At 62.1% G+C, this 57,671-nt stretch carries 45 protein-coding genes and 4 tRNA genes (2 of these 49 running past the window's edge); 23 read left to right on the top strand and 26 right to left on the bottom strand.

Annotated elements, in window-relative coordinates:
- The 4 genes from VGG89_02040 to VGG89_02025 all read right to left on the bottom strand — a co-directional run.
- A tRNA-Phe gene (locus VGG89_02040) sits at window positions 1-3 on the bottom strand; it reaches 73 nt to the left of the window's first position.
- A 22-nt stretch (window positions 4-25) separates the two neighbouring features.
- Window positions 26-102, bottom strand: a tRNA-Asp gene (locus VGG89_02035).
- A 68-nt stretch (window positions 103-170) separates the two neighbouring features.
- Window positions 171-1,514 carry an alkaline phosphatase family protein gene (locus tag VGG89_02030; protein ID HEY1975309.1) on the bottom strand — a complete coding sequence of 448 codons (1,344 nt, stop codon included), beginning with the start codon at window positions 1,512-1,514 and terminating at the stop codon, window positions 171-173.
- 75 nt (window positions 1,515-1,589) lie between these two features.
- Window positions 1,590-1,664: transfer RNA gene (locus VGG89_02025), tRNA-Val, on the bottom strand.
- Window positions 1,665-1,724: 60 nt separating this feature from the next.
- Between VGG89_02025 and VGG89_02020 the strand changes: the two genes are divergently transcribed.
- Window positions 1,725-2,156: a thioesterase family protein gene (locus VGG89_02020; GenBank protein ID HEY1975308.1), complete on the top strand. Its 432-nt coding sequence runs from the start codon at window positions 1,725-1,727 to the stop codon at window positions 2,154-2,156.
- On the top strand, window positions 2,153-3,538 hold the full coding sequence (locus VGG89_02015; protein ID HEY1975307.1) for a tetratricopeptide repeat protein: 1,386 nt from the start codon (window positions 2,153-2,155) through the stop codon (window positions 3,536-3,538). Before VGG89_02020 ends, VGG89_02015 begins: the two co-directional genes overlap by 4 nt.
- Here VGG89_02015 and VGG89_02010 read toward each other — a convergent pair.
- Window positions 3,535-3,726 carry a hypothetical protein gene (locus VGG89_02010; protein ID HEY1975306.1) on the bottom strand — a complete coding sequence of 64 codons (192 nt, stop codon included), beginning with the start codon at window positions 3,724-3,726 and terminating at the stop codon, window positions 3,535-3,537. The genes VGG89_02015 and VGG89_02010 overlap by 4 nt on opposite strands.
- Before the next feature lie 415 nt (window positions 3,727-4,141).
- Between VGG89_02010 and VGG89_02005 the strand changes: the two genes are divergently transcribed.
- Window positions 4,142-4,216 (top strand) — tRNA-Val (locus tag VGG89_02005).
- Between the two features lie 135 nt (window positions 4,217-4,351).
- Window positions 4,352-4,588 (top strand): hypothetical protein, encoded by a 237-nt coding sequence (locus VGG89_02000; protein HEY1975305.1) that lies wholly within the window; start codon window positions 4,352-4,354, stop codon window positions 4,586-4,588.
- Here the strand turns inward: VGG89_02000 and VGG89_01995 are convergent.
- The gene (locus VGG89_01995; GenBank protein ID HEY1975304.1) at window positions 4,585-5,034 is read right to left on the bottom strand and encodes a hypothetical protein; all 450 of its coding nucleotides are present in this window, start codon (window positions 5,032-5,034) and stop codon (window positions 4,585-4,587) included. The genes VGG89_02000 and VGG89_01995 overlap by 4 nt on opposite strands.
- A 698-nt stretch (window positions 5,035-5,732) precedes the next feature.
- On the opposite strand from VGG89_01995, the gene VGG89_01990 reads away from it, so the two are divergent.
- Genes VGG89_01990 through VGG89_01975 form a run of 4 tightly spaced genes read left to right on the top strand, consistent with a single transcriptional unit; the run spans window position 5,733 to window position 12,739 of the window.
- Window positions 5,733-7,403, top strand: a complete 1,671-nt coding sequence (locus tag VGG89_01990; protein HEY1975303.1) for a LuxR C-terminal-related transcriptional regulator — start codon at window positions 5,733-5,735, stop codon at window positions 7,401-7,403.
- Window positions 7,404-7,420: 17 nt separating this feature from the next.
- Window positions 7,421-8,158 carry a gamma-glutamyl-gamma-aminobutyrate hydrolase family protein gene (locus VGG89_01985; GenBank protein HEY1975302.1) on the top strand — a complete coding sequence of 246 codons (738 nt, stop codon included), beginning with the start codon at window positions 7,421-7,423 and terminating at the stop codon, window positions 8,156-8,158.
- Window positions 8,155-10,920 (top strand): TonB-dependent receptor, encoded by a 2,766-nt coding sequence (locus VGG89_01980; GenBank protein HEY1975301.1) that lies wholly within the window; start codon window positions 8,155-8,157, stop codon window positions 10,918-10,920. The genes VGG89_01985 and VGG89_01980 overlap by 4 nt, the downstream gene beginning before the upstream one ends.
- A gap of 1 nt (window position 10,921) precedes the next feature.
- Window positions 10,922-12,739: a sialidase family protein gene (locus tag VGG89_01975; protein HEY1975300.1), complete on the top strand. Its 1,818-nt coding sequence runs from the start codon at window positions 10,922-10,924 to the stop codon at window positions 12,737-12,739.
- Between the two features lie 673 nt (window positions 12,740-13,412).
- Here VGG89_01975 and VGG89_01970 read toward each other — a convergent pair.
- On the bottom strand, window positions 13,413-13,934 hold the full coding sequence (locus VGG89_01970; GenBank protein HEY1975299.1) for a hypothetical protein: 522 nt from the start codon (window positions 13,932-13,934) through the stop codon (window positions 13,413-13,415).
- Window positions 13,935-14,058: 124 nt separating this feature from the next.
- On the opposite strand from VGG89_01970, the gene VGG89_01965 reads away from it, so the two are divergent.
- From VGG89_01965 to tauD, 3 genes are all read left to right on the top strand, one after another.
- Complete coding sequence (locus VGG89_01965; GenBank protein ID HEY1975298.1) at window positions 14,059-16,185, top strand: hypothetical protein; 2,127 nt, start codon at window positions 14,059-14,061, stop codon at window positions 16,183-16,185.
- 102 nt (window positions 16,186-16,287) lie between these two features.
- The gene (locus VGG89_01960) at window positions 16,288-16,467 is read left to right on the top strand and encodes a hypothetical protein (protein HEY1975297.1); all 180 of its coding nucleotides are present in this window, start codon (window positions 16,288-16,290) and stop codon (window positions 16,465-16,467) included.
- Between the two features lie 110 nt (window positions 16,468-16,577).
- A complete protein-coding gene (gene tauD, locus VGG89_01955; protein HEY1975296.1) occupies window positions 16,578-17,411 on the top strand; it encodes a taurine dioxygenase in 834 nt (277 codons plus the stop codon).
- Here the strand turns inward: tauD and VGG89_01950 are convergent.
- From VGG89_01950 to VGG89_01925, 6 genes are all read right to left on the bottom strand, one after another.
- Window positions 17,363-18,670 carry a lipase family protein gene (locus VGG89_01950; protein HEY1975295.1) on the bottom strand — a complete coding sequence of 436 codons (1,308 nt, stop codon included), beginning with the start codon at window positions 18,668-18,670 and terminating at the stop codon, window positions 17,363-17,365. The genes tauD and VGG89_01950 overlap by 49 nt on opposite strands.
- 131 nt (window positions 18,671-18,801) lie before the next feature.
- Window positions 18,802-20,199 carry an OFA family MFS transporter gene (locus VGG89_01945; protein ID HEY1975294.1) on the bottom strand — a complete coding sequence of 466 codons (1,398 nt, stop codon included), beginning with the start codon at window positions 20,197-20,199 and terminating at the stop codon, window positions 18,802-18,804.
- A gap of 80 nt (window positions 20,200-20,279) precedes the next feature.
- The gene (locus tag VGG89_01940; GenBank protein HEY1975293.1) at window positions 20,280-21,371 is read right to left on the bottom strand and encodes a hypothetical protein; all 1,092 of its coding nucleotides are present in this window, start codon (window positions 21,369-21,371) and stop codon (window positions 20,280-20,282) included.
- A complete protein-coding gene (locus VGG89_01935; protein HEY1975292.1) occupies window positions 21,361-21,912 on the bottom strand; it encodes a sigma-70 family RNA polymerase sigma factor in 552 nt (183 codons plus the stop codon). Before VGG89_01935 ends, VGG89_01940 begins: the two co-directional genes overlap by 11 nt.
- 26 nt (window positions 21,913-21,938) lie before the next feature.
- Window positions 21,939-22,619 carry a PepSY-associated TM helix domain-containing protein gene (locus VGG89_01930; GenBank protein HEY1975291.1) on the bottom strand — a complete coding sequence of 227 codons (681 nt, stop codon included), beginning with the start codon at window positions 22,617-22,619 and terminating at the stop codon, window positions 21,939-21,941.
- Window positions 22,526-22,975 carry a PepSY domain-containing protein gene (locus tag VGG89_01925; GenBank protein HEY1975290.1) on the bottom strand — a complete coding sequence of 150 codons (450 nt, stop codon included), beginning with the start codon at window positions 22,973-22,975 and terminating at the stop codon, window positions 22,526-22,528. The genes VGG89_01930 and VGG89_01925 overlap by 94 nt, the downstream gene beginning before the upstream one ends.
- Between VGG89_01925 and VGG89_01920 the strand changes: the two genes are divergently transcribed.
- Entirely contained in the window at window positions 22,974-23,546 is a 573-nt protein-coding gene (locus VGG89_01920) for a YceI family protein (protein HEY1975289.1), read from the top strand. The two genes, VGG89_01925 and VGG89_01920, sit on opposite strands and share 2 nt — an antisense overlap.
- Here VGG89_01920 and VGG89_01915 read toward each other — a convergent pair.
- On the bottom strand, window positions 23,521-25,263 hold the full coding sequence (locus VGG89_01915; protein ID HEY1975288.1) for a hypothetical protein: 1,743 nt from the start codon (window positions 25,261-25,263) through the stop codon (window positions 23,521-23,523). The genes VGG89_01920 and VGG89_01915 overlap by 26 nt on opposite strands.
- 89 nt (window positions 25,264-25,352) lie before the next feature.
- On the bottom strand, window positions 25,353-27,017 hold the full coding sequence (locus tag VGG89_01910; GenBank protein HEY1975287.1) for a hypothetical protein: 1,665 nt from the start codon (window positions 27,015-27,017) through the stop codon (window positions 25,353-25,355).
- 188 nt (window positions 27,018-27,205) lie between these two features.
- Between VGG89_01910 and VGG89_01905 the strand changes: the two genes are divergently transcribed.
- Genes VGG89_01905 through VGG89_01885 form a run of 5 tightly spaced genes read left to right on the top strand, consistent with a single transcriptional unit; the run spans window position 27,206 to window position 33,660 of the window.
- Window positions 27,206-28,432: a polysaccharide biosynthesis C-terminal domain-containing protein gene (locus VGG89_01905; protein ID HEY1975286.1), complete on the top strand. Its 1,227-nt coding sequence runs from the start codon at window positions 27,206-27,208 to the stop codon at window positions 28,430-28,432.
- A 34-nt stretch (window positions 28,433-28,466) separates the two neighbouring features.
- Window positions 28,467-30,248: a non-ribosomal peptide synthetase gene (locus VGG89_01900; protein ID HEY1975285.1), complete on the top strand. Its 1,782-nt coding sequence runs from the start codon at window positions 28,467-28,469 to the stop codon at window positions 30,246-30,248.
- A gap of 7 nt (window positions 30,249-30,255) precedes the next feature.
- The gene (locus tag VGG89_01895; GenBank protein HEY1975284.1) at window positions 30,256-31,494 is read left to right on the top strand and encodes a cytochrome P450; all 1,239 of its coding nucleotides are present in this window, start codon (window positions 30,256-30,258) and stop codon (window positions 31,492-31,494) included.
- Between the two features lie 14 nt (window positions 31,495-31,508).
- The gene (locus VGG89_01890) at window positions 31,509-32,549 is read left to right on the top strand and encodes a hypothetical protein (protein HEY1975283.1); all 1,041 of its coding nucleotides are present in this window, start codon (window positions 31,509-31,511) and stop codon (window positions 32,547-32,549) included.
- Window positions 32,527-33,660, top strand: a complete 1,134-nt coding sequence (locus VGG89_01885; GenBank protein ID HEY1975282.1) for a hypothetical protein — start codon at window positions 32,527-32,529, stop codon at window positions 33,658-33,660. Before VGG89_01890 ends, VGG89_01885 begins: the two co-directional genes overlap by 23 nt.
- On the opposite strand, the gene VGG89_01880 is transcribed toward VGG89_01885, so the two are convergent.
- The 7 genes from VGG89_01880 to VGG89_01850 are packed head-to-tail and all read right to left on the bottom strand — an operon-like array spanning window position 33,652 to window position 43,358.
- Entirely contained in the window at window positions 33,652-34,377 is a 726-nt protein-coding gene (locus VGG89_01880) for a 4'-phosphopantetheinyl transferase superfamily protein (protein HEY1975281.1), read from the bottom strand. The genes VGG89_01885 and VGG89_01880 overlap by 9 nt on opposite strands.
- Window positions 34,332-38,498, bottom strand: a complete 4,167-nt coding sequence (locus tag VGG89_01875) for a diguanylate cyclase (GenBank protein HEY1975280.1) — start codon at window positions 38,496-38,498, stop codon at window positions 34,332-34,334. The genes VGG89_01880 and VGG89_01875 overlap by 46 nt, the downstream gene beginning before the upstream one ends.
- Before the next feature lie 36 nt (window positions 38,499-38,534).
- Window positions 38,535-38,912 carry a hypothetical protein gene (locus tag VGG89_01870; protein HEY1975279.1) on the bottom strand — a complete coding sequence of 126 codons (378 nt, stop codon included), beginning with the start codon at window positions 38,910-38,912 and terminating at the stop codon, window positions 38,535-38,537.
- A 1-nt stretch (window position 38,913) separates the two neighbouring features.
- Entirely contained in the window at window positions 38,914-40,692 is a 1,779-nt protein-coding gene (locus VGG89_01865; protein ID HEY1975278.1) for an amidohydrolase, read from the bottom strand.
- 46 nt (window positions 40,693-40,738) lie between these two features.
- Window positions 40,739-41,656, bottom strand: a complete 918-nt coding sequence (locus tag VGG89_01860; protein ID HEY1975277.1) for an AraC family transcriptional regulator — start codon at window positions 41,654-41,656, stop codon at window positions 40,739-40,741.
- A 3-nt stretch (window positions 41,657-41,659) separates the two neighbouring features.
- Window positions 41,660-42,115, bottom strand: coding sequence for a hypothetical protein (locus VGG89_01855; protein HEY1975276.1), 456 nt, complete (start codon window positions 42,113-42,115; stop codon window positions 41,660-41,662).
- A 1-nt stretch (window position 42,116) separates the two neighbouring features.
- The gene (locus VGG89_01850; GenBank protein HEY1975275.1) at window positions 42,117-43,358 is read right to left on the bottom strand and encodes a hypothetical protein; all 1,242 of its coding nucleotides are present in this window, start codon (window positions 43,356-43,358) and stop codon (window positions 42,117-42,119) included.
- 185 nt (window positions 43,359-43,543) lie between these two features.
- On the opposite strand from VGG89_01850, the gene VGG89_01845 reads away from it, so the two are divergent.
- Window positions 43,544-44,251 carry a peptidase E gene (locus VGG89_01845; GenBank protein HEY1975274.1) on the top strand — a complete coding sequence of 236 codons (708 nt, stop codon included), beginning with the start codon at window positions 43,544-43,546 and terminating at the stop codon, window positions 44,249-44,251.
- Window positions 44,252-44,268: 17 nt separating this feature from the next.
- On the opposite strand, the gene VGG89_01840 is transcribed toward VGG89_01845, so the two are convergent.
- Window positions 44,269-45,780: a hypothetical protein gene (locus VGG89_01840; GenBank protein HEY1975273.1), complete on the bottom strand. Its 1,512-nt coding sequence runs from the start codon at window positions 45,778-45,780 to the stop codon at window positions 44,269-44,271.
- 140 nt (window positions 45,781-45,920) lie between these two features.
- On the opposite strand from VGG89_01840, the gene VGG89_01835 reads away from it, so the two are divergent.
- A complete protein-coding gene (locus tag VGG89_01835; protein ID HEY1975272.1) occupies window positions 45,921-46,376 on the top strand; it encodes a nuclear transport factor 2 family protein in 456 nt (151 codons plus the stop codon).
- Here the strand turns inward: VGG89_01835 and bla are convergent.
- Both bla and VGG89_01825 read right to left on the bottom strand, forming a co-directional pair.
- Window positions 46,373-47,260 carry a class A beta-lactamase gene (gene bla / locus VGG89_01830; protein HEY1975271.1) on the bottom strand — a complete coding sequence of 296 codons (888 nt, stop codon included), beginning with the start codon at window positions 47,258-47,260 and terminating at the stop codon, window positions 46,373-46,375. The two genes, VGG89_01835 and bla, sit on opposite strands and share 4 nt — an antisense overlap.
- Before the next feature lie 5 nt (window positions 47,261-47,265).
- Window positions 47,266-48,735 carry an alpha/beta hydrolase gene (locus VGG89_01825; GenBank protein HEY1975270.1) on the bottom strand — a complete coding sequence of 490 codons (1,470 nt, stop codon included), beginning with the start codon at window positions 48,733-48,735 and terminating at the stop codon, window positions 47,266-47,268.
- A 68-nt stretch (window positions 48,736-48,803) separates the two neighbouring features.
- Here VGG89_01825 and VGG89_01820 point away from each other — a divergent pair, with 68 nt between their 5' ends.
- From VGG89_01820 to VGG89_01805, 4 genes are all read left to right on the top strand, one after another.
- Window positions 48,804-49,775 (top strand): hypothetical protein, encoded by a 972-nt coding sequence (locus VGG89_01820; GenBank protein HEY1975269.1) that lies wholly within the window; start codon window positions 48,804-48,806, stop codon window positions 49,773-49,775.
- A 57-nt stretch (window positions 49,776-49,832) separates the two neighbouring features.
- Window positions 49,833-52,019 carry an alkaline phosphatase family protein gene (locus VGG89_01815; GenBank protein ID HEY1975268.1) on the top strand — a complete coding sequence of 729 codons (2,187 nt, stop codon included), beginning with the start codon at window positions 49,833-49,835 and terminating at the stop codon, window positions 52,017-52,019.
- Complete coding sequence (locus VGG89_01810) at window positions 52,006-52,398, top strand: nuclear transport factor 2 family protein (protein HEY1975267.1); 393 nt, start codon at window positions 52,006-52,008, stop codon at window positions 52,396-52,398. The genes VGG89_01815 and VGG89_01810 overlap by 14 nt, the downstream gene beginning before the upstream one ends.
- Window positions 52,399-53,034: 636 nt before the next feature.
- On the top strand, window positions 53,035-57,171 hold the full coding sequence (locus tag VGG89_01805) for a DEAD/DEAH box helicase (protein HEY1975266.1): 4,137 nt from the start codon (window positions 53,035-53,037) through the stop codon (window positions 57,169-57,171).
- 62 nt (window positions 57,172-57,233) lie between these two features.
- Here VGG89_01805 and VGG89_01800 read toward each other — a convergent pair whose 3' ends face one another.
- Window positions 57,234-57,671: the end of a PDZ domain-containing protein gene (locus tag VGG89_01800; protein HEY1975265.1), read on the bottom strand. The gene runs 2,877 nt beyond the window's last position; only the last 438 of its 3,315 coding nucleotides appear in the window; its start codon lies off the right edge, out of view; it ends in the stop codon at window positions 57,234-57,236.

Here is a 57,671-nt window from a genome sequence, read left to right as displayed (position 1 = left end):
GGCACATGGTGCGCGCCAAGGGGAATGGCGACGCTGATGGGGCTCGAACCCACGACCTCCGCCGTGACAGGGCGGCGCTCTAACCAACTGAGCTACAGCGCCAAGCCACCTTGGCGCGCTGACCGGGACCGCTATTTAGCAGTCTCGGCCATGACCACCTGCCCGCGCCCTTACTCGTCGTCAGGCAGCAGCAACGAGGGAGCGTGCTGGAGGAAGAACGACGGGGGATACTTAGCCTTGATTTTACGGAATCTCCGCGGGCTCATACCAAAATCGAAGCTGCCTGCCAAACTTGTCGCGCGCGTGTCGGTGTAGCCGGCCGACTGCGGGCCCAGCGCCGGCAACCCGAAGACCTGCTCGACGAACTTCAAGACGCTGCTGAACTCGTATTGCGTGTGCTCCACGTGCGGTGTCACGTACGGCGAGATGATCAAGCAGGGAACGCGGATCCCCAACCCACGAAAATCGAGTTGCGGCGGCGGCAGATCGTCGTAGAACCCTCCCCAGTCGTCCCAAACGACGATAATCGCCGACGAGTTCCAGTCCTTCGATTCCCCCACGGCGTTCACGACCGACGCCACCCAGGACGGTCCGTAATCGGTGCCCTGATCGGGATGGTCTGACCACAGCGCGTCAGGGATCACCCACGAAACGCTCGGAAGCTGTCCTCGAGCGGCGTCGGTCAAGATCCTTGTCGGCGGCGAAACGACGTTCGATGTCCAGTCGCTGCTGTAACGCACCGACTGGATGGCGTCGAACGACGACCACGTGCTTCCACCCGGTTGACCGATCTGCGGCGCGTAGTACTTCCACGAAACGCCCTTGGCGTCGAGCGTCGCGGCCATCGTGTTGAACTGCTGAAAGCACGGCGCATACGGAGCGCCTTCTTCGGTTGCCCCGCTCGCGCTCAAGGTCGCCGTCTTGGTTCCGTTAGGAGCATCGCAGCCCCACGGCGTGTTGCTGGGCACGTCTATTTCGGAAAGCGTCGGATTGAGATCCGCGGTTCCCGCGATGAGCGTGAGGTGCGCGGTGAAGCTCGGGCCCATCATCGTCGGAAACATGTGATCCGCCAGGACGTAGCGCTTTGCCATCCTCCAGTACGGTTCGACCTGCGGGCGGTCGAGATATGAATACGCATAAGCGCCGATAACACCCGTCAAGCCGCCCTGCAAGTCGAATCCGTCCATCTTGCCGCCGTCGTAATCGTGCACGGCGTCGCGATAGTAATGATCGATGTATTTCTTTTCGAACGGAATCGGCTGCAGTGAGACGCGCGTGCCCGTGCTCATGTAACCGTAGCTCTTCGATTCGGCACCGGGGAAGTTCGCGAAGATGTTATCGAAACTGCGGTTCTCTTGAACGATGATGACGACGTGCTTGATGTATTTGCGCACTGAAACACCGGCGAAATCACTCGCCGAAAGCTTCGACGTCGAGGAAGGGACCGTGTTGGACGCACCGGCGCAGGCCGTTAAAACCGCTAGCACCGGCAGCGCCAAGATCGACTGCCGCATGAGAACAGGCTAGCCGTCGCTGATACTGATGGTTAGAGTCGAAGGCCCCCGCCAAAGGGGGACCTCCGACGAAGATGGTGGGCACGGTTGGGATTGAACCAACGACCCCCCGCGTGTGAAGCGGATGCTCTCCCACTGAGCTACGCGCCCTCGGATGCGGTCTTTTGGAGGCGGCGGGCTCTCCACCCTTCCGGCGCGAAGCGGCGATGCATGCTCGAGGGATATCCGCTCGTCTCGCAGTTCACGGTGCCGTTTGCGGACATCGACATGATGCAGCACGTGAACAACGTCGCCTACATTCGCTGGTGCGAAATGATGCGGTCGGAGTATTTCGCGCAGGTGATGAACGTGCCGATCAACGGCGATCGCGGCATCATCCAGGCCAACATTCACTTCACGTACGAGCGCCAGCTGCGCTATCGTGAACAGATCGCGATCGGCATTCGGATTCCGCGGATCGGCACGAAATCTTGGGATTTCGAGTACGAAATCTGGAGCGAGACCGAAAATCACCGCGCGGCCCAGGGGACCACGACCGTCGTCGCCTACGACTTCGTCGCTCAGAAAACCATCGCCGTGCCGCAAGAGTGGCGCGACGCCATCGCGGCCTACGAGGCCGGGCCCCAGCGCTTCTTCACGTGATACTCGCCGCGGCGTTGGCAGCCGTCGTCACGACGCAGACCTCTATCGCGCACGGCGTCTTCCTCTATTACGCGTACGCGCGCGACGCGTCCGTGGCGGCCTTCGCCAAGGCGGCCGAGCAGACGCCGACGCCGCCCCTGGCCTACTGGGGCGAGGCGCTAGCGTACGGCCCCGACCTCAACACGCCGATGACCGCCGAAAACTTCGCTCGCGGCAAAGCAGCCATCGAGCGCGCGCAAGCGCTCGCAGCGAACGCGACGCCGGCGGAGCGTCCGTATATCGACGCGATGAGCCTGCGGTATGCCGGCACGTGGGACAACTGGACGAGCGACGACGCCGCTTACCGCCAAGCGATGGTCGCGCTGGCCTCTTCTTCTCCAAACGATCCGAACGCGCAGCTGTTAGCGGCCGAAGCGCTGCTCGAGCACGGGGAGGCCACAAAGCGCACGATCGCACTGATCGACGGCGTTCTCGCCCGGTTTCCCAACAACGCAATGGCCAATCACCTGTGCATCCATGCCTACGACAACCTGTCCGATCGTTCGCCGGCGCTGCCGTGCGCGCAGCGTCTCGATACGATGGCCCTTCCGCCCGAGGCCGAGCATTTAGCGCACATGCCCGCACACTTTTGGATCGAGAGCGGCGACTATGCCAAAGCGTTGGCCTCGAGCGAGCGCGCGTATCAGATGCTGCTGCAGCTCGATGCGGCCGGCCACCGCGACCTGAGTCAGCAACGGTACGCATCGCACGACATCTCCGTGGGTTACGAGGCCGCGATGATGTTAGGCAACTACGCGACCGCGACGCGTTGGGCCAATCGTCTCAATGGCCTGGTCGGCGCAAAGTTCGCGGCGTTGACGGCGCTGCGCTTCGGACGCTATGCCGATGCGGCGGCTGCAGGATCGGACGAGCTCTCCGGCCAGTGGATCGCCGGCGCGGCCGCAATCCACCTCGGCCGTTTAGCCGATGCGAAAGCGGCCGAAGCGGCGACCCGCAAGCAATACGGCACGCCGACGCGCGGCTATATTCCGCAGCTCTTCTTTGCGCGGCTGGCCGAGGCCGAGGGGAACGATCGCGACGCGCGGGCGTGGCTGGATCGGGCTCGCGACAATCAGCGCGCCGACTTCTACGCGGAGATCATCCCGTTCGTGCCGGCCGGCGAGGCGCTGGGGGGATATCTATTGCGAACGCAGCGGTATCCCGAAGCGATTGCCGCGTTCGACGATTGCCTCGCGCGCTATCCCAACGATCCGCGCGCGCTGTTCGGTTTGGCGCAGGCGCTCGCCGCGCAAGGGAAGACCGCCGAGGCGGCGCAAGCGCGTTCGCGCTTTGACGCCGCCTGGGCGGGGGCCGATACGACGCTGTCGATCGGCGATCTTTAGGCTTGCGCGCGCAACGTTCGTGCCAACGCGGCCAACGCGTCGCTCATCGCTTGAGCGCTGTTGGCGATGCGCGTGCGTACGCTCGTACTTCGTCCACTTTCCGCAAGGCGTATGAGCCGGCTGCGTTCGGCGGACTTGAAGGCGTCGTCACGGCGCATCCGGATCTCGGTTTCAAACCAAAGGTCCATGATTCGCCTCGTTATCGAAGTGAAAAGTGAAATGAAAAAGCCTCCGGGTCGATCCTGGAGGCCTTTCGAAGCGGTCGAAAACGACGAATGACTACGTCGGTCCACCACGCGAAGGCCCAGAAAGCATCGACCCGCCACCGCATTGCGGCGCGAGAATAGGATTCCACAGATTCGTAGTCATCGTGCCTCCTTTCGCAGTTCGGGTTGCGTAGTAACGTTTAGGTTCGAATGAATGTATCACGCGCAAATGACGATGTCAAACGTGTCAACAGCATGTCATCCTGAGCGTAGCGCCGCAGGCGCGAAGTCGAAGGGCAGGCGCATCGCAAGGTCCTGAAGGTCTTGGGGCCGAGCCCGTACAACCGTTTGACGCCCCGGGCCCCGGGTCGCTATACTCCGGGGGTTTGGCCGGTGCGGGCGGTTAGCTCAGTGGGAGAGCGCTTCCTTGACACGGAAGAGGTCATAAGTTCAATCCTTATACCGCCCACCATTTTAGAGAACTCCGAACGGATCGGGGTTCTTTTTCTTCTTTTTTATCGAAACACGGATTACCGATGCAACTTGTCCGTATTAGGGTATCGCCGGAAACTGAACGACTCGGATTCGCCCACAAGATCGGCGAAGTGTGGGCTTTTACCACTCCGTCTCTAGCGGCGCATCCGTAATTGGGGAGCTCTACGAAGATTACGCGGAGAACATCTTCTTCAAGGATCTTGGCGAGGAACGCTGGTTCGCCAAGCACCTACTAGAATATCTCGACCACGACCCAAGCCTTGAAGCCACTATCGGCGGCAAGCGCGTGTTCTACACACCCGACGGGCGTTGGCAACAGGTCGCGACTAGCGACGATGAGCCTAACTAGGCAAACTTCTCAAACACGTTCTTGACGAGTGATTCGACGTGCGCAGCGGCCTCAAACTCTCCAACGGCTAGCCGATTCGGATGACCGGCTCCGTTTCGCAACTTTAGCGCCTGCTCAAGTCGGTTTTTAACGCTCTTGCTCAAAACGGAAATCGCCGCACAAATCTGCAAGAAGTCGTACTCATCCATGCGCGACGAAATGTCATCGGCCGTTATCGCCGCCTTCCATTTAAGGTTGCGCTTTGTCGCCTCGGCATTGAAATCTACTAGGTGGTTAGCCACAACGTAATCCTGTATGAGAGCGACAGCGCCAACCCACGACAGCACTACAGCCGCTCGTCTCTGTCCATGATCGAGGCTGTCTATCGCTTCTTCGAGGAATTCTCGGCTCTGCGGGTCCCCGATTTTTGCGACGTGTTTTCCGAGATTCAATGCGGTCTTCTTCATTGGCGAAGCGCCGAAACTTATCCCAGGCTTTTTCGCTACGTACTCACGGCCGGCGGACGCCGCGAGTCGCGCCGAGATATTCCACTTCCGTATCTTGCGTTGACCTGCCGAGATCCCAAGTGTAATGATACGTCTACCTTCTTCGGACCGGGGTCGTCTGCAGCGAATATTAGCAGTAGGGCATCAGTCTGGGAAAGGCCCTTCGCGTGAATGACGTTCTTGAGATCAATGTCCTTAAGCAACGCGCTTCGTTTAACTCCTGGATTGTGTCGTGAGACAGGGCATATCGCTCGCTCCCCAGGGACCGTAACTTCGCACTCTTGACGAGCCGCTGTAGAGTCATTGAAAGATTATTTGCGTAGGTCTCCTTGAAGAAATGTTTTGCTTCCCGCATTGTGGAGAGCAAACTTTTTCTATCAAACTCGGCCAGTTTTGGTTTAGACTGCAACGGCTCAGTTCCATCTTGGCACCCACGCCGCGATCGCTGGAGTTATCTCGACCCAAGCCGCCGGATCCACGGCGCCGCTCGGCGCGACTAGGCTTAGTGACCGGTGTCCCCAGCGGGACTTTGCGCCCACGTCCATTCAGCGCCGTCACGACGCAGCGTAATAATGCGGGACTTGGAGCGCTCGCCCGCGTATCTGTAACACAGAGGAATGTTACAGCACGGCACTAATCGCTTCGTGAGGCGCAGACAGGTGGCACGAGAGCGGGGCATCTGCATCGTCTGCTTTAAAGCGCCGGCGCGTGCCGGACAGACGGTTTGCAAGGCTTGCAACGATGCGGCCAAGCTTCGCGTACGCGCGTCGCGCCTCCGGAAATCGGCGACCGTCGAGCACCGACGCAGACTCGCGTTTCACGAATCCGCGGGCGACTTCGCGTGCGGGCGATATGACTACCCCGAAGCACTCCTCCGTTACGACGAAGCACTCAAGTCGGCGGCGATCCACGTTGACGACGAACTTCGTCTTTCACAGAAGTACGCCGGCACGCTCTTCTTCGGCCGCGAACCGGAAAACGCGCGCGTATGGTTCGAGCGCGCGCTCAACGGTTATCGCGCAGCCGGCGTCACTGCCCGGAATGCCGAAACCGCCGGCACGTTACTGTTGCGGTTATCGCGTCAATATTGGCTTAACGCCGACACAGTCTCCGCGTTGCCGCTCATTAGCGAGGCAATTCAACTCGCGACGCTGGCCAACAGCCACGCGTTTTCCGAGCGTGCGAACCTTGCAATGGCGCACTATCTGATTCTGCTCGGCCGGCATGAAGCGGCCGAACCGTTTTTCGAGCGCGCGGGAAACGTTCTCCGCAGCGATCTGCCCGAAACGCGTGCCGTGAGCTTGACGCAGCGCGCCATCTTGTACGCCGCAAAAGGCAGCCGAACCGAGGCGTACGCGCATTTCGAAGAGGCCGTCACCGCAGCCAAAGCCCTGCCGGACGGCTATCAGATCACGTCGATCTGGGACGACTACGGCAGTTGGGCGATTGCGCTCGGCGACATTGCAACCGGGCAGCTCTGTCGCGAACAGGCGCTCTTCGTCGCGCGCGACCGGCACATCGCGTGGCGCGTGGCTTATCTCTCGCTTCGTTACGCCGACCTGCTTTTAGAACTCGAGCAATACGACCACGCACGAGACCTGCTTCTCGACGCACTCGCACTCGACATTGCAACGCCTTGCGTCGTCGTGCTGCTCGCGACCGTTGGTCTGAAGCTCAGTTACGTCCTCGACGACGAGGGGCTGCGGCGACGCTGTACCAACGAGCGCGCCGTCGATTACGCACTGCAGTCCGGAGAACCGGGTCGCATTGGGCCGCTGCTCTCCGCAACCGTCCGCTGGCATCTCGCGCGCGATGAAGACGATGCAGCCAAAGCGTTACTCCACCGCGGCGTCGCTTCACTGCTTAACGCAGATCACGCGTGGGACTTACTTTTGGATGCGTCACGATACGGAACGGAAGCCGATCGGAAGCGCGCGCGAACCTTGCTCGTGGCACGCGCGAAGCTTCCGAACGGCCGCGTTGCCGCAGCTTACCTTCTCGCGTTCGAAGGCAAGCAAACGAAAGCGGCGCGCGACTTCGGCACCATCGGCTGGCGCGCGCACGCGACGAAAGATAAATCGTCGTTGAAACGATCCGCCTTCCGCACGTTGCTCGGGGATATGACGACTTTGACGAGACGCGAGGAAGAGGTCGCGCACCTCGTTCTCAAAGGCCTCACCAATCGTGCGATCGCGCGCGAACTCGCGATCAGCGAGCACACCGTTGAATCGCATATGACGTCGATCATGAACCGGCTCGGAATTCGCTCGCGCCACCAGCTCACCGATTCGCTTTCGGTTGGGGATTCCAGGATGACACCTCTAGTCTGATTTTCTACGCTTCTCGTATGGGTCGGCCTACCATCGGCATCACTAGTCCATTGGAGTCGATCGACGAGGAGGATCTTGCTCAATATGAGGTTGCCAGGCACAAGAGACTGCTCGAATCGGCCGGAGCAAACGCGGTGATTCTACCGCGCGGCAAAGCCACCGCGTCGGCGTTAGATCGCACGCAGTTCGACGGCTTACTGTTTAGCGGAGGAGGCGACGTCGCGCCCGGCCTTTACGGCGGGCGATCGGATCTTGCCGACAATCGCGTGGATCCCGTTCGCGATGCCGGCGAAATGGCGTTACTCTGGCGCGTATTTGCCGAACGAAAGCCGACGCTATGCGTTTGCCGAGGCATGCAACTCGCGAACATCGCCTTCGGCGGAACGCTCATCGAAGATTTGGCGTCCGAACTCGGCCCGCGATACCAGATCAAGCATCATCAGGTGCGCGAACTCAACGAGCCCGCCACCGTGGGGACGCACCGCGTTGCCGTAAAGCCAAAATCGCTGCTGCGCGAGGTTACCGGTCAATCATCGATCTGGACGAACTCGCTGCACCATCAAGCCATTCGCGCGCTCGCACCGCCACTCGCTGCCGTCGGCGCGACACCCGACGACGTGATCGAAGCCATCGAGCTCAAGGTGCGAGACTTTTATTTTTTAGGCGTCCAGTGGCACCCCGAATCGTTGCCGGATACGCCTGCCTCGCAACGAATCTATTCTTCGCTAGTTAGCGCCGCTTTGGAGTCATCATGAGAAATACGATCGCCCTCGCCGTCGCGTTTCTGTTGTGCACGCGCGTGGTGCTGGCCCAAGTATCGCCCGGCGTCCAGCAGTCAGCCGCGCATACGGCGAACGTCACGGGGAGCGTAACGCGAAGCGACGGCAAGCCGGTGCCCGGCGCCGAGGTACGAATCGGCGGACCGACCGTACTCTCGACCAGCAGCAACGACCGCGGCATTTTTACGTTCAACAACGTTCCGTGGGGCACATACCGCATCGTCGTGACGTCGGCGCTGGGAACTGCAACGCGACAAGACGTCCTGATTAACGGCGACATCACCGTTGCCATTCAGTTCGAGCCGCCTTCGGCAATTAAAACGATCGCGCGCGTTTCGACCCAAAGCAGCGGCGCGCACATCAACGTGAGCTCGTCGAGCATCGCGTCGGTTACACCGGGCGATTACGCGTTCTCAGGCTACGGCACGTGGACGAATCTCTTCGCACAAATTCCGGGCGTGGCCGTGTCGGGCTACTCGGCGGGCGGAAGCGCCTTTGCCGGAACGATGCGACTGGCACCTCAGATGCCGGTCGTTCTTTCGCTCAACGGCGCGCTTCCGTACGAAACGTCGACTACGCTCGACGGCATGCCGCTGCAGGGTGTATCGAGCAACGGATTCATCGAAAATACGGGCGGCGGCCTCGACCTCAGCAACTTGCCGATGGACGCGTTCGATACGGCCGACGTCGTGCGCGGTCCCGGCGCTAATGCGCCGTCCATCGTGGATTCAATTGGCGGAAGCTTCGTACTCCATCCGCCCGGACAAGTCACCACAAACCGTTTCGAGCTCTCGGTAAGTAACGATCCGTACGGCGGCATCATTTCGAACAGCCGCGCCGGCTTCCACTTCGGCAAGCTTTCTGCAACGATCGTCTACGGCATCAACGACAGCCCCGGGCCGTTGGGCAGCAGCGCGGTCATCCCGGCATTACCGTTTGCGCTGGCAACGATCGACGGAAAGCCGGTCGCATTGCCACCCGCCAACCAAAACCCTACCGTCAACGGCGTGCCGAACTGCTTCTGTACCGTCACGAGCTCGCTGTTGATGCAAGGCGTGCAGCAGTCCACGGCATGGTCGCAGCAAAACGGCGCCCTCGCGCTTTCGTACGACGTCGCACGGTCGATAACGGCGGAAGTATTCTATGCCGGCACGACGTCAAGACAGTATTCCGAACAAGGCTATTTCCCGGTCGAGTTCGCGCCGGGAACCGGATACCATGGAAGCTACGCGCCGAGTCCGGTGGGTCAGCCGTCGTATACGTTCCTCACGCAGGAGAGCGCGCCGGAGGTCGTGAGTCAATCCAGCAGTCTCCTCGAAGAGAAAGTGACGGCTTTCGTCAACGGCGCCGTGCTGCGCGTGGCGGCACTACAATACAACTCGTTCAATAACCTTAACGGCGCCGAAGCCTACCCCAACGGGACGTATCGCCTCTGGGGAACTGCCGATCTCGGATCGTCCTCGTCGTACGCGCCTGCGGCGTACAACGGCACGTTGGAAAAAGTGACGTTTCCGAGCCTCAACACGCAAGAAAGCTGGTGGACGAACAACCGCGACCTGCTGCTCAGTTATGCGACGCAGATAGGAATCTCGACCAGCGCCGGCCTTTCCTATACGACGTCGTACTACAACGCGCCCTACAATGCGAGCCTAACGCTCGATAAGACGCCGTTGGTCAACTTGAGCCAGTCGACCGCGGCATCGTCGACGACGGACGAGACGCGCCTTCACGTCGACTCGCAGATCAACGACAAACTGTCCGTGGGACTTTCGTGGTATTTTGCGATCGGCTCGTTTCACGTTCCGACGCCATCGAGTCCATCTCAGTGGAGCGACTCGGTGTTTCGCTACAACGCACCGCGGTTGGGCGTCGTGTGGCGCGCCGGTCCGAACGTGGCCATTCGAGCGTCGGCCGGAGGCGGCTTTGCGCTGCCGGCGCTGCCGAATCTGACGGGCTACGCACTAGAGTGCAGTGGCGGCGAATGCACCGAAACGACGGCAAATCTCAATCTGAAACCTGAGGAAACGTTCGGGTTCGACGTCGGCGCCGACGCGCGCCTGGAACGAAATACCGTCGCGTCGATCGATCTCTATCGGACGAATCTCTACGGTCAGTTTTTCATCGGCACCACGCAGTCGACGCTCAACAATCAGCCGTTGTTCATCAACCAATACGGGAACCTGGGAACGAGTCGCATGGAAGGACTCAACCTCACTGTCAATCGCGACGTGCCGTCCGGGTATTATTGGCGCGCGACGCTCGGATTGACGCACGCTTACGTGATGAGCGTACCCCCGGGCTTTTACAATAACGGCACGTGCGCGGCGACGAAGGCGTGCACGAATCAATCCGTGGTTCCGGGTGCGAACTTCATCAGCAACACGTACTCCGCAACGGTGCCGTATTCCGGCGCGTCGGCGACGCTTGGCTGGCGCTGGAAACCGGGCAGGTTCGTCGATCTGTCTCCCACCTATTACGGCAACAACAACATCTACAATATTCCACACGCCTTCGTCGTGCTCGATGCACACGCCGGGTACTCATTCACCGACAACATCGCTCTGCTCGTGAACTTTAATAACATCACGGGGGCCTACGACCAAAGTATCCAAAACTTCGGAAACTATGGATACGTCACGCCGGTGGTTCAAGGTTCGACGGGATACTATCCCGGAGTCGCCGTCATTCAACCGTACGGGCCGCGCTATATCACCGTTACCGCAAACTTCAAGTACTAACGTGAAGACACTACGCGCGGTCACGCTTTTTCTCACGGTTTCGCTCTGCGCGAGTACCATCGGCAGTTCCCAGCCGTCGTATGGACCCGACTCGGTCGTCGACGGACATCCGTCGTCGTGGTACGTCGAACCGGCGATCGCGGTGTCGCCGAAGGATGCACGCAAGCTCATCGCCGGTTCGATGGTCTTCGGCGTCGGCGGCTTGACGGCAGAAACGTTTAGGTCGGACGACGGGGGATACAACTGGCGCGGCACCACCTTACCGCTCGCCTCAGGTTCCCTCTTAGGCGACGTTCAGGCGGCCTTTAGTGCCGACGGCAAAGGTTATATGACAATACTCGGCAGCGAGGCCGACTCCTCCGGAGAGACGCTGAACGGTCTCTACGTCTTCGGCACGCTCGACGCCGGAGAGACCTTCCAACGCCTAGCATTTCTTCAAACACCCGACAAGCACAGCTACGACCACGAGCAGCTCGCGATCGACGAAACGAATGGTACGTATCGCGGCCGAATATACATGTCGGCTTTGTATACCGCGAGTCTTTCGCCGCAAGTCAATGCATTGGGACTCATCTGGTCGAGCGACGGCGGCCGCACGTTTCACCGTCCGGTGGAAGTTTGGCGAGGATGGTCGTTCAACAGCCGTCCGGTCGTGTTACCCGGCGGAAATCTTCTGTTTCCGTTTTTTCACGTAAAATCGCTTACGGATACACACGAAGTCGTCGCCGTAAGTCTTTCGCGCGATGGCGGTCGATCGTTCGGCACGCCGCGACGCGTCGGCGATCGCATCGTGTACGGACTCAAGGCCACGGAACAGCGCCTGCACAGCGGTGACTATACGTTTGACGTCGATTCCGTTCCGCAGTTTGCCTCGGCACGGACGACTAGCGGCACCGAAATCTATGGCGTTTGGAGCGACATGCGAACGCCGCGGTCGCGCCTGTTGTTCACTCGTTCCGACGACATGGGAACGCACTGGACGCAGCCGCAGGAGATTCTGACGACTTCCGATCGTCTGGACTCGCAATATCAACCGTCACTCGCGGTCAACAACATGGGTGCACTGGGCATCAGTTGGTACAACGCATCGCATGAGTCCGAGACGATTTCCGAGATGTTCGCCCTTTCACACGACGGCGGCCGATCGTTTTCAACGCTTGCACGCGTTTCGAGCACGTCGTCGCCGATCCGTCCGCCGAATGGTGACGGCTATTCGGCGCAAGCGTTTCCCGATACGAAAGGGATCTTCGTCGGATTCACGTCGCCGCTCAACCGCTATGCCTCGTTCGGCGACTACATGGGACTCGCCGCCGACGCGAGCGGCGGGTTTCACCCGATTTGGATCGACGCGCGCAACGGCACGGGACAGGTTTGGACGGCGACGGCCTTTACAACCGCGTCCGACCCCGTGCCGGCGGGCTTGAGCGAACGCAAGCTCACCGACTCGATAGCGCTCGAGTTTGGCGTCGGAACCTGGGACGGTAAATCGCAAGCGTTTACCGTGCCGGTGCGGCTGCACAACACCTCGCATTCGGTTCTGTATCCACCGTTTACGGTTACCGTTAGCTTGACGCACAATCCGTACGACGACGAAAACCCGAACTTCACAGCCAAGCAGCCGCCGATTGCGGTGCTCAACGCGGACAATCAGAAAGCCGGTATCGGCGCGACGTTCGTGTATTCTTCGGCCACAATCGGGAACTTAGGACGGCTGCTTCCGGGAGCCGATACGGCCAGCCGAACGTGGCGCGTCCGGCTTCCCTCGGGCAACTTCGATCCTACGCTTCTCACGACCGTCACCGGGTATGCGACACCCTAACTAGGAGCAACGCCCGTAAATCGAGCGGCCGCCCCATCGGGGCGTCGGCACGTTTGATGAGGAACTTCCGAGTTTTCGCACGGTATAAAAGCCCATTCCCGCTCGGAAGGCGCAAGCGCGTGTAGGCGATGGGTTCATGGCTGAACTATTAATTCTAAACCCAGATTGCGACTTATCTCTGATTCGCTAGGAAATTCCAGAATCGCCCCGTCCATCGAGTCAGCCAAACAGATCGCGATATTCTCGAATGTAAGTAACTCAAGGGTAAGGACGGATCGAAGCTGACCCAGATTTTTCGGGTAGACTCGGATGCAATCGGAATCGATTTCCTTGTTTAGCGGCGGCAAATCTGCCCCAAAGCCGAGGTTCGGAACGCAGGACGGGCTCGAGGCCTTCCGGCCCGGAGACCGGCTCTTTAGTACAGCCGCCGCACCGCCAGAAGATAAGAAGGAACTACCACTTAAGCTACCACGTACCACGCGCGCGGCGTGCGGATCCTGCAACGTGAAACACTCTCGTGCACGAGGGAAGCGGAGCTTGCCTGGTGGATCGATCTCTTTGACACGGAAGAGGTCATAAGTTCAATCCTGATACCGCCCACCATTGTAAAAACCCCGTGGAATAAGAACGTTCCGCGGGGCTTTTTTAGTCGTCCGTCACGCGGATGCAAAACTCACTTGCGCACGAAAGACCAATGCGCCACGTCGCAAGACGTAGGCACAGTGTAATCCTTTCCGTCGTACTTAACGAACGCTTCCGCTCTCACAACATGCCATTGCTGGGTGCCCTCTTTATTGGTGAAGAGGTGCTCGTTGCATGCATTGCCCCATACGTCGGCGGTATTCTCGTGTGGTTCGCAACCGGTCGCAGTGGCGGGCTTGACTTCGGCGCGAAGCCGCGCTTCAGCACCGTTCGGGCCGGTATAGTCGATCGACGCCGTGCTTTCGCCGTGAGGAGCGATGCACCGGGAGTAGTTCTCAAGGTGCCAATCTTTGGTCCAAGTCGTTTGCCAATACCTCGATAGCCACACGTAACGGTCGGTTTGGTTGCGCACCGTCACCCGCCATTCATTACCGTCGAAAAGACCACCCGGGGGAGGCTGGCTCGCGGCGGTACTGCCGCAACCGGGCAACAGAAGCGCCGCGCACATCGGCGCGCACAGCAGCCGCCATAGCGAAAATCGCAGGTAACTCATACGGGTAACCTCCTGATAGAGGGACGTTCGCTGGCCCCCGTTTGGTTCCCGCGGGGGCAGCCGCACAGCGCGATCAGGTCTTATTGATTTGTATAATCGCAAAGGGCAGCGAACCACTGTAAACGTGCCCCCGAAAGAAACCAAAGAGCGATTCTCCACCTTGTTCGCCCTCGCGCAGGGACCCGGCGAAGCAATGATAGAATTGCTCGACATGGCGGGAAGGTCGCGTTTAGTCCTGTCGAGCTTTTTGATGCTGTTCGTCGAGCTGGCGCTGATCCGTTGGCTTGGCTCGAACGTCATCTATCTTTCGTATTTTTCGAACTTCGTTTTGTTGGGCAGCTTCCTCGGCATCGGCCTAGGATTCCTCAAGGGGAAATCGCGCACGGATTACTTCCCGTGGGCGATCGTCGTTCTCGCCTTCCTCGTGGCGCTCGTGCTGCTCTTTCCGGTAACGATCGCGCGGCCTCGTGGCGACGTATTCTACTTCGGTGCGATTTCCAGCGGCATTCCGATGTGGGCGATCCTGCCGGTGGTCTTCCTGGCGACTGCCACGGTCATGGGAACCATTGCGCAGGGCGTCGCGCGCATCTTCGCACAGTTCGAGCCGCTGGAAGCCTATCGGCTCGACATCCTTGGCAGTCTCACGGGCATTGTGGCTCTCAGCCTGCTCTCGTACCTGGGAGCGCCGCCGCTCGTGTGGGGAGCGATCGCGTCCATCGTGTTTCTCATCCTTTACGCTCCCTCGGTGAAAGCGCTTCAAGTCGTGGCCGCGGTGGCGCTCCTCTTGATGCTCGGACGAGAATCATTTCAGCCCGGTTACACCTGGTCGCCGTATTATAAAGTCAAAGTCTTCACCCTCAAGCCGGGTACGACCGTCTACGACCTCAACGGCGCCCCGTATCGCGTGAAAAATCAGTTCGTTGCGATCGATGTTAACGGAATCAATCACCAGACGATCGTCTCTACCGCCGAACGAAGGGACATCGAGCCGATTTATTTCGTTCCGTATCAAAGCGTGCGCAACAATCCGCTCCGCGACGTGCTGATCGTCGGAGCCGGGAACGGTAAAGACGTTGCCATCGCGCTGGCATCGGGCGCCAAGCACGTCGACGCCGTCGAAATCGATCCGCGAATCTACCAAATCGGGCGCAGTATGAACCCGGATCATCCGTATCAGCAGCCGCAAGTCAGCATCCACATCGACGACGGGCGTGCGTTTCTGGAGCGCACGCGCAAAAAATACGATTTAATCCTTTTCGCTTTGCCGGACTCACTTGCGCTCATCTCAGGGCAGTCCTCGCTGCGCCTCGAGACCTATCTCTTTACCACCGAGTCCATCCGCGCGGCGCGCGAGCATCTCACTGCCGGCGGCGCGTTTGGTATGTATAATTACTATCGCGAGGATTGGCCGGTCGATCGGCTGGCGAACATGCTCGCACTTACCTTCGGCCATCCGCCCTGCGCGACGTCAGCCGGACCCCAAGCTCATTTAGCTCTCCTGATGATCGGAGCGGCATCCGGCAACGTCGCGTGCGCGAGCCTCTGGAGTCCACAAGGGCGTTTCGTTCCGGCGCCCGTCACCGACGACCGGCCGTTTCTCTATCTGCGCTCGAGCGCGATCCCGCAAATCTATCTGATCACCATCGGCGCGATCTTGCTCGCCTCACTGCTCATGGTTCGCTTGGCGGCCGGCTCGCTGCGCGACATGAGCGGTTACCTCGATCTGTTCTTCATGGGCGCAGCCTTCTTATTACTCGAGACCAAGAACGTCGTGCAGTTCGCTCTTCTTTTTGGTACGACGTGGTTCGTCAACGCGTTGGTATTCTTCGGCATTTTGCTTTCCGTGTATGCGGCCATCGAGGTCACTCGGCGCGCCCGGCTGCCCAGTCCTCGTTGGCTCTACGTCGCCCTGTTTGCGTCGCTTGCAGTTGCCTGGGCCGTCAAACCCGAGCTGCTCCTCACGCTCGATATTCCACTGCGGCTCGGCGCGGCGATCGCGCTGGCTTTCGCTCCCATCTTCCTTGCGAATCTCATCTTTGCGGAACGCTTCCGCAACGTCGGCTCATCGACCGCTGCATTTGCAGCGAACCTCCTCGGGGCGATGATCGGCGGAGTCCTCGAGTACGCGTCGTTGTTCGTGGGCTACCGGGCACTGCTCATTGTCGTCGCCGCGCTATACGGATTGGCTTTCGCGTTGCGGCGTGAACCCTCCGACGCACCAGTGAGTCAGGCGTCCGCCCAACCAACGTAGGATAAGGGCTCGGCAAGGTGCCTTGGACACCGATTTTGAAGCCCCGTTACGATCGCGGTTCTTCAATCCGAGTCGTATCCGTTTGAAGTGAAAGGGGCGCCAATGGCGATTCGTTCCAATGCCAAGGCCATGATGGAGGCCTTACAACTCCAAGTCGAGGATTGGCAGAAACGAAAGGTCGACCCGGGCGAGTTTCAATACGTCATCGGCATGACGCAGTGTTACACGCTCATCGAGATCCTCTACCAGCTCGAGGCCTTAAACGGCAAGGCACGGATCTAGTGGATGCGACCGACGGTAGCGGTCCACTTGGTCCACACTACGCATTAGAAGGTCTGCAGTATCGCGTGAGCTACGGTCAAACGAACTGCGATTTTCTTGCCTAACGACTAATGAACGCCTTAACCGCTCACCGCCTCGCCCCCAGTCTTGGCGCCGTGGTCGAAGGCGTCGATCTGAGCGCCGAGAGCCCGGCCGCGATCAAAGGCGCGATCCTCGAAGCCCTCGACGAGCACTTGGTGCTCTTCTTTGAAAATCAGCACGTCACGCCGAAACAGCAGCGCGATCTCGCCGCCGCACTTGGGCCGCTCTACTTGCACCCGTTCTATCCCGGAATGTCGGAAGCGACTGAAGTCATGGTGCTCGAGAACGACGCCAAGCGGCCGCCGAGCGCGGACCGGTGGCATAACGACGTCACGTTTTTAGAAAAGCCGCCGAAGATCGCGGTGCTGTACTCCGAAGCTATTCCCGAACTGGGCGGCGATACGCTGTGGGCCAACATGTATCAGGCGTTTAGCGACCTGAGCCCACCGCTGCAAACCTTATTGCAGAATCTGCGCGCCGAACATTCGTTCGCGAAGAACTTCACGCCGGAACGGTTTGCGCGGATCGGCATGGAGGACCGGATGGCCGAAATGTATGCCAAGCATCCGCCGGTCTCGCATCCCGTCGCGCGCATGAACAAAAAGAGCGGCCGATACGCCCTCTACGTGAACCAGGACTTCACGACGCGAATCTTGGGCGTCTCGCAGCGCGAAAGCGATATGCTGCTGAAGTTTCTATTCGAGCACATGGAACAGCCGCAGTATCAAGTACGCTGGCGATGGAAACCGAACACGCTGGTGTTATGGGATAATCGCTGGACGCAACACTGCGCGCTGGGCGATTACTACCCCAACTATCGCCGCATGCGCCGGGCAACCGTCCTCGACGAAGAGCGCGTATAAAGCGGATCGAGGACTTTGACGCGCTCGACGACCGTGCACAGAACAAACACGGCGTCGTGATACTGGCTTAGCGGAATGCCCGGCGGCACCATTGAGTTGAGATCGACGAGGGTCACTTTCGCGCCTTCGCCTTTGAGAAACGCATACGCCTGGCGCGAATTCTCATAGTCGACGACCGGATCGTGATGTCCGCCGCACAAGTAGATCGGGGTCGTGGGTTTCCAATCCGTCAGCGGCTCGTTGGCCGTGAGATCCTTGCGAACGCCGCTGTTCGGATCGCTCGCGAGATCGCGGAAGAACCGTGGCTGCATCAGTTCCTTGAGGTTGACGGGCAGCGTTTTCCCCGCGAGCGCGTTCTGCTGCGCGTACGTCTTTACGGGCAGCAGCGTATCGATGGAATTCGCATAGGGCGGCTTGAACGTTTCCGACGGATCCTTATAGATGTTAGCGTACACTTTATTGTAGCCGGGGACGAGAAACGCAAAAAACGCCGACTCGCCGTCGGACGGCGGTTTTTTCGCATTGCTCTGAACCCAGCTGGTCAGCTCGTACATGCCGCTGCCCGGCTGGTTGGCGATAACGTCGAACTCGCTCGGCGCTTCTTGCGCGATGGCACGCTGCACGGCGATGGTGGAGTGCCCGCCCTGCGAGTAGCCTTGCAAGAACACTTTGCCGGAAAGCGCCACGTGCAGGGTCTTGGCGGCGTTGCGCACGGCGCGCATCGCGTCGATCTCGGCGCTGGCTTCGGCGCTCGACACGAGATACGGCTCGTAGGGATACGTCGAATAGCCCAGGCCGAGATAGTCGGTTGCCGCAACGACGTAACCGTGCGCGGCGTAGACGCCGGCGAGGATGAGCGGCTCGGGATTCTGCTTGGTGGAAACGGCGATATTCATCGCGCGATTGAAGTTCGTCCCTTGCGAGTAGCCGATCAGCACGTACGGCCCCTTGCAGCCGCGTCCGGGCACGTAGAAGCCGGCGCTTGCATCGGCCGGCTCGCCGTGCGCACCGATAGTCACGTACCGGACGGCATAGAGATCGACGTCGCACTTGGGCGCTCCGCCGATCCCGGTCACGAACGGGCCGGCTTCGCCGCCTTCCATCGCCGTTTTGCTCAAGGTGGCCGTGTGCGTCACGGAGATGACGGCGCCTCGCGCCGGCGCCGGACCCGGAGTCGGCGGGCCGTACGCACCGCTGCCCGACGAACACCCGGCGAGCACAAAAGCCAAGAGAACGAAGCTCCAAAATCGCCTACGCACAGTGCTTGCTTCGCCGTTCGCTCAAAAAAGCTAGCGGAATAGTTTCACTGCATTGAGTAGCGTGACGTAGACTCCCCACAGCAGCGGAATGCCGACCAGTGCCCACGAGAGCGTGAGTTTGAGCGCGTTGCTCATGCGACACCTCCGACGAGCACTTCATCTTCTTTATAATGATGCCGCTCGTCGACGGGACGCACCAACAGGTTGCAGATCAATCCGATGACGAGCAACACGGCCATAACGTACATCGTGACCGAATAGGCGTCGGCTTTGGCAACGCCGTGGTTAATCTGATACTCGCGAATGTAGTTCACGAGCACGGGTCCCGCGATGCCGGCCGCCGACCACGCAGTCAAAATCCGGCCGTGAATCGCTCCGACGTTCATGTGCCCGTAGAGATCGCGCAAGTAGGCCGGTATCGTCGAGAAGCCGCCGCCGTACATACTGAGGATGATCAAGTAGCACGTAATGAACAGCGCCAAGTTTCCCGCGCGACCGATTCCAGGTATGCAAGCATACAGAAATGCGCCCAGGACGAAGAACACCACGTACGTCGTTCTACGGCCGATGAAGTCCGACATCGACGCCCAAAAGATCCGGCCGCCCATATTGAAGACGCTGAGCAAACCGACAAACCCCGCAGCCGCCGCGGCCGACGCTTGCGCTGCCGCCACCGTCGCATGTGGGAACTTCGCCGGGAACATCTCCTGAATCATCAGCGACGCTTGACCGAGCACGCCGATTCCCGCCGTCACGTTGAGAAACAGCACCATCCACAACAGGTAGAACTGCGGCGTTTTTACCGCCTGTCCCACGAGCACGTTTTCCGCGGTCACGAGGCCGGTCGACTGCGTCGGTGCAACGTATCCGGCCGGAAGCCAACCGGCCGCCGGAACGCGCACGATGAACGTGCCGATGATCATGAAGACGAAATAGATCACGGCCATCGTCAGCAACGTGGGCGCGACGCCCGTCGAGGTTGGCGTCGCGTAGAACTTCATGAGAGCGACTGCGAGGGGAGCACCGATCAGCGCGCCGCCGCCAAAGCCCATGATCGCCGTCCCCGTTGCCAATCCGGGCCGGTCCGGGAACCACTTGACGAGCGTGGAGACGGGCGAAATATAGCCGATGCCGAGTCCGATACCGCCGACGACGCCATAGCCGAGGTACACGACCCACAACTGGTGCACCGCAACGCCGGCCGCTGAAATCGCGAGACCTCCGCAAAAACACAGCGCCGCCAAGAACATCGCCTTGCGCGGGCCGGCTTCCTCGACCCATTTTCCGCCGAATGCCGCCGACAGTCCGAGAAAGACGATCCCGAGGCTAAAGATCCACCCGATCGCGGGAATGCTCCAATCGCCCGGCGCCGGCGCGCTGATACCGATGAGTTGCGACATCGGCTTGTTGAACACGCTCAGGGCGTACGCTTGACCGATACAAAGATGAATGCAGAGCGCCGCGGGAGGGACCAGCCATCGGCTGAAGCCCGGTGCCGCGATCGAGTGCGAACGGTCTAAAAAGCTCATTGTGCCGTCCTCGTAAGTCGCTGCTGGTCGTTCGCTAGGCTTTCAAGAGCTTTTTCATGGCTCCTTGGCGCTCGAGCCGCTCAGCTTCTCACGCGATAAGTCTTTGCATCGATTTCGTACCTTTCGATCGACTGCGACTTTTTCATCGGCAGCGTCCAGAGCGTGTACGTACCGTTTTGCGCCGCAGTGTAGAGAATCTCGCAGCAGTCGGTCCAGCGGCCCGACTCGCCCGCCGCAGCCATCGCCGTGGCGACTGCGCGAACCCCGCCGGCCGGGATCGTAACGTCGCGTCCCCAGCGAATTGTCGCACGATTGTACTGCGGAAGACCGCCAACATATGGAATGTTCGTGAGATACGTGATCTTAGGCGCGAGAAGAGGCCGGTGCGTGCGAGCGAGTTCCGAAATGAGTCGGAGATTACCACGATCGATCAACACGCCGGCCCTGTCCCCGGCGAGACGATCGGCGACGTCAGTCAGCTCGAACGTACCGCCCAACCATCGAATCTTCCACAACATCGCTACGTTTGCGGACAGACTCTCGGCCGGAGATGTAGACCGCATGGCCATTTCGATCGCTCGCACCTTCGCTGCCGGCCCCTTATCGTTGAAAGCCATGACTGTTTCATCACCGATGCGCCACGGGTTCTGGGCACTCGGTCCCGTTCGGAAATGGGATTGCTGCTTGGGACTATTCGGAAAGGTGGTCGCATTAATGATCCTTGAGTCGATCAGCGTGAAACCTTCATGGAATCCGGAGCGAGTGTTGAGGTAGTTGATCGTGATCGAGGTTGGACGATCCGCCGGTGAATACAGAATCCGAATCAGATGCGTGCCATTCGGCAACCCTACCGGATACACGACTGGAAACGTCGCGCTCGCAGTGACGGCGCGAAGGTCGTTCGCAGACGGTGGGCTCATGATCGTCAACGAGTTCACGCGGACCGCCCACCGGTTGCCCGCGAACCAGAACTGAATGCCGTCATAGACCTTTGGTCCGACGGTTCCACTCGCAACCGCAGCGAGCGCCAACGCGCCGCACGCAACGACCATACGTAGCCGATCGCGATAGCCCAACGCCCGCGAGCGACTCACAATCTTGTCGAACGGAACGCCCGGCACGGCAATAGCCGCGCGCGCGGACTTCGCCATCATCGAAAACTCAGAGTGCATACTGCTTCTCCTCCGGCTGCGCTAAGGTCCCGGAATTATAATCGTCGAGGATGCCGCGTAAGCGCTGTCGCGCTCGCGATAGGCGCGTACGCACCGTAACGTGGGCGACATTCAAAATCTTGGCAATCTCGTCGGTCGATAAATCGTCGAAATAGAACAGCACCAGGACGTCGCGCTGATCGGGCGGCAGGTTGCCGAGCGCGCTCCAGACGTCGATCGCGGCACTCGTATCCTCGACGGCCGCGGCGCGTTCGGGAATCTCGTAGACGGGTGGATTGCGGCGCCGCACGTGGGCCGCTTCGCGCATCACGATACGGTAGAGCCACGTGTCGAACGCAGCGAGCTCACGTAAGCCCGGTATTCGCCGGTGCACGATGGCGCATGCCTCCTGCGCCGCGTCTTGCGCCAGGGCCGCGTCGCCGATGACCGTCGCGGCCAAACGATAGCAAGCGGGCCAAATCGCCGTGATGAGCGCCTCGCGAGCGTTTTCGTCGCCGCGGTGCGCCGCGGAAATCGTCTCGGGCGGTGCCCAACGTGTCATGCGCCTCCTCCCGGTCCTAGAGACCGCTATCCTGAAAGAGGCGCCGCGTCGCGCAATTGTTCCGAGCGCTTCAGCTTTTTGCGCCACATGAGGAACGCCGTTACGAATAGCACCGCCGGCGCCAGCCCGAAGAGCGCGTAGAGCGCCCGCAAGACCGGTCCGCCGGGGGCGCCGATATGTACCGCGTACATCGCCGTACGCACACGCCACGACGGCGGAAACGTTCGCGCGTCGTAAACTTGCACCACTAGCCCGGCGTGCGCGTCGACGGCGACGTAACTGTATCCGTAGGGATCCGGGTCGCCGGGAACGCGTTTGCGAACGACGACGACCCCGTTCGCGGGCGGATAGACGAACGTCAACTCGCCTGGAAGCGCCGCATTCCCGATCGCGACGAGCCGGTCCAACCCAAGTGCGGTGCCGTGCGACGGTGCCGGTGCGATCGGCTCGTCGGGTTCGTCCCAAAATACCTGCCCCGCAGCGGTCAACGCCCACATGAAGAGAAACGCTGCGGCGAATACGCCGATCGTTCGATGAAGGTCGAGCGCATTCCAACGCAGCCTAAATCGCCACGGCCAGAGATAGATTCCCGTACAGCCGAGAACGATCAAGCTCAACCCCGCCGCAGCGTTGATCGCTTCCCCGTATCGCCCAAAAACAAGCTGCCGTGTAAACCATACAGCACGCCGATCGCCGTCTGCTCCCACACGACCGTTTTGAGAATCGCTCCGGTGTACGGATCGACTAGCACGTCGAGCCGGTTCGGTCCATCGTCAAAGCTGACGTCGTCGGTGCAGCCGGTCGGGCACGATAGCAGCACGTGGCGCACCGGTTTTCCTGGGTTAGCGCGCTCCGCGATCCCCAAGATACCCGCGATCGACAGCGAGTGCTCTCGCACCGGCACCCTAAGCATCAGGTAGTCGCGATAGCCGAAGATCTGGTTCTCCAACAGCACCAACGCCACGCCGCTGCAGCACACGACGATGAGATACGCGGCAAAGATGAATCCCGTGTACTGATGCACCAGGAACAGCACCCGGCGACCAGAATGCGCCTTCCCCATGAAACGTCTTCTTCTTTTCTCGGCCGCAATCGCATTTGCGACGTGCCTGCCCGCGGCCGCCGCACCGCAGACCTGGTCCGTCGACCCCGTCCACTCGACCGCGCAGTTCACCGCGCGGCACTTCGGCATCGTTCCCGTCGTCGGAACGATTCCGATCTCGAGCGCTTCGGTGCAGCTCAACCCACCGTCGCAGATTCCCGTGGCCGTCACCGCGCAGCTCGACGCGTCGCACGTCGACACCCACAACGACATGCGCGACGGCGATCTCAAGTCGCCGCACTACTTCGACGTCGCCAACAACCCGACGATCAAGTTCGTCAGCACGAAAGTCGACGGCACCGATGCCAAGCATTTCACGATCACCGGCGATCTCACGATGCACGGGCAGACGCATCCCATCACGCTCAACGCCGCGGTCGTCGGCGCGGGGAACTCGCCGCGCGGCCGCATGCTCATCGCCTACTCGGCGACGGCAACCATCGATCGCACGCAGTGGGGCATGAGCTACGGTCCGATGATCGTCGGGAACGACATCGATCTCAGCATCAATGCCGAGGCTGAAGCTCCGTAAGCGCGTCGAGGCGACGATTGAGCGCCGCGAGCTGCTCTAGCACCGCAGTCGATCCGTCGGTGCGACCCTCGCCGAGTAGATCGAGCGCGGTTCCGACGCCGTGCGCGAGTTCGAACAGCGCCGCTGATTCGTCGGGCGCGTAGCTCTCACCGTCGGCCTTTGGCCCGCACACGAGCGCACCCATCAAGCGCCCGCGCGAGAGCATCGGATACGCGTACTCGCCCTGCAACGTAGTCTCGAGCGTATCGAGATCGACCGGTTTGTGCCACGTCCGCAGCGCCACGATCGCGCGATCGTTCTCGTCGACGTTCGTGCCGAGAAACATAACGCTTACCGTCGCCGCGTAGGCGTGCTCGCGAACGGTCTCGACGGTCCGCTCGATCAACGTCTCGCGATCGGTGATATACGCCGCCTCGTGCGCGAACCGCCGCAGCGCCGCTTCGTCCTCGTGACGCTTGCGGAAAAACACTTGGTCGACGAAACGATCCGTCCAGCGGTGAATCGGCCGCATCGACAAGCCGAGCCCCAGCGCCACCGCCATGCTGAAGACCGTCCCCGTCGTGCGGCTCGCGTTAACCAGAAGCTCGTTGGCCGCCCACTCCACGATCAAAAAAACGCACACGACGATCGCCGACACGATACCGAAGATCAGCGCACGATTCGCGACGAAACCGACGTCGAGCAGCCGCCGTCCCAGCGCCGCGTACGTTAAGAGTATGGGAACGACGAAGAGCAAGACGTTCCGAATCGCAATCCAAAACACCAGCGCACTGTAACCCGTTTGCGATCCTTCAAAGTATCCTCCGATGACGTTGAAGCCGAATAGCAGCCCGAGCGGAACGAGCGCCCATACCGCGCGCTGGCGCTCTTCACCCCGCGACGCGCCGATCGCCAGGGCGCCGGCGACGATGCCGGCTACCACCGCGAAGTCGTAGGGTAAGTGCCACTGTTCGCTGCGCCCTCCGTAAAAGTGCAGATAGGCGTCGGCGCTAAACCACAGCGTCATTTCGCCAATGACTGCCGCTACGCCGATCGCGATCGAAACCACGGCGAGCGCGACGCAGACGTAACCTACGATGCGTCGCAGCGGCGAAAGCGGCCGGTCGAACGTGCCGCAATACATGGCCCACAATATGACCGCTGCGCCATAGAGCACGTAAATCGAAAGGAAGTCTACGACGTAGAACGCGGCCGACGAGCTTGAAAAATTCACGATCGCCCGGCTCGCCGCAGTGCAGATCAGCGTCAGCGAGAGCAGCCGGACGTCGTACGACTCCGGCTTGCGCCATACCAGTAATGCGGCAAACGCGATCATCCATAGGATGGCGACCGCGAAAACAATGATGTCCGGGCGCCGGCGCACGCTTATCCCGGTAGGCATGACGGTAGCCGTCAGCGCGCGGCCGCCGCGCACGAGCTGCAGCGTAGCCGGACGGCCGGCAATCGGCTCGTCGAGCAGCCAAAACCGAACGGTGAGAGGCTGAGCGCGCATGTCGATGACGTCGCCGGGACGGATTCCGGCTCGGTCCGCACCTTGGCCCGGATCGAGCGACGTCACGACAAACGTGAACGGCTTGTCCGGAACGACCTGCATCCCCCAGAGACCGACGCGCGGCATTCCGCCGTAGCCGAGGAGGCCGAAGAGCTGTGACGCCAGTAAAAGCAGCGCGCTACCCGCGCATAAGGAAAGAATCGCAACCTTCCAGCGGCCGCTCATCGCAGTTCCACCACCGCAAACGTCGGCCGGCCGCGGTCGAATTCCATGACGCACTGTTCGATGACGTCTACGCCAAAATCCCCGGCCCCCTACCGCAGCGGACCGAACTCCTCGCCCGACAGGGCTATTCCGGTGACGGCGCGGGCGGTTCGGCGTCCTAGGCGGCGCAGCGCAAAACCGATGCGCCACGGACTGAACACGTAGCGCTTTGCATCGACGACGCAAACGTCTCCCGCGGCGGAAATGGTATGAATTCCGCTGCGATACCGGCCTCCCGGCGGTCGTATCGTTCCGACGGTCGTTTCCTCGAACTCCCGCTCCGTCAACTTCTCGATGCGCTCGATGTGGATCATGGCTCCGTACGACGCGGCGCAATCCTGGACTGGGCGGTAGAGAGCACCCTCGTGCGTGAAGAACGCGCCAGCGCAACGTGCGGAGCGAGCGTCGATCTTTACGGGATTGAGTGCGTGCGGCTTCCACGTTCCAAAAAGGTCGTCGGAGTACCACACGTAGAGGTGTGAGTTGAAGCCGCGCTCTACCGCTTCTGCGCTCGTGCAGAATAGCCACCATTTTCCGTCGTGCCGCACGACGGTGCTGTCGACTCCCGCGAAGTTGTCGACCAGCGTGCGCACGTAATGCCATCGGTCGACCGATTCGTTCGCGCGGTAGAGACAGATTTTGTTCGCGTGACCCGACTCCGGGATGCAATACAACGCCCCATTCAGCTCGAACACGTGAGGATACGACAAGTGGTGCGGCTCTTCGATCGCGACGGTGGGTTCCGCCGCGCGATTGCACGCGAATTCGCTCGACACCAAGATGCCGCGGTTGTGCCGGTGATCGAACTGCTCGCAAAATAGCATCGTACGCGCGCCTAAACGTACCACGCACGGGTCCGCAAGATACGTGTGCGTTTTGGCGGGAAAGAGGTATCGCGGTTTCGGTCGCGCGTTACGTCCGATGAAATCGCTCGGCGATTCCCGCACGATCCCCACATTCCAGTCGACGGAAAAAAGCCGGCTGCGGAGGTACTCGAACGTTCGCGCGCCGGCCTCGCTCGAACTAAGCAGCGCCGTTTCGAGCGCGGTAGGCCAACCGTACCGGACGCGCGGCTGCACCGCCGCCGAACCGGCGGCCTCCGCCGCCGTATCCTCGACTCCGTTCGCGCAGACCATCGACGGCCACGCCGCCATCGCCTTGCAAATGGCGTCTACGTTACGCGAGAACGAAGCCTTCACCGTGCCGAGATGCCCGCACTTCAGCACGGTCTCCGCGCCGGCGCTCGTCCTGACGAGAGCCGCCGACGTGACGTCGTGGCCCGCGTACATCTCCCAAAACCCCGGCACGGCCGCGCGAAAACGCGCGGGATCGCCGTAAACGAAGCGCCACACGCCGTAGCGAGCGCTTTGTGCGGCGTCGCCGAGTTCGACGTCGCCGAAAACCAAAATGAAATCGAGTGCGAGATCGCGCAGATGCCGCTGCCACTCTGCGCCCGAATCGTCGGAGTCCAAGGTAATAAATTCATCGCTCCGCCGCGCCAGTTCGTCGGGCGCGACGACGCGTTGGGACGACGCGACGGTCGCGGCGCACAATCGTTCGTAAGGAGCCGCCGCCGGCGGCGCGGGCGCTGCGCAGGCAATCGCGCAGCGCAAGCGCGCCAAACGGCGCATTTCGATGTTGCGGACGCACTCGAGCTCCCACGCTTTGAGCCGGCCGCCGGCAACGACACCGTACTGCAGCATAATCACCGCCATAATGGCACCGATGACCCTTCGGAAACGCCGGGCTGATGTGGAAGCGCGACTAGGACCTTAGGGGGCGGGACCAATGGCAGTTGCGTCCCGGTCATCGTTATAGGGTACAGCTAAACCCTACCGTGAGCGACGTCGGAAAACGAAGTCTCGAGACTTTTATAACCAGAACCGCTATCCGAGCGGTTGCCGTGGTCGGTTCGATCGTCATCGCGCGCACGTTAGGAGCGTCCGGTAAGGGACTTTTTACCTATGCGAACGCGGCGTTGATGCTCGTGCTCGTGATGAACGGTCAAAGTGCGGCGGTAGCGTGGCAATACACCAAACGCCATCGCTCGCCGGCGGCCGTTACGCGCGCGATGCTCGCGATCTGGGCCGGCACGTGTCTTGCCGCCATTGCGGTCCTGGCCGCAATCGCGTGGTTCGTACCGGGGCAAGGCGTTCTGTTCTGGGTCGCTGCGGCCGTGCCGTTTGCGCTCTTTGCGCAAACGTCGACCGGCTTTTTCCTCGCCGACGGAGACGTTCGAACCGTTGTCGTGGCGCAACTGTTTCCGGGAGTCGGCGCGGTGCTGCTCTACATTCCCTTACTCGTTTTCGATCGGGCGCCGCTAGGAGTGCTGCTTGCGATCTGGGTTGCAGGCTTCGTAGCGGCCTCGTGCTACTCGCTGCTGCGCTTGGGCCGGTACTCGTCGGGGACGACCGGTGAGGATCGCGGACCGTTGCTGCTCGAACAGCTCCGGTACGCGTTTCAAAGCAGCCTGACGAACGCGGCCGCCTTTCTCAACTTCAAGATCGACGTATTCATTATCATGGCGATGCTCGGAAATGCCCAGCTTGGCATCTATTCGATCGGGATCGCGATCGGGGAACTCCTGTGGGAGATCAGCCGCGCCATCAATACCGCATGCTTCGGGCGCATTGCGCGCGGAAGCGAAGCGCAGGCCGCACAGGCGACGGCGACGTGCATGCGCCACTGCTTCGCATTATCGATCGCCGGCGCGGGATGCATTGCCGTCGCCGCCCCGTTCCTCGTCCCGCTTCTCTACGGACGAGCCTTCGAGGGGGCGGTGCTGGTAACGTGGCTGCTCTTGCCGGGAGTCGTGGCCTACAGCACGATCGGTGCGCTCACGTCCTTCTTCTTGCAGCAAGTCGGTGAGCCGCGGCTCGTGCTCGCCTTTCGGGTGGTCTCACTCGTGATTTGCGCCGTGGCGACGGTGGCGATGCTGCCGATCTTCGGCATCGCCGGCGGTGCGATCGCGACGTCGATATCGTACGTGATATCGCTCGCGCTCGCTGCTGCGTATTTTGTCCGTCGAACCGGAATCGCTCCGAGCCGGCTCTTCCTGGCGACCAGAAACGACGTGATACCGTACCGGAACCTCGTTGGAAACCTACTCCGGTTACCCTTAGGAACTTGACTATAGGGGACGTTCTCCCCTAACGAGGCGTCGCTTGCAGACCTACTATGAGATCGTGGACATCATCCGTTCGAGACGGGACGACTCTGCGGCCGAGAGCGTCGCGGTAGCCGATGCGTGCGAGCGCTTGACGTATGCCGGGCTCGACGAAAAATCGACCCGGCTTGCGATGCGCCTGCGCGAAGCGGGGGTGGGTCCGGGGCGCTGCGCCGGCGTGCTCGTCGAGCGATCCGCTCGCTTCGTGGTCGCTGCGCTGGGCATCGTAAAAGCCGGCGCGGCTTACGTGCCGCTCGACCCTTCGACGCCGGTCGATCGAGCGGCATTCATTCTCGAAAACGCGGGCGCGACCGCGCTGGTCACGCAGCCGAACCGAATGGATCGTTTACCGCAGGGCTCGTGGCTGACGGTGGACGTCGACGACCTGCCTGCGCTTGACACTTCGCGCTTCACGGTTGCGCAACCCGACCCGGAAAGCGTCGCCTACATTATTTATACGTCCGGCTCGTCGGGGCAACCCAAAGGCGTGGAAGTCACCCACGCAAACCTCGCCAACTTGATCGATTGGCATCGGCGAGCGTTTGACGTCACCTCGGCTGACTGTGCCAGCTTGGTCGCCGGCCTTGGCTTCGATGCCGCCGTGTGGGAGATCTGGCCATATCTTGCGGCCGGAGCAGCGATCGTCGTCGCGGGCGAAGAGGTACGGCGATCGGCCGATCAACTGCAGCAGTGGCTTGTCGAGCAACGCATTACGATCGGTTTCGTTCCGACGATCCTCGCGGAACCGATGATCGCCATGTCGTGGCCGGAAAACACGCGTCTGCGCTACCTACTGACCGGTGGAGACGTACTGCGCCGCCGGCCCAATCGCGAGCTGCCTTTCGCTCTGGTCAACAACTACGGGCCGACGGAGTGTACGGTCGTCGCGACGTCCGGCGTCGTGTCCCCCGAAGACACGAACGAACGCCCCTCGATCGGGCGTCCGATTACCAACGCAACGGCGCTGATTCTCGACGAAGAACTCAACGCCGTGCCGTCGGGTCACGCCGGGGAGTTGTGTTTGGCCGGCGCGCTCGTCACCCGTGGGTATCGGCATCTGCCCGACGCCACCGCAAAGGCGTTTGTAGAATATACCGGCGCCGGCGGATCGTTGCAGCGCATCTATCGCACCGGCGACCGCGCGCGACTGCTCGAAAACGGCGAAATCGAGTTTCTCGGGCGCCTCGACGACCAAGTGCAGATTCGCGGACATCGCGTAGAGCCGGGCGAAATCGTGGCGCGCCTCAACGAATGTACCGGCGTGGCGTGCAGCGCGGTCGTCGCACGCACCGCGTCGCCGGCCGATCCGGCGCTCGTCGCTTACGTCGTCGCCGCCGATGGAGCGCGTCTCACGGCGACCGGTTTGCGTACGGCACTTACAGCCAAGCTGCCCGAGTATATGATTCCCTCATCGTTCGTATCGCTGCCGTCACTCCCGCAAACCGCAAACGGCAAGCTCGATCGATCCGGGCTTCCGCTTCCGTGCGAAGCGAATCGCCTGCCGAACGATTCGGGCGATTCTGCGACGGCGGCGCCGCCCGACGAAGGCGTGCAGCGGGATATCGCAACCATGGTCGGATCCCTGCTGGAGCAATCGTCCATCGACCCGCAAGCCAACTTCTTCTTGATCGGCGGCCACTCCATGCTTGCCGTGCAACTTGTGGCGCGAATCCACGACGCGTTCGGTGTAAAGCTCACGCTTCGCCAGGTCTTTACCGCGCCGACCGTCGCGGCGTTGTCCACCGAAGTGACGCGCTTGAAAACCGGGACGTACGCCTAGGTATGTCGTGTACGGTAAGGTAGCCGAGCAAGACCTGAGCCTCCATTACCTGCTGGATCCGGACGTGCTGGCCGATCCCTATCCGCTCTATCGGCGGCTTCGCAGCGAAGACCCGGTGCATTGGGATCCCTATCTCCACGCGTGGGTCGTCACTCGCTACCAGGACGTGATAACCGTCTTGACGCGTTTTTCGGCGGATCGCACGCCCCCGCCCGAGTACTTCGAGACCTTAGGCGTCCCCGAGGTGAGTCCGGTCGCCAAGGTGATGGTCAAACAGATGCTGTTCATGGATCCGCCGGCTCACACCCGATTGCGAACGCTCGCCGCACCCGCTTTTATGCCGGCGCGCGTGCGTTTGCTGCGCGATCATATCGAACAGATAGCAAACCGGCTCGTCGACGAGATCGTAGCGCGAGGCACCGGCACGATGGACGCGCTCGCCGACTTCGCCGAGCCGTTGCCGGCGATCGTGACCGCCGAAATGCTCGGCGTTCCGGTCGAAGACCACCCTCGGCTCAAGGATTGGTCGGCTGCCTTTGCCGGAATGCTCGGAAACTTCCAACACAATCCCGACCTGCTCGGCGGCGTTTTGGAAGCCGTCGAAAACCTTACCACTTACTTTCATAACGCCGTTCGAGAGCAGCGAAAGCGCCCGCGGCCCGGACTGGTTCATTCTCTTTTATCGAGCGAAGTCGACGGAGATCGTTTGAGCGACGACGAGATCGTCGCGAACTGCATCGTCACGATGGTCGGCGGACAAGAGACGACCACGAATTTGATCGGCAACGGCCTGCTGACGCTTTTGCGTAACCCCGAGCAACTCGAGCGTCTGCGCCGGGAACCGCAGCTCGTGAAGGCAGCCGTCGAAGAGCTGCTGCGATACGAAAGCCCGAGCCAGCTCACGGCGCGTCTCGCTCCGCGCGACGTGACCCTGGGCGGCAAGCAGATGCGCAAACGCGACGCGGTGATTGCCGTCATGGCAGCCGGAAACCGCGATCCCGAGCGATTCCCCGAACCCGATCGCGTCGATTTCGATCGAACGGATAATCGGCATCTGGCATTCGGGTGGGCCGCGCACTTTTGCTTCGGAGCACCGCTGGCGCGTCTGGAAGGGCAGATCGCATTCGAAACGCTGCTGCGCCGGTTCTCCACCTTGACGTCGACGTGCGAGAAGCCCGTGTGGCGCCAAAACCTCGGGCTGCGCGGTTTGACCACCCTGCCGATTTCCTACGAAACCGGATCGTGAAGGTCGCCGAATCGATGGCACCGACGCGCTTGCGCCCGGCCGCGTTGCGCGACTACGAGCGCATTGCGGGGTTGGCGCGCGCCCATGGACTCGACGTTCCCGTGTTCGAAGATTGGAGCGGTTTGTGGCGCGACAATCCGGTGCGGACTCGACGGGGAAAAGATTATCCGATCGGGTGGGTGTTGGAAACCGAGCGCGGCGAGATGGTCGGATGCATGGGCACCGTGCACGCGCCGTACACGTTTCGCGGCCAAGATCTGACTGCGGCCGTAGCCCGCGCGTGGTTCGTTTACCCGTCGTATCGGCCGATGGCGCTCGAGCTCATGGACGCATACCTCAATCAGCCAGGCGTCGACCTCGTGCTCAACAATGCCGTCAGCGCCCCCGCCCACGACGCGTTTGCGCAGTTTTGCAGTCCCGTTCCGCTGGGACGTTGGGACAGAATCTCGTATTGGGTAACGCGACACCCAACGCTTGCCAAAGAGCTCCCGCGCAGCACGAGTTCTCCGACGATTGAAGCCGTCGATCGCTTCGATTCGCGGTTCGATACGTTCTGGAAAGAGCTTCGCCGGCAAAACCCCGACGTGCTTTTGGCCGATCGCAGCGCCGACGTTTTGAGTTGGCATTTCGCCGCTCCGATGCGCAAGGGACGTCTTTGGACGTTTACGGCGTCGCGCGGCGGCAATCTTCGCGCGTATTGCACGTTGACCCGTCAAGATCACGCCTTTCGGCTACCGGCGTTGCCTTACGGCGATACGCAGCTTCCCGGCATGCGCCTCGTCGACTATCAGAGCATCGAACCGGAGATCGACTTCTTGCCCGATTTCCTTCGCGCCGCGCTCGAGCGTTGCCGAAGCGAGGATCTCGATATTCTCGAGATGCTCGGGCGCGGCGTACCGAAGATGCGCGTCGTCGACGAATGCGCTCCGCATTGCGAAGAGTTGGAGAACTGGAAGTTCTATTACCGTGCGGCCGATGCGGCGCTCGACGGCGAGCTGCGCCGGCCGGAGCGCTGGGATCCCTCAGGATACGATGGAGACGTCAGCTTCGAGTAGCGCGGCGCCTCCGGCTGCTCCGCAGCTTCGTGAAGCGCGGTTTTCGGACTACGAAGGCATCATGCGCTTGGGCGAGGCTTATTCGTTTGCGGTCGTGTCGCTCGACGACTGGCGCGATCTTTGGATACACAACCCGTTGTGGGAGCGGCTTGGCAACGGTTGGCCGATCGGATGGGTGCTCGAAGCCGGCGGCGGCGAGATCGTCGGCTCCTTTTCGAACGTGCCGTCATCGTACGCGTTTCGCGGAGAGCGTCTGATCGCTGCCAACAGCCGCGGATGGGTCGTCGCCCCACCGTATCGCGGACTCGCGTTATTGCTCTTAGACGAATACTTCAACCAGGCGTCGGCCGACGTCTGCATCAGCACCACCGCCGGGCCGTTGGCGTTTGGACTACTCGAACACTGTGCCGGCCGCATTCCCGTCGGTCAATGGAACAAGGTTTCGTACTGGATTGCCGCGCATCGCGTCGTCGCAAAGCAGGCACTGGTGCGGCGGAAGCTCCCGTTTGCCGGCGCGCTCGCCATCCCCGCCGGAGCGGCGTTGCGCCTAACCGATGCCCTCAGTCGAAAACCGCTTCCTACCCGCAATGCTAACGTTACGGTCGAAGCGCTCGACGGTTTCGACGCGCGGTTCGACGCATTTTGGGGCGAACTTTGCCGCCGCCGGCCGGAAACGTTATTGGCAGTGCGCGACGCCGCGACGCTGTCGTGGCACTTCTCACGCCCGCTTCGCGACGGGCGACTGTGGATCTTGACCGCTTCTCGTAACGGTCGCATGCTCGCGTACTGCATTTGCAAACGCCAACCGCGCTCGCCGCTGCGAGCAATGCGTCTGGTCGATTACCAAACCCTCGGCGAGGACGTCGATCTCTTACCCGATCTGCTTCACGCCGCGCTTGAGATGAGCGCGCGCGACGATGTCGGCGTCTTCGAGAATCCCGGGCGAGACGTTCCTAAGATGTGCGGCTTAGACCGATGCGCGCCTTACGTCCGAACGCTGGACAACTGGCCGTTCTTCTATCGCGCGGGCGACGAGCGCCTCGCGACCGAGCTAAAGCGTGAGTCCGCTTGGGACCCGTCGGTCTTTGACGGCGACGCGAGTTTAGAATAAGCTCGCTCGTAGCCAGGTAACGGTAACGTCGGCGCCGTCGCGCGGCCGTATGGCCGCCGCTGCGACGTGCGTTGCGCTGGGCTCGTAAAAGAACAGCCGCCAGTTTCCCATCGGCAGCGGAGCGCCGCCGGCGCCGAACCCGACGCGTACCCGCTCGGGCGTTGCGCCTAGCCCTCTCCCCGTGCCTTTCACATACGCCTCGTGCAGCACCCAAAGCTTAAAGAGGCTTCGCGTTTGTTCGACCGGCGGCAACGTCTCGAGTTGCTGACGTTGCGCTGCGGAAAGGAAGTCTCGCGCGACGGCGGCCGTGTCGACGGTTCGCGACGTGCTCTCCACATCCACACCTGCCGCCCCCGCCGATGTAACGAGACAGACCGCAAGTCCGTCGGTTCTCGACAGACTAAACCGTAGCGACGGGCGTTGCAGCGGCGCTGCGATCGCCGGTTTGCCGGACACACTTCGCCTGAACCGCCATGCCGGCGGATCGACCGGCGCATACTGCGACAGCGACCGGCGGCACAGCGCGATGCTCGCAAGATAGCGCAATTGCAATCGATCGGTCGACAGGGCGCGATACCGCGCTACTTCGTCGGAAGCGAGCCACGGTAGACATCGTTCGCGCAGTGCGCGGCCGTCGAGTTCGTCGAGAAAGAGCATCCACGCATCCGCGGCTACACCGCGTGCGCTTCCGAAACTGCCTCGTCTAAGGTCATCCACTGGCCGCGATTCCATTCCCGCTCGTACGCGGCATTACCCAGTTCCCGGCGCAGTTCGTCGGTCAATTCGTAGAACAAGCCTTGTTCCGTGACCGGCCGCGAGACGCCGCGTTCGAACGACGCTTGCGCGAAACCGGCCAGACGAGCCGCGCGCTCGTATGACGCGCCCGCCTTCGCCAGGCGCGCGAAGTGATCGAAACTCAGCGCGATGCCGAACGCATGACCCGTAGCGCGCAACGTCGCTAAACCTTTGCGCAGCGCGATGCGCGCGGCCATCAAGTCGCCGCGTTTGAGCTCGCCCAAGCCCGCGTTCACAAAACAAAGCGCAGCGTACGCCGGGCGCACCACTTCGACCAGCGCGGCCGCCTGGCGCCACATCGCGATCGCCGTATCGATCTTGCCGTCGCGAAACTCTTCCAGCGCCGTGTTGCCGTAGAGTGCGGCGAGCATCACGACGTCGGTGGGATCGGCCACCAGCGCGGCTTCGCGCAACGTTTTGCGCGCCTCTTCGTGGCGTCCGGCATCGGACTGCACGTACGCCAGGTTGCGCATCAGCCCGACCGCAAGATGCCAATCGCGCGCGCGTTTCGCGGCCTGCACGCCGTCGATCAGCGCGCGCTCGAAAGCGGCGTCGATGCCGCCGCGCTCGCGCAGTTGCGCCGCCGCCGACAGCCACAGTGCGTATGCGGCGCCGAGTTCGTCACCCGAGCTCGCGTACAATTCGAGCGCCCGACGCGCCGAGCGCAGCGATTCGGCCGGCGCGCGGAAACGCCGCAGCTCCGACAAGGCCATCTGCAATCCGGCTTCGACCGTCGCCGGCAGATCGCCGGGACGCACTACGCGCCGCAGCTCGTTGGCGAACTCGCTGCCGGGCGAGAGATCGAGAATCAATCCCGCGAGCGACCGTAATACGTACGAGGCGGCCGTGGGATCGTCCACCTCGTCGATCGCCAAGCGCAGCGCGGCGCGATAGTTGTCGAACTCACGGCGTTGCGCGCGCAGCCACGCTTCGTAGGGAAGCTCCGTCTTGCGCGACGTTGCACGTCCGGCGAACGCGCCGAAATACTCCACGAAGCGCTTCTTGACCGCGGGCATCTCGCCCGACGCCGCCAACGCCGCGCGCGCGTGCTGACGCACCGCCGGCGGCAGCGAGTAGCGTCGCTCGCCGTCGCGTTCGGTGCAAATTGCCAATGCCCGACGGACCAGCGCGTCGAGTGCCGCGCCGGCATCGTCGCTCGAGACGTCGCCGCCCGCACACACCGACGCGGCCGCCGCCTCGCCAAAATCGCCGGGGAAGATGCCGAGGCGATACGCGACTGCTTTATACGGCGCGGAAAGACGGTCGCAGCTCCACTCGACCATCGCTTGCACGTCCTCGGGCGCCTCCGGCAGTCGTTCGGGCGCGGCCGCCGCGAGCTCCACGACGAGCGGCATGCCGCCGGCGCGCTCGAATGCACCGTCTATCTTATCTCCCGCGCGGTCGGCGAACAGTTCGCGCGCTTCGTCAGCGCTGAGCTCGCCGATTTCGTAGGTCTTCTCCTCGGCCAGCCGCAGCGGGCGGCTCGTCGTGCACAACACGCGCGTGCCCGGCGCGCGCGCGATCAGACTCTTCGTCAGCGACGCGCAAGCATCGGCGACGAGCGTCGAGTTATCGAGCACCAGCAGCAGCTCTTTTCCGCGCAACAGCTCGGCGAGCTGCGCGGCATCGGCGCCTTCGAGCTCGAGTCCGGGAAAAAGCGTCGACGCAACGGTACCGGCTACGGCGTCGGCCGTCGTGACGGCGCGCAGATCGACGAATCGCACGCCGTCGGGATACCGGGCTCCGCACCGCTGCACGAGCGCAAGTGCGGTGCGCGTCTTGCCCGCGCCCTCTTGCCCCAACACCGTTACCACGGCGCTCTCTGCGAGCAGTTGCTCTAACCGCGCCAGATCCGATCGCCGTCCAACAAACGAGCCTGCGTCGTGGGCGACGTGATGCTCCGCCGTCGAGCGGCGTCGCGCTTCTTGCGCCTTCGAGCCATAGCCGTCGGCCGCGACGCGATTGCGTCCTTCGCCCTTGGCGCGCTGCAGCTGCGCGTTTGCCGCGGCCATAACGATCTCGGGCGGATGCGCCGCATCGGGAACGTACGTGGCGACACCGGCACTCACGCTGGCCGCTCCCAACGTCGATCCTTGGTGTTCGATTTCCAGCGCCCGCACTGCCGTGCGGATCTGCTCGGCGATCTCGATCGCGTCGGGGGCGTCGCAGCCGGGAAGCAGCACCGCGAACTCTTCTTCCCCGTATCGCGCGGCAAGGTCGCCTTCGTGTTTTGCACTCGCTTCGACGATACCGCCGATTTGCCGCAGACACGTGTCGCCGGCAACGTGGCCGTAGGCGTCGTTGAACGAAGCAAACAAATCGACGTCGATCAGCACGACGCTCAGCGGTTTCTCCGTGCGCCCCGAGAGCTTCCATTGTTCGGCGATCGCCCGATCGAACGCGATGCGATCGACGAGCCCCGTGCGGCGGTGCGCGGCGCGTTCCTCGTCGTACATACGCGCGCTCAAATAGAGCGCGCAGGTCTCCATCATCGAGACGTCGTCTTGATCGTAGGCGTCCGGCGTCAAAGATTGCACGCTGAGCGCGCCGATGATCGTTCCGCCGAAAGTAACCGGCACGAAGATGCCCGAAACCGAATTTTGCGTCTCGCGCCCGCCGACGCTTACCAGCTTGCTGCTGGGCCAATCTTCTTCGCGGCAAAAGAGCACCGGCTGACCCGTTCGCAGCACCTGCGCCACGATGCTGTCGGGCGGCACGATGACGTTATCGGGCCGCGCACCCGAGCCGTCTTCGTAGTTGTAGTCTAAGCGCGCGGTGTCTTTATTGCCGACCGCGATCAGCACGCTGCTGGCGTCGACGAAGTGCGCGAGCAAGCCGGCGAGTTGCGCATAGACGCCGTGCAGCGGCACCTTGGCGGAAAACAGGAGCGCGACGCGCCGAACCAGTTCGCGCCGGCCCGGCTTGCGCTGCGACGGCGCCGAGTGCGGAATCGCATGCGCGAACCGTTCGTCGAGGCCTTCGCCGAGCTCGATGACGCGATGCCGAACGATCGCGTACACCATCGCAAGCGGTGAGAGCGACGATAAGAATCCAAACGCGGCCGCGTAGGCGTACGGCACGTGCATCGCGACGAGGATCACGTTGGCCACCGTGAACAGGCTGCCCAACGACGGTCCTGCGATCGCCCAAACGAGCCGGTGGCGCGCGTCGCCGCGCGATCGTAGCAGCGTGCGGAGCAGCAGGGCGATCGCGAGCAGCGCCGGCACGTAGTAGAGCCAGTTCACCAGCGCCGCGAACGACAACGACGGCCAGCCGTAACATTCCGCGACGTAGTGTTCGACGAACGCCAGCACGACGGCGCCCATGTACGCCCACGCGGCGCGCTCGATTACGGCGAAGCCCGGTTGCGGACGATTGCTCGGGAACCGCGCCGCAAAAGCAATCAAACCGAGAAATCCCGCGGCAACGACGCACGGGACGAACCCGAACAGCGCTGCTGCAAAGAGCAGCGGCGACCCGCGTTGGCCGAAAAACTCGAGCGGCAAAATGTTCGGCTGCTCCGCGAGGATCACGAACAATGCAAAGCCCCAGGTGATGACGCTGGGGCGAAAGAGCACGAGCAGACCGGCGACGATCACGCTCAAGAGGTACGTGATCAGCCGGACCTCCATGAACCATTTCGGCCGATGCGTGTCGACGGCCGCGGCGCGCAGCTCAACCTGACGCTGCCCCGACGCGTTCTCGACTGAGAACGACGCGGGTTGCCCGACGGCGAGGTACCAGCCGGTACCTAGGTTTGACTGCAGCGCCAGGGCGAGGCGATCCGCGGGAGAGGCGAAGGCGAAAATCTCGTCACCGGGCTGCAAGCCCGCGCGCGCCGCCGCGGAGCCGCGCTGGACCGACGTCACCGCCAGATTTCGTTCGCCGAACCCGTTGTTGCGCCAGGCTAATTGCATGCCGTACGTTGCGTGCGGCACGTAGACCGTCACCATCGCGGCAATTGTTACGGCGCCGACGATTGACAGCAGAATCGTCAGCGTCGCATTGGAAGTCCAACCGTTCTTCCAGGCGCCACGCCCCATTGACGGGACCTTCGAACTAAGCGCCTCGCGTTCCGCTTATGGCGGCCCGGGGTTCTTCCAAGCGGTACCGTCCGCGTAAATCACTTTGGTAACGACGCAGCGAGCCGAGCTCAGCCCCAGCGGCGACACGCCGGCCGGAAGCGCGAAGACGTGATTGATCGGCTTTCCGCTCTCGAACGACCCGCGATCCGATACGGATTGAATCGGCCCCGCGGTCGTGTCAACCTCGAAATCGACCTCGGTCGCCGCGGCCTTTGCCGTGTTCACGTACGCGATGCGCAGCGGTGGCGGATCGAGTTGCGCGTGACACGTGCTAATCGTGACGTTCGAACCGGGCGTTTGCACCGGCGGCGGCGTCGGCGGAGCGGCCGAGGCGAACGGCCATACCGCAAGCAGCACTTGTGCGAAAACCACCTTAAGCAGAGATGCGCGCTCCTTGCCGCCACGTGGCGAGCACCGGGATGCCGGCGATGCTTTCGGGCGCGGTCGTCAGCGGGTCGTGCGCCAGCTCGACGAAGTCGGCGTCTTTCCCGGCTTCGATGGAACCGATGCGATCCGCAAAGCCGAGCTGCGTTGCCGGATAGATCGTGCATCCTTTCAGCGCTTCCAGCGGCGAGATCCTCTGATCGTAACCGATCGTCGTGCCGCTGCGCGTTTTCCGCGTGACCGCCGTCTGCATGTAGCGCAGCGGTTCGGGCTGCGACACGCCGTAATCGCAGTGGAACGAGAACATCATGTTGCGGCGCACGCAGTCACCCGCCGCATCCAAGCGAGCCGCCCGCGCCGGACCGATGATGCGCTGCGCGAACGCGTCGCCCCAAATATACGTGTGATTGTTGAGAAACGTCGGCGTAATCCCCATCGACCTCATGGTGTCGAGCTGATCGCTGCGCGAAATGGTCAAGTGCTCGAAGCGCACGCGGAATCCGTCGGGCACCTTCGGCCCGTACGCGTGCTTGACGGCCTCGAGCGCGACGTCGATCGCCGCATCGCCGTTGGTGTGCATGAGCACGCTCCAACCGTGGCCGTGCGCCAGCTTCAGCCAGTGCTCCAGCTCGTGTTGCCGCCAATCGAGCCGGCCGTTGGAGAACCCCGTCGTCGGCGGATGACTGAGGTACGGCTCGGTCACGTTCGCGGTTTCGCCTTGCGGCGTACCGTCGACCCAGATCTTGAGCGCGGGCACCCAGAGCGCGCCGCTGCTGCCGTAGAAAAAACCGTCGCCCGGGTGCGACCGCGAATGGGAAAACAGTTGCGGGCTGTTTTGCGCCGTATCGGTGAGAATGAGCGAACTCATCACGCGCACCGGCGTCTGCGGGTTGGCAGCCAGCGGCTCGTAGATCCCGTTGAGGTCGTCGGCAACGTGCCCGCTGAAGAGTCCCGCCGCCGGATCGTGCCAGGTCGTGATGCCGTTGCGCTGCGCCTTTTTTAACAGCGCGTAAATGGTGTTTTGGAGTTCCTGCTGCGTCGGGTCCTTGACGTATTTCAAATACGGACCGGTGGCAAACTCGTAGATGATCCCTTTGACACCGTTGCCGTCGTCGCCGATGAGTCCGCCGCCGGGGAACGTCGTTCCGGGACCCACCGCACCGTGCGTGTGCCGCCTGACGAAGTCGAGCGCGGCGGTATTGACGTAGTAGAGATGGCCCGTGCTGTCTTCAATGAAAATGGGGTTCGTCGTCGAGATGCTATCGAGAAAGCCGAGGGTCGGCGGACGGAAATGGGGATGAAGCAGCGACTCGTCCACGCCCTGGGCGTACACCCAACCGTGCCGTCCGTTCGGCGACGCGACCAGGTTGGTCAAGCGGGCGTGCAGCTCGTCGAGCGTACGAACGTCCGACAGATTGGCTGAAACCAAGTCCAGTAACGTTTGCGAGATGTGCGCGTGGGCCTCGATAAACCCCGGGGCCAGCGTCGCGCCGCCCAAGTCGTAAAGATGCGCGCCGGGATACTTCTTCTCGAGCGTTCCCGCGCTGGCCGCGGTCGCCAAGATGCGTCCGCCGCGTATCGCTACGGCGCCCGCGCGCATCGGTGTTCCGAGCGTGATAATATTGCCGTTGGTCAATACCGTGACTTCGCTCGAGGGCACCAACGGCATGACGGCGTTGGATCCGCTCGAACAGCCGGCGAGGGTAAACGCCGCGCCCAGGCCGCCGAGAAACCTTGAACGAGTCAGGCGGTCGCAGCAAGCATGCATCCGCCTGTAGTACGAGGCGGCACCTTCACTGTCATTCTGAGCCGCCTCAACAGGCGTCGCGTAGACGTTTGGGCGTTACGCCGAGCGATCGACGTATGGCCAGCGCCATATGACTTTGATTGGCAAAACCGGCCTGAAGCGCTACCTCGCACAGCGGTAGGCGCGTGCGCGTGATGAGCTCTGCCGCGCGCTCCACGCGCCGGCGAATGACGTAGCGATGCACCGATACTCCGGTCGAGCGTTTAAAGAGTTCGCCGAAGCGCGATGCGCCCAAACCCGCTTGACCTGCGATATCGTGCAGGGTCAGGTCGCACGCGAGCCGCTCCTCAATGTACGCGCAGGTGCGCTTGAGCGTGCGTTCCGGGAGTCCGCCCCTTACCGGCTTGGGGTCGGCTTCGATCCAGCGCCGCACGAGCTGCGACGCCAAAGCGACGCCCAAACTGTCGGCGTAGATGCGCCCAAACGGCTGCTCTTGTTCGAGTTCTGCTTTGAGCGCCCACAGCAAATACTCGATCTTCGGATCGCGGCAGGTCAGACGATGCGCGATCGCCAGTCGATCCGGATCTGCTCCCATGTCGTCGGCCGTCTCGCGTACGAACGAATGTTCCAGTCCGACCGCCAGAAAAATACTGTAGCCGTCGTCCGTCCACTCAACCGAGCTGTACGCCGGCAGAATGTCGAAGTTCCCCGGCTGCTGCAGGCGCGTGGCGGCGTTGTCGTCGCAGATCACGGTCGTCGTCAGCGGCGGGCTGACGAGCATCGTCACGTTATGGCGCGCGAGCGCGACCGGCTCGCTCTTGCCGCCGGCCACCTCGACCAGCGCAGCGCGAAAGCCGTTCCAGCCGCGTTGCTCGGAACTGACTCGCGAGAGCTCGTCCAACGGACGCTCGAGCCAGCGCTTGTCGACGTACGATCCCTCCATCGAACGTATAAACACGCGCCGGCAGAGCGGTGTGACGCTCATTTTTTACATCCGATGAAACCAACCGTCGAAGCGCGTCTTCCACATACGGCCGCCGTCCATGGAGGTTTGCCACAGCTCCTCGACCGCGTCGCCTCGCTTGCTCCACGTTCCACGATTGAGCCGCGGCTTGCCGTTGACGTAATCGGTTCCCTCGAGCATCATGGCGCCATTTTGGAGTCCGCCGTCGAGATTGAGCACGAAGCCCGTATCGTCGACGAACGACTGATGCCACTGCTTACGGCCGGCATCGTACGCGGAAAAGCCTTCGCCGACACTTGGATCGCCGGCGTCGTGGTACTCTTCGTAGATCGTGCAATTCTTCAAGCGTTTGATGAGATAGTCGTGCCCTAACAGCTTTCCGTGCGCGTTGGTCACGCGCCAGTTACCGACCCAAAAGTCGAACTGATGGTAGACGGGGCCTAGGCACGCCGCGATGAGGAACGTCAGTACGAGGTGCACGTCAGCGGCGCGGGGTGGCGAGGAACGTTGCGAGCGTAGCGTTCGACGCCGGACACGCCCCTTTCACGAGCTTGCAGGCTTGCCCGGCGATTTGGCCGGCGTCGTTGATGCCGCCGACGCTCACGAGCGCCCACTTCGGATACGCCGCAGCGACCAGTTTGGTCAAGTCAGTCATCTTTCGGTTCTTCCATAGATACACGTGGGAGCTGGGGAACGATACGCCGAGCACGACCCCGCGATCGTTGATGCTCGTCGGCTCGCTCACCGCGTCGCCGGGGAGCGTTCCGATTTGAATCGGAGCCTGAGATGCATCCTTCCACATCGCCGAGATGAAGTTTGGACTCCCCTCACGATCGGCCTTTCCGGGCTTATTGAGGAATCCGACGATTTGTCCGCGATCGTTGATCGCCGTCGGCGTGTTCCACGAACGGCCGCCGATCGTCTTGAGCTCCGTAACGGCGCCATGTATCCACGCGACTGCGTGTCGCGCAGTGTAACGTCCGACTGCCTGATCGCAGATGCCTGAGATGCCGACGACCTCGCCGCCGGCATTGACCGCCGTCGCGGCGCCGTCGGGGTCGGGCTTTCCTTTAACCGTTAGGGTCGGAAGCTGCTGCAGTTGCAACGTCGACGCGTTCCACGTCACGGGAACGAACTGCAGCTGCTGCGGCGCCACGCACGTCGAGTCCGTCTGACTCGTCTCCGCCCACCCTGCGATGGTACCGCTTTGATTCATTCCGGCGGCGTAGCCGTTATTGCCGCCGGCCGTCGGCAACGCCGTCATCGTTCCGTCGTGCCAAACGAAGCCGACGCACGTATCGCCCGAACTACCGCCGTCCGGAAGAAACGCATGACAGCCCCAACTTTTGCTCTCTTTGAGCGGATCCGGCGTGGACGTCTCCGAGATTCCCGAAGCGTATCCGCTATCGTTCGATACCGGCCACTCGATGGCGCTGTTCGGACCGCCGAGCGTCTTGAGATCGATCGCGGCGTGTCCTTTCCAAATCGCTGCGTGCATGACGTTGTTACCGCTAAGGAACGAAACGCCCATCGCCCAGCCGAGGCGGTTGATGCTGTTGGCCGCACTGTTGGTGCCGCCTAGCGACCCTAGAATGCGAATCGTGTACCCGTGCCGGCTGCTCGCGGCCGAAACTTGGCCGGGAGGCAGCGCTCGATTGCCGGCCGCCGCACAGGCTCCGAACGCAAGAACAGCACAGATTCCCAACGCCGCACGACGATTCATGAGGTCACCTCCCGTTGCGTCTATGCTAGATCGCAACGCAAGGACCCGTCGCCCACATTCCGCCGATTTTAAACACGATCTCTCGTTGCCACTGTCATCCTGAGCGTAGCGAGCGCAGCAAGCGGGAGTTGCGCCGGCCGCATCAGACCAAGAAGACCGTACCGAGCGTCGAACCGGTGCGCTCTATGTCAAACTACGACGCCGTCGCCATTGGCGGAAGCACGCGCAGACGCGGAACCGTCACGCCGAATTTTCGCTACCTGGTCGGCCTTGCCGACAAGCGCCGACCCCGCATATGCTATCTCCCTACCGCTTCGGGCGATCCGCAGGAGAACATCGACCAGTTCTTTCGCACCGCCGCGAGGATCCAGTGCAAGCCGAGCGTGCTGTCGCTGTTTCGCACCGACGTCGTCGACATGCACGCTCACCTGCGCGCGCAAGACGTCATCTTCGTCGGCGGCGGAAACACGCGTAACATGCTTTTACTTTGGAAAGCTTGGGGAATCGATACTGCGATTCGCGAGGCCTGGGAGCGAGGAGCGGTGATCGGCGGAACGAGTGCGGGCGGACTGTGCTGGTTTGAGAACGGCGTCACCGATTCGTATCCGAACGTGTATCGCGAGCTAGACTGTCTCGGCTGGTTGCCGGGAAGTTTCTGCCCGCACTACGATTCGGAACCGCAGCGTCAGAGCGCGATCCGAAAGCTGCTGAGAGAAGGGAAGATCGCCGACGGATACGCTGCTGACGACGACATCGCTCTGCATTTTCGAAAGGGGAAGCTCTATCGCGTGCTTTCGCAGCGCCGGGGCGCCAAAGCCTTCTCCTACAGTCGCAGCGGTTCGAAAACGACGATCCGAACCATCGATCCAGAACCTCATAGAGCGCTGCGTTAGGCTAGACGGAGGAGCCGTCAGGTACGCAGCACCACCATGCTCCAGGGCGGCAGCACGATCGTGAAGTGTCCCTTCCACGCGTCCAACTTGCCCGAACGCGGACCCTTCCAGACGTTGTTCTTCGTCAAATCGTAAATGCTCTTGTCATAGGTCCACGTCAGGCCGCCCTTGCCCGACGCCACTCCCTCGATCTTCACCGGCACGGTCACGGCGCCGTTCTCGTCGAGGTTGAAGAGCATCACCGCGTAACCGCTGCCGTAGGTCGACGCGTACGCGCGTACGTTCGGCAATCCGGCGACCTTGCTGCCGACGACGCGTTCGCCGTCGCGCACGAAATGCGAAGCCACCTCAAACGCGCGCCCGGTCGGCGTCAGCGTTCCGTTACCCGGCACGTTCGTGCCGTTGCAGCCGTAGTTGCTCGGTCCGGCTTCGAACATTTCGTAGCCGCCGAAGTTTTGCCAGCCGTAGAGCGCGCTCGACATATTGCCGTCGGTTTCGCAGTTCCCGTAGCCGAACCACCAAGTCGACCGCGCGACCCCGTCCTCGAGCATTTCGCCGATCGCCTGTCCGGCGTAGAGCGCCTGCGTGATCGACATCGACTGTTTGCCGGGGGTCGAATACACCGACCCGATTTCGCCCACGTAGATCAGCGCGTTCGAGTGCCCGGCGGTCTTGAGTTCGGCCTTGAGCGCGTCGATGGTCGACGTCAGTTCCGCCGCACCCTTGTCGATGATAAAGCTGTCGCTTTCCTGGCCCGGCGTCTGCGGATAATAATGCAGCTCGACGCAATCGTACTTCGCTCTCTTGAGGACGATCGGATCCCACCCCGTGTACCACCCGGGTTCGACGTCGACGCACACGTCGATCGGCGTCTTCGACGCGGCCTTCATCTGCGGATAGAACTGCGTCGCCACCAAGTTGGCGTACGTCGCGGGATCGTGCCGCGTCGACGACGGCTGATGCATGTCGGTCTCCCACGACGCGCCGAACTCTTCGTTGCCGATCGACCACCACTTCACGCCGTAACCCATCGTGTTGTTTGCGTAACTCACCCAGCCGGAAGCTTCCGACGGGCTCGCGCCGTCGGTGCATTGCGGATTGGAACCGTAGTTCACGGTGATCGCCAAATCGAGTTTCGCCGGCCGCACCACGTCGTTGACGAAATTACTCAGCGTCGAAGGCGCGGCGACGTAGCCGCCGCTGCACGCACCCGCGCCCAAACTGTTGGTCTTCCAATGATAGTTGTCCGATTCCGAACCGCCCGGCCAGCGCGTTGCGCGCAGACCGGCCGCGCGAAACGCCGGCGCAATCGTCGACAGCGTAATATCGTTCCACGTCGCCTCGTTCGCGCCAAGGACGAGACCGAAAACCCTCGCGCCCCGCTTCTTGGGATTCACCGTAATCAAGGGCGACGCTGCAGGCCGCACTGTACTCGGCGCAGCCGTCTGCGGCGCAAAATCGTTCGGCGCCGAGCCGCCGCGGCATCCCGCCAGAATTAACAATAAAACCGGAACAAGCCTCGAGCGCATCACTTCGCCGTTATAGCACGACGCGAAGTCTTTTTGAACCATTAACCCGTCAACGCAAGGTTAACGAGATTCGTTCCCCCTGGCGGAGTTTTGAGACATCGCTGATCGCGCAGCGCGGCCGGCTGCGTTATGATACCTTCATGAAACTGATTCTGGTGTTTATGATCGCCGCCGTAATTATGGCCGGCGTGGCCATGGCCGGCACGACGGGCCCGACGGCGCAGAGCGCGCTTGCGTTTGACGACAACATCTCACGCGCGCTGCAGGCAAACGACACGACGGCGCTGGGTCGCCTTCTCGCGAGCGACTGGATCGTCGTCAGCGCGAAGGGCGGCTGGAACGGCCGGGACGACATTCTGCAAGCGATCCGAGCGGGAATCTGGACGCACACCTCGGTCGTGACCTCGCTACCGCGCGTGCGGCTTTACGGCACGACCGCGCTGGTCACCGAGCGCGCGCACGTGAGCGGCATCTCGCATAACAAGCCCTACGACGTTCTGGAGTGCCAAACCGACGTCCTCATTTGGAAGGGCGGCCGCTGGGCTTCGGAACTGCTGCACGAGTCGTACAGCAAAGTCCCCTCGTCGAACTGCTAACTCCGCGCCGCCGCTACGATCTTACCGATCGCCGCGAGGGTCGCGTCGCGCTGTTTGCCCGGAAGCTGGCAGCCGGTGAGATAGGCTGTGACGATGATCGGCGCGCGATTCGGCGGCCAGATTATTGCGATATCGTTGCGCGTATCGCTGTCGCCCACGGCGTTTCTTTGTCCGCCGAGTCCGGTCTTGTCGCCCGCCCGCCACGTCGGCGGAATGCCCGCACGCACAAGATTCAACCCGGTTGTCGATCCGACGAGCCACGCAGCCAGCCGATCGCGCGACGCCTGCAAAAGCTCCTTCCCCAGCAGCACGGCCTGCGCGTCGCGCGCCATCGAAAGCGGCGACGTCGTGTCGCGCTCGTCGCCGGGAATCCCCGTATTGAGCGTCGGCTCGTTGCGATCGAGCCGCGTCACCGAATCGCCCAAGCTGCGCGCGTAGCGCGTGACGGCGGGCGGTCCGCCCAGCGTACTCAAGATCACGTTCGCCGCAGTGTTGTCGCTGAGCTCGATCGCCGCTTCGCACAGCGCTCCCAGCGTCATGAACCCTTCGGCGACGTGTTTGCTCGTGACCGGCGCGTAGTCGAGCAAATCTTTGTTCCCGTACGCGATGTGGCGATCCAGCGACTCCGTTCCGGCGTCGACGCGTTGCAGCACGGCCGCAACGGCGAGCAGCTTGAACGTGCTGCACATCGGAAATCGGTCGTCGCCGTTATATGCCGTCACCGCGCCGCTCCCGGTGTCGAGTACCGCGACCCCTAGGCGACCGTGCGTCGCCGTTTCGAGCCGTCGCATGCTCGGCTCGAAACTTTCCGTCGCAAGCACGATGCCGGGAATCATGAGACCGGGCAACGCGGCGACACCGCCCACAAAAACCGATCGCTTCACGGCCTTTAGGGCCACGATTTCATCGACGTAGCGAACGGGGGTAACCTGAACGTCGCGCTGCAAGCGTTGGTCTTGAGTCCTTTTGCCGACTTCGCCTTGACGAACGCGAGCACGAGCTTATCGGTGCACGGCGTATCCGCGCCATGGCCGCCGCCTTTCACGAGGACGGCCTTGCCGTTGGGCAGATACTTGAGCGCCTCTAGGCCATAGCGGGCCGGCGTTGCCGGATCGTCGGATCCGAGAATCATGAGCACCGGCACATCGCTGTGTACGGGATGGGCAAAGCTGCTCGCCACAACCGGCACCTTCCAGGTACTGCAAGCTCGCTGCTGCGCGCGAAAGCGCAAATCGCCGGCAAACGAATGGGCTTTGGCGGCATCGATCTGCTTCTTGGAAATGAACGGCATCCAGTCGGCGCAAGAATAGGTGAGAAACGCGCCCATATTGAGATCGGTTGAGAATCCCACGATCACCGATTGCATCATGCGTCCCAGCGGAGCATAGTCCTTGACGTAGGCACGTTCGATGACGTACGGAACGAACGACGCGCCGAAGGGGTCGTACATGATGTGTCGCAGCGAATCGACGAAGACTTCCTTAGAGAGCGCCACGGTTTGCGTCTTCTTCGTCGCAACGTTCTTCGCGGGAACCGGGATCGACCCGGCGTCGAATCGCTTCAGAACGGCAGCAAAATGTTGAGCGAAATGCGGAAAACGCGCCTTACACGCCGCGTTGGTGCGGCACTTGACGAACAAATCGTCGAGTGCCCTCTGGGCGCCCATCGGCTCGCCCGGCACCGGTTGGAATCCCGGCGGTGCAACGCCGTCAAGGATGGCGCTTTCCACGCGTTCGGGGTGACGCCGCATGTAGTCGAGCGCGAAGAGCGTACCGTCGGAGCCGCCGTCGAGCACGAGCTTTTCGTAGCCCAGTGCCGCGCGAACTTCATCTAAGTCGTCGACCGCGATGTCGTGATTGTATTGGGTCATATCGTGCGTCGTCGCGTTCTGAGCGCGACATGCCGCGACGAGCGCCGGCGGATATAGATAGCGAAAATAGGCGGCCGGATCGTTGGACGGCGCAAAGTTGCATCGAAATTGGTGTGACGTTCCCATGCCGCGCGAGTCCACGAACAGATAGTCGTACGTTTCGCGTAGGGTAACGCGGGATTTTCCAAAGTCGCCGTCGGGGATGGCCGGAGCGAAGTCCGTCGCGGCTTCGCCGGGACCACCGGCGATTTCGGTGATCGCGTGAAGCGTTTGCTGCGCTGCCGGTATGACGATCAGGTGGAGCGCGATGACGCGCCCGCTTTGAGTGGTGCGGTTCTCGTACACGCCGAACGTCCCACATTCGGCGCGGACCTTCGCCTTGCCGACGCCACACGGCTTGAGATGTAATCCCAGCGCGGAGCTCTGAGCTCGCGCCGGCACCCCGGTCAGCAGCACGACGACGCAGAGAAACGTTAAAACTGCACGCATACTTCTAATCAACGTCTATGACGCGAGGCCAGGAACGACCTCCGCGCTCGCGCAAATCCCGCAATGCCATGATTAAACGCGCTCTCATTATCGTCGCGGCCCTTGCGTTGGAAGCATGCTCGTCAGAGGGTATCGCTCCGGGACAGCCTTCGCCGTCGCTGCCGTTGCCGTCGATGAGAAGCGAAAGCAAGCTGCCGAAACCACCGGCAGAACTGGGGAGCCTCAATTATTCGAACGGATCGATCTCGGTCTATCACATTGCAAATAACGTCGCGTCGATCTACGCTCGCTTTCGTCCCGAGAACGGTACGGCCCAGGGCCTCGCCATCGATGCAAACGGGCTCGTCTACACGGCAATCACTAAGGGCAAGCGTTGCGGTACCTGCGTCGAGGTCTTTACGCCGCAAGGCCGGTTCGAGAACGCGCTCGTTGCTCCAAAGCTATCGGGCGCCCCGGGACACGCAGCGTTGAACAATGTTTCGGTCGACGAAACCGGTGGAGTGTACGTGAGCGATTACGGACAAGAAGCGGTCTATTATTATCCCGCCGGAGCAACGTCCTCGACCGTGCCCATGGTGATTGTCCGCAACTTGAAATACGCCGGCCCGGTGAACGCTGTACCCGACGGAACACGCGTCGTCATCGGCGGCTGCAGCTTCGGCAGTGCGAGTATCTATCGGCGCGAACCCTCCGGTAAGTGGGTCGCGGGCGCATGCTTTAGCTTTCCGACGATCAGCCTTCTCGGCACCGCGTCCGACAATCTCGGCGTCACGGTGACGCCGACCGATCCCAACGCCGGAACTTTGGTTGTTTCTGAGCCGAACAAACAGAAGTATTTTTCAACCCCCAACGCGACGACGGCGAGCGTTATGAGCGTCGCGATGAACGCATCGGGCAATCTTCTCTATGCCGCCGATCAGCACAACGATCTCGTATACGTGTTCTCACGCCCCACGAGCTGGTTTGGCGGTCAGCCGCCGGTCATCGCCACCTACAAGGGTTTCAGGCACCTCGACGTCATCGCCGTTCCCCAACGTTGAATCCAGTTTGACGGTTTTTTCATTGACTCGATGAACGCTGCCTGGCAGGATGGTAGCGTGACGTCGTTCGCAACGCTCGCATGTGCCGTACTCTTGGCACTGCTGCCGGACAACTGGGTGCTTGCGCCGGCACCCCCGTTGACGACGGGAACCGACACGATGCCGCAGGGCGCCGCTGCATCGCCCGATCGCAAGACGCTCGCGGTGCTCTGTGCGGGATATAACCATCCGACCTTGCGGCTTTACCGCACGTCGGATCTCGAACAGACGGAATCGGTTCCGCTCGAAGGCGCCTTCGGGCGACCCGTTTGGATCGACGGCGCGCACGTCGCTGTTGCCGGAGCAGGCGCCGACGCCATATTGGTCGTCGACACCGCCGCGCAAACCGTTCGCTCGATCGTGCTTGGCAAAGGAACGTATCCAACCGAGATTACCCGCAGCGGAAAGATGTTCGCCGTTGCAACCGACAAAGATTTCTCGGTGCGCATCGGCACCTTGGACGAGATCGCAAGCGCCAAGCCGGTCAAAATAGGCGGACATATCGGCGGCCTGGCCTTCTCCGCCGGCGGCAAAACCGTTTTCGCCTCGAACTGGTCGGCGCGTTCCGTTGATGCGATCGACACGCGCACGCTGCATACCGTACGGGTTGCTACCGGGCTGCATCCTTCCGATATCCTCGTCACCGGCAACACGATCTACGTCGCGCAAACCGATGCGGACACGGTCGGCGTCTACGACGCGTCGACCTTGCGCAAGCGTAACGACGTTTTCGTCGGTGACTCGGCGGGCTCTACTCGCTTGGCGGGCGGGTCCCCAAACGCGCTCGCTGCCCGGGGCAATACGGTTTTCGTCAGTCTCGGCGCCGCAAACTCGATTGCCGTGCTGCAAAACGGTCGCGTCGCAGGCCGTATGCCGGCCGGCTGGTATCCGACCGACGTCGTGCCGGTCGGCACGCACCTCTTCGTCATCGACGGTAAAGGCGAGGGAACCTCTCCCAATCCGTATTTCAAATCGCAGAACACTAAAAGTGACTACGGCTACATCGGGACGATCGAATACGGCTCGATTCGTGCCTACAATCTTCCGGCAACGACGTACGCAGGGAGCCCGCAAGGTTCGCTCGGGTGGAGCACGCCGCACGACGACCCAGTCGTCCGCAAAAACGGGCCGATACGGCACGTCTTCTTCATCCTCAAAGAAAACCGCACGTACGATCAGATACTCGGCGACATGCCCCAGGGAAACGGCGACGCAAAACTGGCCTGGTTCGGCAAACGCGTAACTCCCAACGAGCACGCAATCGCCGAGCGCTTCGGACTATTCGATAATGCCTACACCACCGGTGAGGTGAGCGAAGCCGGCCACGATTGGACCGACGCTGCCTTCGTCACCGACTACGTGCAGCGGAACTGGCCGGCGACCTACGCGTCTCGCGGAAACGACGACGCTTCGATTCCCGGCGTGTATGCCACCGTTCCGCGTAACGGGTATATCTGGCAGGCGGCATTCGCCTCCCACGTTTCGTTTCGCGATTACGGTGAGATGACCAATACGCCCGAGGTCGCCGTCGCCAGCCTGAACGGCCATTACGACAAGCACTTCGTCAGCTGGAACTTGAAATATAGCGACGTCGATCGGGTCAAAGAGTGGCGCCGCGAGTTCGGCACCTTCCTGGCCGCTGGAACGTTGCCCCAGCTGGAGTACATTTGGCTTCCAAGCGATCATACCGCCGGAAGCAGTCCCGGTTATCTCACGCCCGCTGCAATGATCGCGCAAAACGATTACGCGGTCGGTCAGGTCGTCGACACCATCTCGCACTCGCCGATCTGGAAATCGTCGGCAATCTTCATCATCGAGGACGACTCGCAAGACGGCCCCGACCACGTCAGCGATCAGCGCACGACCATGTTCGTGATTTCACCCTATTCCCGCGGCGGCGTCCAGCGCGCACACTACTCGACCGTCAGCATTCTGCGGACGATGGAGATGATGCTCGGCATTGCGCCGTTGTCGACCTACGACGCGATGGCGATGCCGCTCTACGCGGCGTTCACTGCCACCCCGAATCTCGCGCCGTATGCCGCAATCGCACCCGAGATTAACGTCCACGCCGTAAACGGCAAGTTGGCCTACGGCGCCGCGCTCAGTGCGAAACTCGACTTCTCACGCCCGGATGCGACACGGCCCGGCATCCTTAACGACATCATCGCGCACAATCAAGGCGAGTCAAATGGCAGACCATAAGACCACAATTAAGCAGGCGTACTCCGCGTTCAACGAGCGAGACATTGATTCGGCGTTGGCGCTGATGACGCATGACGTCAGTTGGCCAAAGGCGTCGGAGGGCGGCAAAGTTGCTGGGAAAGAAGAGATCCGTGCGTATTGGACTCGACAATGGGATGAGTTCGATCCCCACGTTGAGCCGCTGGCAATGACTGAGGAAGACGCAGGGAAGGTTCGCGTCAGAGTGCACCAGCTCGTCAAGAGCCTTCAAGGGAGTGTTCTTTCGGATAGCGAGGTTGTTCACATGTTTGCCATGCGAGACGGGCTTATCGCAGCCATGGACCTCGGCGATGAGGCCGATCCAGACGCTCCCTCTTCTGCTTTCTCACATCGACCCTAGCTAGGGAGCAAAACCTCCTTATCGGGTAGGATGGAGCATGCCATGGACTTCAGACGATGCCGAGAGGCACACGCACAAGGCGAGTACGCCCGAGTTAAAAGAACTTTGGACGAAGGTCGCAAACGAATCTCTCGAGCGAGACGGTGACGAAGGCCGCGCAATCCGTGAAGCAAATGCCGTTGTGGCGCGTCAAGCTTAAACAATCGAGCACACGACAATAGCTCCCCCGAAATCCGGGAACACTATTGAGTCCCGGCAGCAACTCGGGTTTCAGCAGCGCTTCGTATGCGTCGGCGTCCTCGCCGGCATGCGTCCACCCGTGCCAGATGCGGGCTATGACGGGGTCTTACGAGACCTTTTCGTCGCCTTCAGTGGCAATACGGGCGGCATCTCGTTCATCGTCAGAACTTGTGGCGCAAGCCGCGTGACCGCAGTGACAGTGCCCATAGTCGTTTGACGACTTACACTTGTCACCGCAATAGTCGCCTTCACTGCCAACCTGACACTTGCAGCCGTCACCGCGGCAATTGTAGGCAGAGCCTTCCATGGGACGAGCCTACCCGTTCCGCTCGTGCCCGAAAACGCTCGGAGCTCGAGACCGCATCTGCCGTTCGGCTGGTGCTGTTGTAGCAGGCAATGCGGGAAACGTTCCACCCCTTAGTTGGTGCTTGGTTTGCCGAGCGGTTTTCCAAGCCCACCGAGCCCCAGATCGAAGCGTGGCCTCTCATTAGAGAAGGCCGCGACGTGCTGGTCTCGGCCCCGACCGGCTCCGGCAAGACGCTGGCCGCGTTCCTTATATGTCTGGACGACCTGGTGACCCGCGCCGCTGACGGGCTTCTGCCCGACGCGACCCTAGTCGTCTACGTCTCCCCGCTCAAGGCGCTGACCAACGACGTCCGCAAAAATCTCGAGCTGCCGCTGGCCGAGCTGGTCGCACGCTCGGTCGAAACGTTCACGCCGCTGCAGACGATTCGCACGGCCGTGCGCACGGGCGACACGACGCCCGCAGCGCGCCAGCAAATGTTGCGCAAGCCTCCGCACGTGCTCGTCACCACGCCCGAGTCGCTCTACATCTTACTCACCGCCGAACGCTCGCGCGCGCTCTTCACCACCGTCCATACGGTCGTCGTCGATGAAATTCACGCGATGGCCAACAGCAAACGCGGCTCGCATCTGTCCCTCACGCTCGCACAGCTCGACGCGCTCGTCGCCGGTAACGGTGGGAAGAAACCGCAACGCATCGGCCTCTCTGCGACGGTCCGTCCGCTGCAGCCGGTCGCCGAGTTCTTGAGTCCGAACGCCACGGTCGTTGACGTCGGCAGCCGCCGCGCGATGGAACTCAACGTTGCGGTCCCCGGCGACGAGCTCGGCGCGGTCGCCAGCGGCGAAATGTGGGCCGAGATTTACGACCGGCTCGCCGAAACGGTGCTCGCGCATCGCACCACGCTGGTCTTCGTGCCGACGCGGCGCATGAGCGAGCGCGTCGCCTTCGCGCTGACCGAACGCCTTGGCGCCGGGCTCGTGATGCCGCATCACGGCAGCCTTGCCCGCGAGGCGCGCTTTGAAGCCGAGAATCGCTTGAAGAACGGCGAGCTGCGCGCGGTCGTCGCCACCGCGTCGCTCGAGCTGGGCATCGACATCGGCACCGTCGATCGCGTCGTGCAGCTCGGCAGCCCGCGCGCGATCGCGACGGCGCTGCAACGTATCGGCCGCTCCGGGCACTGGGTCGGCGCCAAACCGCAAGGCACGATCTACGCTACCACTCGCGACGAGTTGCTCGAATGTGCCGCTCTCGTGCGCGCGATGCGCGGCGGCGAAATGGACAAGCTCTGCATCCCCAACGCCCCGCTCGACATTCTCGCGCAGCAGATCGTCGCCGCGTGCGCGACGCGCGACTGGAAAGACGACGAGCTCTTCGCGCTCGTGCGCACCGCGTATCCCTACCGCGAGCTTCCGCGCAAAGATTTCGACGAGGTCGTCTCGATGCTCGCCGACGGCATCGCCACTTCGCGCGGACGAAGCGGCACGTTCTTGCACTACGATCGCGTCAACTGCGTGCTGCGCGCGCGACGCGGCGCGCGCCTTGCCGCGATTACGTGCGGCGGCGCGATTCCCGAAGTCGCGAACTATCGCGTGATCGCCGAGCCCGACGGCCACCTCGTCGGCACGCTGGACGAAGACTTCGCCATCGAAAGCCTGGCCGGCGACATCTTCTTGCTCGGCACCACCTCGTGGAAGATTCGCCGCGTCGAGGCCGGCACGGTGCGCGTGGAAGACGCCCACGGCGCGCCGCCGACCGTGCCGTTCTGGAACGGCGAAGGCTTGGGCCGTACGATCGAGCTCTCCGAAGAAGTCTCCGGCTTGCGCCGGGCCATCGACGAGCTTTCCGACGACAAAGCGCTCGCGTTACTGGAAAACGAGTGCGGCGTCGACCGCGCGGGTGCCGAACAGATCGTCAACTACGTGCGCGTCGGAAAAGCGTCGCTGGGCGTGGTTCCCACTTGCGACACCATCGTCGCCGAACGCTTCTTCGATGAAGGCGGCGGGATGCAGCTCATCATTCACGCACCGTTCGGCGCGCGCATCAACCGCGCGTGGGGACTCGCGCTGCGCAAGCGCTTCTGCGTCGGCTTCAACTTCGAGCTGCAAGCCGCGGCCACCGATAACGGCATCTGCATTTCGCTCGCCGAGCAGCACGCGTTTCCGCTCGACGCTGTGTTCGAATACATCAAGTCCGCCAGCGTCGAAAAGGTGCTCACGCAAGCGCTGCTGCCCGCGCCGATGTTCGAGGCGCGCTGGCGCTGGAACGCCATGCGATCGCTGGCGATCTTACGGCAGCGCGGCGGACGCAAAGTCGCCCCGCAGTTGCTGCGCATGCGCGCCGACGATCTGCTCGCGTCGGTCTTCCCCGATCAAGTCGCGTGTCCCGAGAATCTCACCGGCCCGATTCGCATTCCCGATCACGTGCTCGTCCGCGAGACGATCGAGAACTGTCTGCACGAAGCCATGGATCTCGACGGTCTCACCGCGATTCTGGGCGGGATCGAGCGGGGAACGATTCGCACGGTCGCCGTCGACACCCCCGAGCCGTCGCAGTTCAGCCACGAGATCCTCAACGCCAATCCGTTTGCGTATCTCGACGACGCGCCGCTTGAAGAACGCCGTACCCGCGCCGTCCAGCTGCGTCGCATGACGCGCACCGATTTCGACGGCGCCGGCATCTTGGATCCCGCCGCCATCGCCGAAGTCGCGCAAGAATCGTGGCCGGTCGTTCGCGACGCCGAAGAACTCCACGACGCCTTGGCAACACTGGTCGTGGTGCCACCAATCCCAGCCTGGCAAGAGTGGTTTCACACGCTAACAGAGCAAAGGCGTGCTGCTCTGCTTTGTCATCCTGAGCGTAGCGCCCAAGGGGCGCGAAGTCGAAGGGCAGGCGAATATTGGGTCTGCGCGGAGCGTCTTGACCTCGTGCGCAAGGCTTACGGCGACATCCAGCTAACGCCCGAAATCGCAGCCGTTCCCGGCATGAGCGTTCCGGAACATCCGCAGGAGGCGCTCACGGAAATCGTGCGCGGCTGGCTGGAGTGCAGCGGTCCGGTAACGGTGTCCGAGCTCGCAACGACGCTCGGCGTCGACGACGAAGCCGTGACGGCGTCGATGATCAAACTCGAAACCGAAGGCCAGGTTCTGCGCGGTCGCTTCCGCAGCAAAGACGGCGACGAGGAGTGGTGCAATCGCCGCGTGCTCGCGCGCATCCATCGCCTGACCATCGGACAGCTCCGGCGCGAGATCGAACCGGTAACGACCGACATCTACGCGCGCTTCCTCTATCGCTGGCAGCACGTCGCGCCCGTGTCTCGTCTGCACGGCATCGACGGAACGCTGCAAGTCATTCGCCAGCTCGAAGGCTACGAAATCCCCGCCGCCGCGTGGGAGGCACAGATTCTACCCAAGCGCGTCGCGGGCTATAAGAGCGAGTTTCTCGACCGGCTCTGCTATTCGGGTGAAGTGATGTGGGGACGCCTCACGCCGCATCCGGCGCTCACGCCCGTCGACGAAGACCGCAAACGCCGAGTTCGCCCGACCAAACTCGCGCCGATCTCGCTGTTCACGCGCGTCGACTCCGACGAGCTCGTCGTGCGGCGTCCGAGCGAACCGGAAGGCCTTTCGCACGCCGCGATCGACGTGCTCGCCGAAATCGATCGGCGGGGCGCCCCGTTCTTCGCGGAGATCGTGCGCGGCGCAAAACGGCTTGCGGCTGAAGTCGAGGAAGCGTTGTGGCAGCTCGTCGCGGCCGGACTCGTGACCGCCGACGGTTTCGACGCGCTGCGCTCGCTCATCGACGCCAAACGCCGCTTGGGGGAAAAAGGTCTGCGCGCGCGTCCGCGTTCGTCGGGCGGCCGCTGGACGCGCCTGGTTGGCGTGACCGACGCCGTCGACGCCGAATCGTTCGCGCGCCGGCTGCTCGCGCGCTGGGGCGTCGTTTTCCGCGACGTCGCCGCGCGCGAATCGATCGCAGCACCGTGGCGCGAGGTGCTGCACGCGTTGCGTCGCTTAGAAGCGCGAGGCGAAATTCGCGGCGGCCGGTTTATCGCGTCGATCGTCGGCGAACAGTATGCGTTACCCGACGCCGTCGACGCGCTGCGCGCAGTACGCCGTGAAAACGCCGCCGATGCGCTCCCCGAAATCTCCGCCTACGATCCCCTCACAATCGTCAACGCCTACCTGCCCTCAACTGACAATGTCATCTTGAGCCAAGCATTGTCATCCTGAGCGTAGCGAGCGCAGCGAGCGAAGTCGAAGGGCAGGCGCGGCTGCCACTCGGCGGCGAACTTTCATTGCGGCGGCAACTCCGGATTGTGGTTGGGATACGGCGGAATCGGATACTGCGGAATCGGATGTTCGCGCAGCATCTTCAGCCCCAGATTCACCGCGGCTTCGAGCTGATTGTCATCGCCGCGGCGGTAGTGCGCCGGATCTTCTTGCACCTCGAGGTCGGGTGCGACGCCGTGTCCTTCGACTTCCCACTGGCCGTGTAGTCCGCCGATCGCAATGCGCGGTGCCATCACGGCGCCGCCATCCATCAAGGTCGGATAGCCGCCTATGCCGACGAGTCCGCCCCAGGTGCGCACGCCGACGAGCGGACCGATCTCCGCCTGACGGAATAGCCACGGCATAGCGTCGCCGCCCGATCCCGCGTACTGATTGATGAGCATGATCTTTGGTCCGGTAATTGCAAGCGGCGGATCGGTATAACTTTTCCCGTCGCGCGA

Source organism: Candidatus Baltobacteraceae bacterium (assembly GCA_036488875.1).
GTDB lineage: Bacteria > Vulcanimicrobiota > Vulcanimicrobiia > Vulcanimicrobiales > Vulcanimicrobiaceae > JAFAHZ01.
The sequence above is the reverse complement of the archived record's forward strand: the minus strand, read 5'-3'. Positions and strand labels throughout refer to the sequence as shown.

Coding starts and splice junctions, on each gene's coding strand:
- VGG89_02030 (HEY1975309.1), bottom strand. CDS start 1,514: ATGCGGCAGTCGATCTTGGCGCTGCCGGTGCTAGCGGTTTTAACGGCC.
- VGG89_02020 (HEY1975308.1), top strand. CDS start 1,725: ATGCTCGAGGGATATCCGCTCGTCTCGCAGTTCACGGTGCCGTTTGCG.
- VGG89_02010 (HEY1975306.1), bottom strand. CDS start 3,726: ATGGACCTTTGGTTTGAAACCGAGATCCGGATGCGCCGTGACGACGCC.
- VGG89_01995 (HEY1975304.1), bottom strand. CDS start 5,034: ATGAAGAAGACCGCATTGAATCTCGGAAAACACGTCGCAAAAATCGGG.
- VGG89_01985 (HEY1975302.1), top strand. CDS start 7,421: ATGGGTCGGCCTACCATCGGCATCACTAGTCCATTGGAGTCGATCGAC.
- VGG89_01980 (HEY1975301.1), top strand. CDS start 8,155: ATGAGAAATACGATCGCCCTCGCCGTCGCGTTTCTGTTGTGCACGCGC.
- VGG89_01970 (HEY1975299.1), bottom strand. CDS start 13,934: ATGAGTTACCTGCGATTTTCGCTATGGCGGCTGCTGTGCGCGCCGATG.
- VGG89_01960 (HEY1975297.1), top strand. CDS start 16,288: ATGGCGATTCGTTCCAATGCCAAGGCCATGATGGAGGCCTTACAACTC.
- tauD (HEY1975296.1), top strand. CDS start 16,578: ATGAACGCCTTAACCGCTCACCGCCTCGCCCCCAGTCTTGGCGCCGTG.
- VGG89_01945 (HEY1975294.1), bottom strand. CDS start 20,199: ATGAGCTTTTTAGACCGTTCGCACTCGATCGCGGCACCGGGCTTCAGC.
- VGG89_01940 (HEY1975293.1), bottom strand. CDS start 21,371: ATGCACTCTGAGTTTTCGATGATGGCGAAGTCCGCGCGCGCGGCTATT.
- VGG89_01935 (HEY1975292.1), bottom strand. CDS start 21,912: ATGACACGTTGGGCACCGCCCGAGACGATTTCCGCGGCGCACCGCGGC.
- VGG89_01920 (HEY1975289.1), top strand. CDS start 22,974: ATGAAACGTCTTCTTCTTTTCTCGGCCGCAATCGCATTTGCGACGTGC.
- VGG89_01925 (HEY1975290.1), bottom strand. CDS start 22,975: ATGGGGAAGGCGCATTCTGGTCGCCGGGTGCTGTTCCTGGTGCATCAG.
- VGG89_01915 (HEY1975288.1), bottom strand. CDS start 25,263: ATGAGCGGCCGCTGGAAGGTTGCGATTCTTTCCTTATGCGCGGGTAGC.
- VGG89_01910 (HEY1975287.1), bottom strand. CDS start 27,017: ATGGCGGTGATTATGCTGCAGTACGGTGTCGTTGCCGGCGGCCGGCTC.
- VGG89_01890 (HEY1975283.1), top strand. CDS start 31,509: ATGGCACCGACGCGCTTGCGCCCGGCCGCGTTGCGCGACTACGAGCGC.
- VGG89_01885 (HEY1975282.1), top strand. CDS start 32,527: ATGGAGACGTCAGCTTCGAGTAGCGCGGCGCCTCCGGCTGCTCCGCAG.
- VGG89_01875 (HEY1975280.1), bottom strand. CDS start 38,498: ATGGGGCGTGGCGCCTGGAAGAACGGTTGGACTTCCAATGCGACGCTG.
- VGG89_01865 (HEY1975278.1), bottom strand. CDS start 40,692: ATGCATGCTTGCTGCGACCGCCTGACTCGTTCAAGGTTTCTCGGCGGC.
- VGG89_01860 (HEY1975277.1), bottom strand. CDS start 41,656: ATGAGCGTCACACCGCTCTGCCGGCGCGTGTTTATACGTTCGATGGAG.
- VGG89_01850 (HEY1975275.1), bottom strand. CDS start 43,358: ATGAATCGTCGTGCGGCGTTGGGAATCTGTGCTGTTCTTGCGTTCGGA.
- VGG89_01845 (HEY1975274.1), top strand. CDS start 43,544: ATGTCAAACTACGACGCCGTCGCCATTGGCGGAAGCACGCGCAGACGC.
- VGG89_01840 (HEY1975273.1), bottom strand. CDS start 45,780: ATGCGCTCGAGGCTTGTTCCGGTTTTATTGTTAATTCTGGCGGGATGC.
- VGG89_01835 (HEY1975272.1), top strand. CDS start 45,921: ATGAAACTGATTCTGGTGTTTATGATCGCCGCCGTAATTATGGCCGGC.
- VGG89_01825 (HEY1975270.1), bottom strand. CDS start 48,735: ATGCGTGCAGTTTTAACGTTTCTCTGCGTCGTCGTGCTGCTGACCGGG.
- VGG89_01820 (HEY1975269.1), top strand. CDS start 48,804: ATGATTAAACGCGCTCTCATTATCGTCGCGGCCCTTGCGTTGGAAGCA.
- VGG89_01810 (HEY1975267.1), top strand. CDS start 52,006: ATGGCAGACCATAAGACCACAATTAAGCAGGCGTACTCCGCGTTCAAC.
- VGG89_01805 (HEY1975266.1), top strand. CDS start 53,035: ATGCGGGAAACGTTCCACCCCTTAGTTGGTGCTTGGTTTGCCGAGCGG.